Annotated in this window: 45 protein-coding genes; 21 read left to right on the top strand and 24 right to left on the bottom strand. The window is 72.4% G+C overall.

Going from position 1 to position 48,450, the window contains the following annotated elements; all coding sequences use genetic code 11:
- Nucleotides 1–173 precede the first annotated feature (173 nt).
- Both GUY60_RS03345 and GUY60_RS03340 read right to left on the bottom strand, forming a co-directional pair.
- A complete protein-coding gene (locus tag GUY60_RS03345; protein WP_161693544.1) occupies nt 174–968 on the bottom strand; it encodes an SGNH/GDSL hydrolase family protein in 795 nt (264 codons plus the stop codon).
- Nucleotides 965–1,552 carry a PadR family transcriptional regulator gene (locus GUY60_RS03340; RefSeq protein ID WP_161693542.1) on the bottom strand — a complete coding sequence of 196 codons (588 nt, stop codon included), beginning with the start codon at nt 1,550–1,552 and terminating at the stop codon, nt 965–967. The genes GUY60_RS03345 and GUY60_RS03340 overlap by 4 nt, the downstream gene beginning before the upstream one ends.
- Before the next feature lie 69 nt (nt 1,553–1,621).
- Between GUY60_RS03340 and GUY60_RS03335 the strand changes: the two genes are divergently transcribed.
- Nucleotides 1,622–2,014: a nuclear transport factor 2 family protein gene (locus GUY60_RS03335; protein WP_312866165.1), complete on the top strand. Its 393-nt coding sequence runs from the start codon at nt 1,622–1,624 to the stop codon at nt 2,012–2,014.
- 17 nt (nt 2,015–2,031) lie between these two features.
- On the opposite strand, the gene GUY60_RS03330 is transcribed toward GUY60_RS03335, so the two are convergent.
- From GUY60_RS03330 to GUY60_RS03305, 6 genes are all read right to left on the bottom strand, one after another.
- Nucleotides 2,032–2,598: a DUF6368 family protein gene (locus GUY60_RS03330; protein ID WP_161693538.1), complete on the bottom strand. Its 567-nt coding sequence runs from the start codon at nt 2,596–2,598 to the stop codon at nt 2,032–2,034.
- A gap of 114 nt (nt 2,599–2,712) precedes the next feature.
- The gene (locus GUY60_RS03325) at nt 2,713–5,109 is read right to left on the bottom strand and encodes an ATP-binding cassette domain-containing protein (RefSeq protein WP_161693536.1); all 2,397 of its coding nucleotides are present in this window, start codon (nt 5,107–5,109) and stop codon (nt 2,713–2,715) included.
- Nucleotides 5,110–5,232: 123 nt separating this feature from the next.
- The gene (locus GUY60_RS03320) at nt 5,233–5,589 is read right to left on the bottom strand and encodes a VOC family protein (RefSeq protein ID WP_161693534.1); all 357 of its coding nucleotides are present in this window, start codon (nt 5,587–5,589) and stop codon (nt 5,233–5,235) included.
- Nucleotides 5,590–5,763: 174 nt separating this feature from the next.
- Nucleotides 5,764–6,084, bottom strand: a complete 321-nt coding sequence (locus GUY60_RS03315) for a hypothetical protein (RefSeq protein WP_161693532.1) — start codon at nt 6,082–6,084, stop codon at nt 5,764–5,766.
- Nucleotides 6,085–6,198: 114 nt separating this feature from the next.
- Entirely contained in the window at nt 6,199–7,008 is an 810-nt protein-coding gene (locus GUY60_RS03310; RefSeq protein ID WP_161693554.1) for an ArsR/SmtB family transcription factor, read from the bottom strand.
- Between the two features lie 115 nt (nt 7,009–7,123).
- Entirely contained in the window at nt 7,124–7,987 is an 864-nt protein-coding gene (locus tag GUY60_RS03305; RefSeq protein ID WP_161693530.1) for a pentapeptide repeat-containing protein, read from the bottom strand.
- Nucleotides 7,988–8,420: 433 nt separating this feature from the next.
- Between GUY60_RS03305 and GUY60_RS03300 the strand changes: the two genes are divergently transcribed.
- A complete protein-coding gene (locus GUY60_RS03300) occupies nt 8,421–8,858 on the top strand; it encodes an STAS domain-containing protein (RefSeq protein ID WP_161693528.1) in 438 nt (145 codons plus the stop codon).
- 254 nt (nt 8,859–9,112) lie between these two features.
- Nucleotides 9,113–10,771 carry a glycine/sarcosine N-methyltransferase gene (locus GUY60_RS03295; protein WP_312866164.1) on the top strand — a complete coding sequence of 553 codons (1,659 nt, stop codon included), beginning with the start codon at nt 9,113–9,115 and terminating at the stop codon, nt 10,769–10,771.
- Nucleotides 10,772–10,839: 68 nt separating this feature from the next.
- Here GUY60_RS03295 and GUY60_RS03290 read toward each other — a convergent pair whose 3' ends face one another.
- Entirely contained in the window at nt 10,840–11,400 is a 561-nt protein-coding gene (locus tag GUY60_RS03290; RefSeq protein WP_161693524.1) for a peptidase inhibitor family I36 protein, read from the bottom strand.
- 258 nt (nt 11,401–11,658) lie between these two features.
- Between GUY60_RS03290 and GUY60_RS03285 the strand changes: the two genes are divergently transcribed.
- The 5 genes from GUY60_RS03285 to GUY60_RS03265 all read left to right on the top strand — a co-directional run bounded on the left by GUY60_RS03285 (nt 11,659) and on the right by GUY60_RS03265 (nt 17,812).
- Nucleotides 11,659–13,692: an ATP-binding protein gene (locus GUY60_RS03285; protein ID WP_161693522.1), complete on the top strand. Its 2,034-nt coding sequence runs from the start codon at nt 11,659–11,661 to the stop codon at nt 13,690–13,692.
- Nucleotides 13,689–15,287 carry a type 1 periplasmic-binding domain-containing protein gene (locus GUY60_RS03280; protein ID WP_161693520.1) on the top strand — a complete coding sequence of 533 codons (1,599 nt, stop codon included), beginning with the start codon at nt 13,689–13,691 and terminating at the stop codon, nt 15,285–15,287. The genes GUY60_RS03285 and GUY60_RS03280 overlap by 4 nt, the downstream gene beginning before the upstream one ends.
- Before the next feature lie 84 nt (nt 15,288–15,371).
- Entirely contained in the window at nt 15,372–15,881 is a 510-nt protein-coding gene (locus GUY60_RS03275) for a DinB family protein (protein ID WP_161693519.1), read from the top strand.
- 121 nt (nt 15,882–16,002) lie between these two features.
- Nucleotides 16,003–17,052, top strand: coding sequence for an NUDIX hydrolase (locus GUY60_RS03270; protein ID WP_161693517.1), 1,050 nt, complete (start codon nt 16,003–16,005; stop codon nt 17,050–17,052).
- Nucleotides 17,053–17,137: 85 nt separating this feature from the next.
- Entirely contained in the window at nt 17,138–17,812 is a 675-nt protein-coding gene (locus GUY60_RS03265; RefSeq protein ID WP_161693515.1) for an SMI1/KNR4 family protein, read from the top strand.
- An 8-nt stretch (nt 17,813–17,820) separates the two neighbouring features.
- Here the strand turns inward: GUY60_RS03265 and GUY60_RS03260 are convergent, their stop codons facing one another.
- Nucleotides 17,821–19,176: a dipeptidase gene (locus GUY60_RS03260; RefSeq protein WP_161693513.1), complete on the bottom strand. Its 1,356-nt coding sequence runs from the start codon at nt 19,174–19,176 to the stop codon at nt 17,821–17,823.
- Nucleotides 19,177–19,475: 299 nt separating this feature from the next.
- Here GUY60_RS03260 and GUY60_RS03255 point away from each other — a divergent pair, with 299 nt between their 5' ends.
- Nucleotides 19,476–20,729, top strand: a complete 1,254-nt coding sequence (locus tag GUY60_RS03255; RefSeq protein WP_161693552.1) for a geranylgeranyl reductase family protein — start codon at nt 19,476–19,478, stop codon at nt 20,727–20,729.
- 62 nt (nt 20,730–20,791) lie between these two features.
- On the opposite strand, the gene GUY60_RS03250 is transcribed toward GUY60_RS03255, so the two are convergent.
- Nucleotides 20,792–21,274, bottom strand: coding sequence for a nitroreductase family deazaflavin-dependent oxidoreductase (locus GUY60_RS03250; RefSeq protein ID WP_161693511.1), 483 nt, complete (start codon nt 21,272–21,274; stop codon nt 20,792–20,794).
- A gap of 227 nt (nt 21,275–21,501) precedes the next feature.
- Here GUY60_RS03250 and GUY60_RS03245 point away from each other — a divergent pair, with 227 nt between their 5' ends.
- From GUY60_RS03245 to GUY60_RS03235, 3 genes are all read left to right on the top strand, one after another.
- On the top strand, nt 21,502–22,281 hold the full coding sequence (locus tag GUY60_RS03245) for a TetR/AcrR family transcriptional regulator (RefSeq protein ID WP_161693550.1): 780 nt from the start codon (nt 21,502–21,504) through the stop codon (nt 22,279–22,281).
- A 92-nt stretch (nt 22,282–22,373) separates the two neighbouring features.
- Entirely contained in the window at nt 22,374–23,579 is a 1,206-nt protein-coding gene (locus tag GUY60_RS03240) for a sensor histidine kinase (protein ID WP_161693509.1), read from the top strand.
- A complete protein-coding gene (locus GUY60_RS03235; RefSeq protein WP_161693507.1) occupies nt 23,576–24,241 on the top strand; it encodes a response regulator transcription factor in 666 nt (221 codons plus the stop codon). Before GUY60_RS03240 ends, GUY60_RS03235 begins: the two co-directional genes overlap by 4 nt.
- Before the next feature lie 127 nt (nt 24,242–24,368).
- Here GUY60_RS03235 and GUY60_RS03230 read toward each other — a convergent pair whose 3' ends face one another.
- The 3 genes from GUY60_RS03230 to GUY60_RS03220 form a co-directional block, all read right to left on the bottom strand.
- Nucleotides 24,369–25,109 carry a maleylpyruvate isomerase family mycothiol-dependent enzyme gene (locus tag GUY60_RS03230; protein ID WP_161693505.1) on the bottom strand — a complete coding sequence of 247 codons (741 nt, stop codon included), beginning with the start codon at nt 25,107–25,109 and terminating at the stop codon, nt 24,369–24,371.
- Nucleotides 25,110–25,226: 117 nt separating this feature from the next.
- Nucleotides 25,227–26,426, bottom strand: coding sequence for an MFS transporter (locus GUY60_RS03225; protein WP_161693503.1), 1,200 nt, complete (start codon nt 26,424–26,426; stop codon nt 25,227–25,229).
- A gap of 104 nt (nt 26,427–26,530) precedes the next feature.
- A complete protein-coding gene (locus GUY60_RS03220; RefSeq protein WP_223178652.1) occupies nt 26,531–27,034 on the bottom strand; it encodes a winged helix-turn-helix transcriptional regulator in 504 nt (167 codons plus the stop codon).
- 143 nt (nt 27,035–27,177) lie between these two features.
- Here GUY60_RS03220 and GUY60_RS03215 point away from each other — a divergent pair, with 143 nt between their 5' ends.
- From GUY60_RS03215 to GUY60_RS03205, 3 genes are all read left to right on the top strand, one after another.
- Nucleotides 27,178–28,071 carry an NADP-dependent oxidoreductase gene (locus GUY60_RS03215; protein ID WP_161693548.1) on the top strand — a complete coding sequence of 298 codons (894 nt, stop codon included), beginning with the start codon at nt 27,178–27,180 and terminating at the stop codon, nt 28,069–28,071.
- 64 nt (nt 28,072–28,135) lie between these two features.
- Nucleotides 28,136–28,810, top strand: a complete 675-nt coding sequence (locus tag GUY60_RS03210) for an alpha-ketoglutarate-dependent dioxygenase AlkB family protein (protein WP_161693499.1) — start codon at nt 28,136–28,138, stop codon at nt 28,808–28,810.
- A gap of 188 nt (nt 28,811–28,998) precedes the next feature.
- Nucleotides 28,999–30,234 carry an ROK family protein gene (locus tag GUY60_RS03205; RefSeq protein ID WP_161693497.1) on the top strand — a complete coding sequence of 412 codons (1,236 nt, stop codon included), beginning with the start codon at nt 28,999–29,001 and terminating at the stop codon, nt 30,232–30,234.
- 116 nt (nt 30,235–30,350) lie between these two features.
- On the opposite strand, the gene GUY60_RS03200 is transcribed toward GUY60_RS03205, so the two are convergent.
- Nucleotides 30,351–30,539: a hypothetical protein gene (locus GUY60_RS03200; protein WP_312866163.1), complete on the bottom strand. Its 189-nt coding sequence runs from the start codon at nt 30,537–30,539 to the stop codon at nt 30,351–30,353.
- Between the two features lie 84 nt (nt 30,540–30,623).
- On the bottom strand, nt 30,624–31,256 hold the full coding sequence (locus GUY60_RS03195) for a hypothetical protein (protein WP_161693495.1): 633 nt from the start codon (nt 31,254–31,256) through the stop codon (nt 30,624–30,626).
- A gap of 231 nt (nt 31,257–31,487) precedes the next feature.
- Between GUY60_RS03195 and GUY60_RS03190 the strand changes: the two genes are divergently transcribed.
- Genes GUY60_RS03190 through GUY60_RS03180 form a run of 3 tightly spaced genes read left to right on the top strand, consistent with a single transcriptional unit; the run spans nt 31,488 to nt 35,175 of the window.
- Nucleotides 31,488–31,808, top strand: coding sequence for an SHOCT domain-containing protein (locus tag GUY60_RS03190; protein ID WP_161693493.1), 321 nt, complete (start codon nt 31,488–31,490; stop codon nt 31,806–31,808).
- Entirely contained in the window at nt 31,805–32,611 is an 807-nt protein-coding gene (locus tag GUY60_RS03185) for an ABC transporter ATP-binding protein (protein ID WP_161693491.1), read from the top strand. Before GUY60_RS03190 ends, GUY60_RS03185 begins: the two co-directional genes overlap by 4 nt.
- On the top strand, nt 32,608–35,175 hold the full coding sequence (locus GUY60_RS03180; protein ID WP_161693489.1) for an ABC transporter permease: 2,568 nt from the start codon (nt 32,608–32,610) through the stop codon (nt 35,173–35,175). Before GUY60_RS03185 ends, GUY60_RS03180 begins: the two co-directional genes overlap by 4 nt.
- A 50-nt stretch (nt 35,176–35,225) precedes the next feature.
- Here the strand turns inward: GUY60_RS03180 and GUY60_RS03175 are convergent, their stop codons facing one another.
- The gene (locus GUY60_RS03175; protein ID WP_161693487.1) at nt 35,226–35,696 is read right to left on the bottom strand and encodes an ATP-binding protein; all 471 of its coding nucleotides are present in this window, start codon (nt 35,694–35,696) and stop codon (nt 35,226–35,228) included.
- Between the two features lie 435 nt (nt 35,697–36,131).
- Nucleotides 36,132–36,461 carry a hypothetical protein gene (locus GUY60_RS03170; RefSeq protein WP_161693485.1) on the bottom strand — a complete coding sequence of 110 codons (330 nt, stop codon included), beginning with the start codon at nt 36,459–36,461 and terminating at the stop codon, nt 36,132–36,134.
- Between the two features lie 306 nt (nt 36,462–36,767).
- Here GUY60_RS03170 and GUY60_RS03165 point away from each other — a divergent pair, with 306 nt between their 5' ends.
- A complete protein-coding gene (locus GUY60_RS03165) occupies nt 36,768–37,901 on the top strand; it encodes a PLP-dependent cysteine synthase family protein (protein WP_161693483.1) in 1,134 nt (377 codons plus the stop codon).
- Nucleotides 37,902–37,919: 18 nt separating this feature from the next.
- On the opposite strand, the gene GUY60_RS03160 is transcribed toward GUY60_RS03165, so the two are convergent.
- Entirely contained in the window at nt 37,920–38,405 is a 486-nt protein-coding gene (locus GUY60_RS03160; protein ID WP_161693481.1) for an SRPBCC family protein, read from the bottom strand.
- A gap of 120 nt (nt 38,406–38,525) precedes the next feature.
- Nucleotides 38,526–39,404, bottom strand: coding sequence for a DeoR/GlpR family DNA-binding transcription regulator (locus tag GUY60_RS03155; protein ID WP_161693480.1), 879 nt, complete (start codon nt 39,402–39,404; stop codon nt 38,526–38,528).
- 373 nt (nt 39,405–39,777) lie between these two features.
- On the opposite strand from GUY60_RS03155, the gene GUY60_RS03150 reads away from it, so the two are divergent.
- Nucleotides 39,778–42,258 carry a hypothetical protein gene (locus tag GUY60_RS03150; RefSeq protein ID WP_312866166.1) on the top strand — a complete coding sequence of 827 codons (2,481 nt, stop codon included), beginning with the start codon at nt 39,778–39,780 and terminating at the stop codon, nt 42,256–42,258.
- On the opposite strand, the gene GUY60_RS03145 is transcribed toward GUY60_RS03150, so the two are convergent.
- The 4 genes from GUY60_RS03145 to GUY60_RS03130 form a co-directional block, all read right to left on the bottom strand.
- Complete coding sequence (locus GUY60_RS03145) at nt 42,228–44,654, bottom strand: right-handed parallel beta-helix repeat-containing protein (RefSeq protein ID WP_161693478.1); 2,427 nt, start codon at nt 44,652–44,654, stop codon at nt 42,228–42,230. The genes GUY60_RS03150 and GUY60_RS03145 overlap by 31 nt on opposite strands.
- 197 nt (nt 44,655–44,851) lie before the next feature.
- Nucleotides 44,852–45,457, bottom strand: a complete 606-nt coding sequence (locus GUY60_RS03140) for an Rv1733c family protein (RefSeq protein WP_161693477.1) — start codon at nt 45,455–45,457, stop codon at nt 44,852–44,854.
- Between the two features lie 344 nt (nt 45,458–45,801).
- Nucleotides 45,802–46,626 (bottom strand): MOSC domain-containing protein, encoded by an 825-nt coding sequence (locus GUY60_RS03135; protein WP_161693476.1) that lies wholly within the window; start codon nt 46,624–46,626, stop codon nt 45,802–45,804.
- 50 nt (nt 46,627–46,676) lie between these two features.
- The gene (locus GUY60_RS03130) at nt 46,677–47,123 is read right to left on the bottom strand and encodes a DUF6643 family protein (protein ID WP_161693475.1); all 447 of its coding nucleotides are present in this window, start codon (nt 47,121–47,123) and stop codon (nt 46,677–46,679) included.
- A 746-nt stretch (nt 47,124–47,869) separates the two neighbouring features.
- Here GUY60_RS03130 and GUY60_RS03125 point away from each other — a divergent pair.
- A partial coding sequence (locus GUY60_RS03125; protein ID WP_161693474.1) for a TerD family protein occupies nt 47,870–48,450 on the top strand: 581 nt, incomplete at its 3' end.

Here is a 48,450-nt window from a genome sequence, read left to right as displayed (position 1 = left end):
GGGTCGGGGGCTGAGCTGTCGTACGGCTGGGAGGGGTTCCCCACTTCCCGGCTCTCGGCTCGCAGCTCCCGGTTCGCGTACGTGCGAGTGGGTCCGGAGTGGTCGGCCGGGTCCCCCAACTGCCGTACCCCTGAAGCTGGTTGAAGCGGGAGGGCCGCCCCGGCACCGAAGGCCTACGGGACGCTCGCGCTCCCTACCGCCGTCAGCAGCGGGCGCTTCGCCTCGTGGCCGTCGCCCGAGGAGCGGCCGAGGAGGCGTCGGCCGATCCAGGGGCCGAGGAACCCGGCCGCCCAGCGTGCCTCGGTGGCGGCGGCCCGCAAGCCGGCCGGGCGTGGGACGTCCGGTGGCGGCAGCGGATGCGTCCAGGCGTCGTCGCTGCCCGGCAGGCCCAGGGCGTGCGCGACGGCCGCGGCGATCCGGTCGTGGCCGAGCGCGCTGGCGTGCAGACGGTCGGGGCTCCACAGGCGCGGGTCGGTGACCACGTCGTGGTGGGAGGTCTCGGCGACCACGACGCCGTGGCGCTGCGCCGCGTCCCGGATGCGGTCGTTGAGGGCTGCCACGCGCGGGGCGAGCGGGCGCGCGAGCGGCGTGATCCGGGCGACGTCGGGGAAGGTCAGGGTGGCCACGCGGGCCCCGGACGCGGTCAACTCGGCGAACATCGCCTCCAGTTGGGCGGCCACCTCGTCCGCGTCGAAGCCCGGCCGCAGCAGGTCGTTGACCCCCGCGACGACCGTGGTGAGGTCGGGGCGCAGGGCGAGCGCGGGCGCCAACTGCTGGGCCCGTACCTGCCCGGCGAGGCGGCCGCGTACGGCCAGGTTGGCGTACCGCACCTCGGGTTCCGCCCGCGCGAGGCGCTCCGCGAGACGGTCGGCCCAGCCGCGAAGTCCGGTGCGGTCGTCGCCGTCGCCGATGCCCTCGGTCTGGCTGTCGCCCAGGGCGACGTAGCGGAGGAAACGGGTCTCGGTCATGCGGTGCCCCCGTGCCGCTCGCGGTCGGTGGTGGCGGTGCGGCCGTCGAGGATGCGCAGGGCCCGCTCGCCCCAGCGCAGGTTCTCCTCCTCGAAGGAGATGCCGCGCAGCAGTGTCAGATACGGGCCGACGCGCTCGCCCTCGCGCAGGAACGTGTCCTCGTCGAGGTCGCCGAGCAGATGCGCGCGGACCCGTTCGTACCGGGCGAGTTTTCCGTGCGCCCACTGGATGCGTTCCTCGATGTGGGCGCGTACGGCGGTGGGGTCGCCCGCGTCCAACGCCTGGACCTTGACCATGAGTTCGTCGCGGGCGGCGGTGGGCTTCGGCTGCCGGGCGGTGAACTCGGCCAGGTCCTGACGGCCGGTCGGGGAGAGCGTGAACATCCGCTTGTTCGGGCGCCGTTCCTGCGCGACGAGGCGGGCCTGGACGAGGCCGTCGTCCGTCAGGCGCTCCAGCTCGCGGTAGAGCTGCTGGGGGGTGGCCGCCCAGAAGTTGGACACCGACACGTCGAAGATCTTCGCCAGGTCGTAGCCGGAGGCCTCGCCCTCCAGGAGGGCGGCCAGGACCGCGTACTTCAGAGACATATGGACACCATACAAGGATGCGATTACTGTCGCCCGCACCTATTCACCAAGTTGACTAAGGAGTGCCCGGTGACGCATCCGTTCCGTACGGCCGTGGAGGCGGACGACCACGAGGCGATCGAGGCGCTGCTCGCCGAGGACGTCGTCTTCACCAGCCCGGTCGCCTTCCGGCCGTACCACGGCAAGGCCCTCACGGCGGCGATCCTGCGCGGCGTCTCGCGCGTCTTCGAGGACTTCCGCTACGTACGTGAGATCGGCGGCCCCGACGAGCGCGACCACGCCCTGGTGTTCACCGCGCGGGTGGGCGACCGTGAGATCACCGGCTGCGATTTCCTGCACCTGGACGAGCAGGGCCGCGTCGACGACCTGATGGTCATGGTCCGCCCGATGTCCGCCGCGCAGGCGTTGGCGGTGGCGATGGGGGAGCAGTTCGAGCGGATCAGCCGGGAGGTGGAGGTGTGATCGCGTTGCTGGGGTGGTCAGTTGAGCAGGCGGAAGCCGGGCCTGCTCGCCCACGCCCTGAGGAACGCGGCTGAGCCGTAGGCGGCGGGCCGGGGAGTGGTCGTCGTGGCGACGAGCCCCGGAAGCCCCTCTACCAACTCCGCTTGGTCCGCCCGCAGTTCGGCGTTGGCGATGCCGCCGGTCACGTCCATGACGGCCGCGGTCAGGAGCGCGGTGACCACGTGGTCGACCGGGGCTCCGCAGAACGCGATGACATCGACGGCGTGGGTCGGTGTGAAACCGATGAGGGGTTCTGGATCGGGCTCGTCGCTGTCGTAGGCGTGCTCCGCCGCGAACACGGTCCCGTCGCCGATGCCGGGCCCCATCACGGATACGCGGACGGGCCGGTGCCGGGAGTTCTCGGTGCCCTGGGCGTCGGCGTCGTCCGGGATGCCGAGGCGCTCCGGCCGTACGGACAGGTCGTACTCGCCGCGCCGGAGCTCCCCGAACGACGACGAGGCCTCCTTCAGTACGTCGCGGAGCCGGAGCAGCGTCGCGTCGGAGGGCGCCTCGGCCAACTCGATCACCAGCACCGGTCCGGTCATGGGTGGAGCCTAGGCGGTCGTCGCCAACGCGGGGACGGGGCAAGGGAGTTCCGCCCCTCGGTACGCCCCGAGCCTCACGCCCCGAGCCGCACGCCCCGCCCCCGTACGGGAAACTCAACCCCCCACATACTCCGCGAGATGCTCACCCGTCAGCGTCGAGCGGGACGCGACCAGGTCGGCCGGGGTGCCCTCGTACACGATCTTGCCGCCGTCGTGGCCCGCGCCGGGGCCGAGGTCGATGATCCAGTCCGCGTGGGCCATCACCGCCGGGTGGTGCTCGACCACGATCACCGTCTTGCCGGAGTCCACCAACCGGTCGAGCAGCGCGAGGAGTTGCTCCACATCGGCCAGGTGGAGGCCGGTGGTCGGCTCGTCCAGGACGTACACGCCGCCCTTCTCCGCCATGTGCACGGCCAGCTTCAGGCGCTGCCTTTCACCGCCGGAGAGCGTGGTCAGCGGCTGGCCGAGCTTGAGGTAGCCGAGCCCGACGTCGGAGAGCCGCTGCAGGATCTTGTGCGCGGCCGGGACGCGCGCTTCTCCGGTGCCGAGGAACTCCTCCGCCTCGGCCACCGACATCGCGAGCACCTCGCTGATGTCGCGCCCGCCCAGGTGGTATTCGAGGACCGACGCGTCGAACCGTCGCCCCTCGCACTCCTCGCAGGTGGTGGCGACGCCCGCCATCATCCCCAGGTCGGTGTAGATGACCCCGGCGCCGTTGCAAGTGGGGCAGGCGCCCTCCGAGTTGGCGCTGAACAGGGCCGGCTTCACGCCGTTGACCTTCGCGAAGGCCTTGCGGATCGGGTCGAGCAGCCCGGTGTACGTCGCCGGGTTGCTGCGCCGCGAACCGCGGATCGGGGTCTGGTCGACCGAGACGGTCTCGGCCCCGGCCGGCATCGACCCGTGGACCAGGGAGCTCTTGCCGGAACCGGCGACTCCCGTGATGACGGTCAGCACGCCGAGCGGGATGTCCACGTCGACGCCCTGGAGGTTGTGCGTCCGCGCGCCCCGGATCTCAAGGGCGCCGCCGGCCTTGCGCACCGTGTCCCGTACCGCGGCCCGGTCGTCGAGATGGCGCCCGGTGACGGTGTCGCTGGCCCGCAGCCCTTCGACGGTGCCCTCGAAGCAGACGCTGCCGCCGTCGGTACCGGCACCGGGGCCGAGGTCGACGACATGGTCGGCGATGGCGATGGTCTGCGGCTTGTGCTCGACGACGAGCACCGTGTTGCCCTTGTCCCGCAGCCGCAGGAGCAGGTCGTTCATGCGGCTGATGTCGTGCGGGTGCAGGCCCGTGGTCGGCTCGTCGAAGACGTACGTGACATCGGTGAGCGAGGAGCCGAGGTGGCGGATCATCTTGACGCGCTGCGCCTCACCGCCCGAGAGGGTGCCCGAGGCGCGGTTCAGGGAGAGATAGCCGAGGCCGATCTCCACGAACGAGTCGAGGGTCTGCTGCAGCGCGGTGAGCAGCGGCGCCACCGAGTCGTCGGCGAGCCCGCGGACCCACTCGGCCAGGTCCCTGATCTCCATGGAGCAGGCGTCGGCGATGCTGACCTTCTTGATCTTCGAGGACCGGGCGCCCTCGCTGAGCCGGGTGCCGTCGCACTCGGGACAGGTCGCGAAGGTGACCGCGCGCTCCACGAACGCCCGGATGTGCGGCTGCATCGACTCCTTGTCCTTGGACAGGAACGACTTCTGGATCTTGGGGATCAGGCCTTCGTAGGTGAGGTTGACGCCGTTGACCTTCACCTTGGTCGGCTCGCGGTAGAGGAAGTCCTGCATCTCCTTCTTCGTGAACTTACGGATCGGCTTGTCCGGGTCGAGGAAGCCGGACTCGGCGTAGATCCCCACCGTCCAGACGTTGTCGGACTTCCAGCCGGGGATGGTGAACGCGCCCTCGGAGATCGACTTGGTGTCGTCGTAGAGCTGCGCGAGGTCGATGTCGGAGACCGAGCCGCGGCCCTCGCAGCGCGTGCACATGCCGCCGGTGCGGTGGAACGTGACCTTCTCGGTCTTCGTCCTGTCCGCGCCCCGGTCGACCCGGAACCCGCCGCTCGCCGACACCGAGGCGGTGTTGAAGGAGTACGCGCCGGGCGGGCCGATGTGCGGCTCGCCGAGGCGGCTGAAGAGGATACGCAGCATCGCGTTGGCGTCCGTGGCGGTGCCGACGGTGGAGCGCGGGTCGCTGCCCATGCGCTGCTGGTCGACGATGATCGCCGTGGTCAGGCCGTCGAGAACGTCCACCTCGGGCCGCGCCAGGGTGGGCATGAAGCCCTGCAGGAACGCGCTGTACGTCTCGTTGATCAGCCGCTGCGACTCGGCGGCGACGGTGTCGAACACCAGCGAGCTCTTGCCCGAGCCCGAGACCCCGGTGAACACCGTGAGCCGGCGCTTCGGGATCTCGATGCTCACGTCCTTGAGGTTGTTCTCCCGCGCACCGTGCACACGGATCAGATCGTGGCTGTCGGCAACGTGCGGCGCAGGCGACTGCGTGTCCTTCTTCGTGGCCCTGCTCATCGTGTCTCCCTCTCGATCTGCCGTACGGCGCCGACCCTGCGGCCCCCCGTCGGCATCGCCTGCGGTGAATCCAAGCAGCTTGCGGCAGCGCCCTCTTGCCGTTTGCGTGGGCTCGGGCGGGGCTCAGCTGTCCTGGAGCAGTCCGAGGACATTGCCGTCGGGGTCGACAACGGTGGCCACCCGCCGACCGGGCCCGACCTCGTGCGCGGGCTCCTGCAGGGTGGCCCCGGCGGCGGTCAGCTCGGCGAGCTTCGCCTCGATGTCCGGGACGTGCCAGTACGAGACCGGCGCGGTCATACCCTGCTTCGCTCCGCCCGGTACGAGTCCGATGTGCTGGCCCGCGGCGTCGAACCCGACGTAGTACGACTCGTCCGCCTGCGGTGCGACGCCGAGCAGCGCCTCGTACACCGCCTTGGCCTTGGCCAGGTCGGACACGGGGTGCAGCACGGTCTTGATGCCCTGGGTGGGGGTGCCGGTCATGATCGCTCCTGAGGTGGTGGGCGGCGTCGGCCGCGGCGGCCGAGCTCCATGCCAGCCAGGCTAGGCACGGCGGGGGAGGCGCGCTTCTCGAATCCTGACCGGTTCGGTGCGGGTCGTTGCGGCTTGCTCGCGGGGCGGTTCGCTCACGGGGCGGTCGCTCGCGGCGTGGCTCGCTCACGGTGCCGGTGGGATCGCGGTCTCCGCGGTGAGTGGGTCGTGCGGGCCCGGCGTCGATGGCGTCGGCGGAGGCGTGGACGGTGTGCGGGCGGCCCGGTTCCAGTGCCGTACGGCCGCGCTGCCGACCAACGTGCCGAGCACAGCGCCGACGGCGTCCTCGGTCAGCGACACCACGGTGAGGATCGGCAGCATCAGGATCACGTTCGCCGCGACGACGCTCGCCCCCTCCGGCCCGCTCGGCACCCCGGAGTGGATCAGCGCCATGGTGATGGCCATGATCAGCGTGGTCTGCAGGGCGGTGACGAAGAACGACGGCATGTCTGGGCAGTGCGCTCAGCGTCCCCCGGTGGCCTCGCGCCCGCCGCCTGGTCACGGCCGGACGGGCGGTACGGCGGCGACGGGTTCAGCGGGGGAGTGGCCCCGGAACTGGTGTCAGTGCTGGTCGGCGAGGCGCCTGCCGCCTTCGAGGAGGGTCTTGAGCGCGGCGAGGATCATGATCCAGCCGCCGCTGACGCTCTCCAGCATCTTGCTGTCCGGGCTGTCGAACTCGTCGTGCGTGATGGTCAGTTTGACCCCCGCGGAGGCTTCCTCGGCGGGCTCGATGTCGAAGGTGACACGCGAGCGCTCCTTGACGGCCCGCTCCCACTCCTCGTCGGAGGTGATGCCGATCATCTCGCGGTGCATGGGCTGCAGGGTGTGCCACGTGTACGACAGGCGCCGCCCCGGAACCGCTTCGAGGACGCGCTGGCCGAGCTCCTCCGCCTCGCCCTCCGGGCCCATCTTCCACTTGACCGTCGAGCCGACCTCCCAGGTGGACCGCGGGCCCCAGCCGTCCATGTACTCCTTGATGAACTCCCAGTCGGTGAGCGCCTCGTAGAGCTTCTCCGGGGTGGTCTGGATGTAGGTGACATAGACGAACTCGGGCTTGCTCATGGTGCTTCCTTCCAGATTCCGCTTGAGGCGGGAGAGGGTCGCGAGGCGGCCCCGTTCGTACGAAGCGATCCAGCGGTCGGCGATCTCCTGGATCGGGACCGGGTTGAGGTAGTGCAGCTTTTCGCGGCCGCTGCGGACGGTCGATATCAGGCCGGCCGACTCCAGTGCGGTCAGGTGTTTGCTGACCGCCTGGCGGCTCATGTCGAGTCCTTCGCCGAGCTCCCGCAGGCTCAGGCCGTTGCGGTCGTTGAGCCGGTCGAGCAGGGCCCGGCGGCTCGGGTCGGCGAGTGCGCGGAACACCTCGTCCATGGTCACGTCCTCCACTATAGGCAACCATTTGGTTGCCCTTCAAGCCGACGGTGGGTGCGCACGGGGGCGCGGGTGGTGTGCGGGTGGTGAGAGAGGGGGGCAGTCAGGCCGAAGGTCAGGCCGCTGACCAGTGCCCCGGGTGGGTGACCGTGTCCGGCAGCTGGGTCGTCGCGTCGCCGTGGGCCGCGTTGACCTGGGCCTGGGTCAGGAAGATCGCGCCGCGCAGGTCCGCCCCGGAGAGGTCGGCGTCGCGCAGGTCCGCGCCGATCAGGTCGGCCGTACGCAGGTCGGCCCCGGAGAGGTCGGCGGCGATCAGGAGGGCGCCGCGGAGGTTGGCGCCGCGCAGGTCGGCGCGGCGGAACCGGGCGCCGATCAGGTCGGCGCCGCGGTGGTTCTTCTTCCGGCCCGGCACGGTGGCCCGTGCGAGTTCACCGGCGCGCTGCAGCAGGACGTTGACCTCGCCGCGCAGTGCGGGCACATCCACGGCGGCGACCGTCTCCGCGTCCGCGCGGGTGGTCTCCCGGATGCCGGCCTGGGCGCGCCGCAGCTCCGCGTGGACCGGCCGTGACGTGGGCAGCGCCAGCGCCTCGCCCACGTACCAGAGCAGTTCGTGCAGGTGTCGCATCACCGGGAAGGTGGCGAACATCTGCTGTGCGCCGGCCGGTTCGGCGCGCCAGTCGCGGCCGCCGAAGGTCACCTGGGAGACCTGCTGTCCGGCGCCGAAGCAGTCGTACACGGTGCAGCCCGAGTAGCCGCTGTCCCGCAGCCGGGCGTGGATGCCGCAGCCGAAGTCGGCGCGCAGGTTGCCGCACGGGGTGCCCGCGCGCTTGTCGGCGGCGAAGTCGGCGGACGCGGCGAAGGGGAGCGCCACGCAGCAGAGCCCGAAGCATTGGGAACAGTCCGCCTTGAGGTCGCGCCGGGCGGCCCCGGCTTCCTCGGCGGCACGGCGGTCTCGGTCGGCGGCGGACTGCTGGGGCACGGCGGCGGGTCTCCAGGAGCGGGGGAACCGGTGCGCGGGGTGCGTCCGGGGCGCCCATTGTCCCCGACGGAGCGCGTCGCCCGCGCAGGGGCGGGTGCTGCTCAGCCGTGGTCGACGCCCGTGGTCGCGGTCGGGGGGCGTCGTCGTGGGTACGGCGTCGGGCGTACGTCGACGGCGGTACGGGAGGGGGCGTGCGCCCCGCGTACGGACGGAGCGTGCGGGTTTCGCCCGAGATTGACGCGATCTCGCCCCAACCCGCCCGAGTAGGACGTAAGTTGGCCGTGCGGGGGAGTACGACGGCGCACTAGGCGCATTCGCGGGGCGTGGGGGCGCACCGTGAACCCCAGGGGGCACACGAGCACCGTTCACCTAGGTGAAGGCGGTTCGGGTGTATCGGACGGGCGGGGGTGCCCGTCGGTCGGACGGAGGAGCGATGTCCACGCAGGCCCACCGCCTGACCATCACGGAACTGTCCGGTTGCGAACAGTCCGCGGTGCTGCGCGTCAGCGGCGAACTCGACCACACCGTGGAGCAGTTGTTCCTCAGCGCGCTCGGCGCGAGCGTCGCGGCCGGGCACCGGCATCTCGTCCTCGACGTCACGGCCCTCGCGTTCTGCGACTCGCGCGGGCTCAACTGCCTGCTCGCCATCCGGTGGTTACTCGACCGGCGCGACGGAAAACTGATTCTGGCCGGAGTCGGCCGACGCCTCGCCGAACTGCTCGCCCAGACCGGCAGCACGGAGCTGTTACCCGCCCGCGGCACCGTCGCCCAGGCCCTCACCGAACTGCCCGCCGAGCACCGCCCCGACTGGCCGCCGACCAGGCACGGCACCGGTCCGCAGGGCACCCGCGCACCCGTCGGCGAAAGCTGACCCGGCCCGCCGCCGCACCGCTCAGGCCACCGTGGAACGCGCCCGTCCGGTGCCGCCCCAAGTTGGCCGACACGCCGCGCATCAACCGTATCCACGCGCCAACTGCCGTGATGTATACGGCACTTGAAGGGATGAACCCGCCGCCTCTGGATAGGGCTCTACCTCAACGCCCCCGGGCCCGCACGCCCAGGCGTCGACGAACACGACCCGTCCAGCACGTCCGGCACAAGACGATCGAAGGGTTCTCCCACATCGTGCGACCGGCTCAGGAGTTCGGCGACAACCCTGTCGCAGTCAGGCAAACCGGCCACTACACGGAGGAGTACGTTCCCAGCTTCGTCGAGAAGTGGGACTCGCTCATCGACTGGCAGAAACGAGAGGAGAGTGAAGGCAACTTCTTCATCGACCTGCTGCGTAAACGAGGCGTGAAAAGCGTCCTCGACGTGGCGACCGGCACCGGTTTCCACTCGGTGCAGTTGCTCGCCGCGGGCTTCGAGACCGTCAGTGCCGACGGCAGCGCGGAGATGCTCTCCATGGCCTTCGCCAACGGCATGAAGAACGGCGGCCACATCATGCGCGTGGTGCAGGCCGACTGGCGCTGGCTCAACCGCGATGTGCACGGCGAGTACGACGCGATCGTGTGCCTCGGCAACTCCTTCACGCACCTCTTCGCCGAGCGCGACCGGCGCAAGGCACTCGCCGAGTTCTACGCGATGCTCAAGCACGACGGCGTCCTCGTCCTCGACCAGCGCAACTACGACGCGATCCTCGACGACGGCTACACCAGCCAGCACAAGTACTACTACTGCGGCGAGGACGTCGCGGTGGAGCCGGAGTACGTCGACGAGGGGCTGTGCCGCATGCGGTACCAGTTCCCGGACGAGTCCGTGTACCACCTCAACATGTTCCCGCTGCGCAAGGACTACACCCGCAAGCTCATGACCGACGTGGGCTTCCAACGGGTGGAGACCTACGGCGACTTCCAGCACACGTACCGAGGTGAACAGCCCGACTTCTTCGTCCACGTAGCGGAGAAGGAGTACCGCGCCGACGACTCCGGGGACGCGCGCTACACCGGCGCCGTCAGCACCGCCCGCAGCTACTACAACTCACCCGACGCCGACACCTTCTACGCCAAGGTGTGGGGCGGCGAGGACATCCACATCGGCCTGTACGAGCAGCCCGGCGAGCCCATCGCCGACGCGAGCCGCCGCACGGTCGAGCGGATGGCGGGCAAACTCCCGCTCGCCGAGGGCTCCGTGGTCCTCGACCTCGGTTCCGGATACGGCGGTTCGGCGCGGCTGCTCGCGGAGCGGCACGGCTGCCGGGTGCTCGCCCTGAACCTCAGCGAGGTGGAGAACCAGCGGCACCGCGAACTGAACGCGGCGCGCGGGCTCACCGGCCGGATCGACGTCGTGGACGGCTCCTTCGAGGACATCCCGTACGGCGACGCCGAGGTCGATGTCGTCTGGTCGCAGGATGCCTTCCTGCACAGCGGCAACCGCGTCAAGGTGCTCCAGGAGATCGCCCGGGTGCTCAAGCCCGGCGGCCATGTGATCTTCACCGACCCGATGGCGACCGACGATTGCCCGGACGGTGTGCTCCAGCCGATCCTGGACCGCATCCACCTCGACGACATGGGCTCGCCCGGCTTCTACCGCCAGGAGCTGAGCCGGCTCGGCTTCGTCCCGGCCGATCCCGCCGACGTGGACGGCTTCGAGGAGCACCGCGAACAACTCGCCACGCACTACGCGCGCGTGCGCGCCGAGACCGAGCGCCAGCAGAACGAAGGCCTCGCGCGTGAGGTCAGCCACGACTACCTCACGCAGATGAAGAAGGGTCTCGGCCACTGGGTCGACGGCGGCCGGCGTGGCCATCTCACGTGGGGCATCTTCCACTTCACCCGCGGCTGACCCTCCGCACCCACCCCTGACGGCGCCCACCGCACGCAAGGCGGTGGGCGCCGTCGCGTGCGTATGCCCTAGCAGACCCGTACGCCGTCGATCACGTTGTTGTACTCCGTGCCCTGCAGGTCCGGGATCTTGTGGGGTGCGGTGCTGCCGAACTTGAGGGACCAGTGGCCCTCCCAGTTGTAGAACTTCGCCCAGGTGCCCTTCGACTGGTAGTTCTTCAGCGAGGTCAGCCGGTCGTTGAAGCCGTAGTCACTGAGGTCGCGGAACGCGCACTTGTAGAACGTGAGCTTCTCGTGGTCGTAGTTGTCGCCCGCCCACAGGCAGAGCCGACCGCTCGTGCAGCTGCCCGCCGCACGGGCGCCGAAGGTGACGCGGGTGCCGTCGGCGGCACGGATCTCATCGAACCGCACCTGCTCGGCGGGCGTCTTCATGGTCGCGAGGCGGGCGTCGATGCGGTCCTGGAGCTGTGCGGCCTGCCGCGCGGTGAGGCCGGCCTCCCGCGCTTGTGCGGTGAGCGCCGAGGCGGCGCCGGAAGTGTCCCCCGAGGCGGCGAGGGCGCCGGTGGTTCCGGTCACGGCGAGAGCCAGACCGGACACCAGGGCCAGCAAGCCGTTCGTTGTCCTGTTCATGGGCTCACGCTAGGGACGGGCCGGCCGAACCGCCGAGAGCTTTCGGGCGTGGCCGAAACTTCCCTTCCGCGCACCCGTCGGGCCGTGCGTGCCCTGTCCTCCCGGGAACCAGGTGCGAGCGGGCCAAGTGGCCCTCGTAGGCCATAAGTTGACGGTAATTCAGGAAGTCGCTTGCAGGCCTCGGGGTGCCCGGCGATATTGATCCCCTGCGAAGTCGCCACAGTGCCGTGGCGACCCCGCGCGGGAGGGCGGAGGAGCATGCCCAAGCAATGGGCGGGCCGGTCGATACGGGACCAGGCCGTGCTGACGTACCTGAAGGGCGCCGTCCTGCCCCGACGGCACGAGGCCGCCGCACGCGCGCACCGCACGGGCCGCGCGGGCCGGATGGGTCACACCGGTCACGCGGACGACGCCGTAGCGCAGCCCTTCACGCTGGTCCTCGGCCCGCGCGGCAGCGGCAAGACCACCCTGCTCGACGCGCTCGCGGCCAGCGCCGCACTGCTGCCCATGGTCCACCTCGACCTGGCGCGGTTCGCCCACGGCGACAAGCAGCCCGTGGACGTGCTGCACGAAGTGGCGTTCACCCTGCAGGCCCGCAGGGAGAGCCCGCCGCACCTCGCCCTGCGCGGTTACGAACTCACCCGCAAGGCGCTCACCGTGCCCGTCGGCCACCTGGGCCGCGAGGACGCCCGGCGCGCCATGGCCGACGCGCTCGCCATCCCGCTCGGCCGCCGCCTCGCCACTGCCATCGAGATCGGTCACATCACCGGCCCCCTGGTCGGCCTGCCGCCGCTCGCCACCGCAGTGCTCCAGCTCATACCCCTGGCCGAACGGACCAGGGCCTGGGGCCGGTTGCGGGCCGCGCTCGGCAGCCGCGAACGGATCACGTCCACCGTCTCGGCCCTCGACAAACTCGTCGCCGTCAGCAGCGACTACCACGTCGCCGAGCGCGGCGGCCAGCCCCGCGCGGAGCGGGAGATCTTCGACACCTTCCTCACCGACCTCGTACGCGCCTACGACGGCAAGGCCTGGGCGGCACGCTGCCTCGTCCTCCTCGACAACGTCGACAACCCGCTCGGCCGCCGCTTCCTCGAACTCCTCGACGCCGCCCGCACCCCGCACCCCGGCGACCCGCTCGTCGTGTTCGCCACCACCGGCAGCTACCCCGACGCCGCACCCCAGCCAGGCCCCACCGCGCTCGGCCGCTGGCAGCCGGGCCGCCCGTTCGAGCCGCAGCCGCTGGACGACGGCCGGCTGCTCGGCAGGCTCCGCGACCTCACCCTCGCCGAAGTACGCGAACAGGCCCAGGAAGTGTTCGACGCCGTGCTCTCCCGCACCGGCCCACCGGTGCCAAGGGTCGTCGGTGTGAGCTGGCTCGGCTGGATCGTGCACGCCCTCACCCACGGTCACCCGGCGGCCACCACCCACGTCCTCGCCCGGATGCTCGACTGCGGCGCCACCGCACCCTGGGACGAACGGCTGCGTGCCGTCCTCGAACCCGGCCCGCACAGCGCCGAGTTGCTGGAACGGCTGCTGCCGCTCGGCGTCCCGCACGAGCTGCGCCGCATCCTCGAACAGGCCGCCGTCGCCCCCGACCTCGCCGAGTCACTCGTCGGCGGCGGCACCCCCGACGGCGTCGCCGGACCGCCCGCCGGACTTTTCGCGTTCTGCTCCGACCCGCTGCGCACCCTGCACATCGACACCGGCAACGAGGACCGCGACGGCGGCCCCGGCGTCCCGCACCCCGTCCTGCGGCGCCTCCTGCTCGGCGACCTCGACACACCCGGGGACGAACACGCCCGCCGCCGCGCCGCCGCGCGCGAACGGGGCGACCAGGCGGCGGAGGCCTACCACGCCCTCGCTCTCGGTGAACTCCCCTTCGCCGCCGCCTACTTGGACGACAAGTTCCAGACCGGCGACGTACACGACTGGTGCGCCGAGCTGTGCCGGCTGCGCCGCGCCCCGCTGCCCCCGGCCGAGGAGGGCGAACGCCGGCCCTGGCGACGGTACGAAGCGCTCGTACGGCACCTGAACGACGACTCGGTCGGCCCGCGCCTGCGCACCATCACCCGGCTGCTCGCGGCCAGTTGGATCAGCCCCGAGCCACCCGAGGACCCGGCCACCGACCTGGTAGGCGACCCCTACGGGGACCCGCTGGCCGACCCGTACGCCGAGCTGTACCCGGAGATCAACGCCCGCTTCAACACCCTGGCCGCCGCGCACACCGGCGACGTCGTCTGGGTGGCGACCCTGCTGCAGAAGGCCCAGCAGTACAACAAGGAGCCGTGGTGAACAGCAACGCGGACGAGCGCGGGCAGCAACTGCCGGTGGGGCAACGGCAGTCGGACCCGGTGCCGCAACCCCTGATCGATCCGCCGCACGCACCGAAGCGGCGCGGACTGCGCGCCGCGGTCGTCGCCCTCGTACTCGTCCTCGTCGCCGGATACGTGGCGTACGAACTGCTCACCCCGCCCGAGTGCGCCGAGGGCATCGCGGAGACCGACGACGGCCAGTGCGTCGGCCTCAGCGACGGCAGCCACGCCTTCCCCGGCCTCGCCGGGATCAGCGAGAAGATCCACCGCGAGAACCAGCGCGTGGCGGACGAAAAACCCGTCACCGTGGTGCACATGGAGTCCATGTCCGGCGGCTCCGGCGACCGCGGCAAGGAAGCCACCCTGGAAGCCGTCACCGGCGCCTACCTCGCCCAGCGCACCGTCAACCAGGAGCGCGGCACCCGGCCCCGGATCCGGCTGCTGCTCGCCAACACCGGCAACGGCGACGCGTACGCGGACGACGTGGCCGACGCCGTCCTGGAACGCCGCAAGACCGAGCGGCTCGCCGCCGTCGTGGGCGTCGGGCAGAGCAACAGCCGTACGCTCGCGGCGGTACGGCGGCTGCGCGACGCCGGGGTGCCGACGGTCGGGGCGACCGTCGCCGCCGACAAGTTCGTCTCCTCACGGGCCGGCTTCTTCCGCGTCTCGTTCCCCGCGAGCGACCAGGCGCAGGCGGCCGCCGCCTACCTCAAACAGGAACAGGACGCCGCCGAGCGGGCGGCGAAGAAAGCGGGCCGCAAGGCCGACTACGACGTCCAGGTGGTGTGGGACCGCAAGGAGGACGACGGCTACAACAAGGCGCTGCGCGAGACCTTCGGCAAGGCCGCGAAGGAACGCGGCGTGCACGTACGCCCCGGCTTCATCCCCGTCTGGTCGGACGCGGGCGGCGGCGCGGGCAACGCCCTGCACGGCGCCGCCGACAAGATCTGCCGCAAGGGCGAGGAACGGCCCGACGCGGTGTTCTTCGCGGGCCGCGGCCGGGAGATCCGCAGCCTGATCGAGGCCGCGGGCGAGGCCGGCCGGCGCTGCGCGGTCACCCTCGTATCGGGTTCGAGCGCGGTCGGCGTCTTCTTCGACACGACCGGCGCCTCCCACAGCGAGGAACTCAAGAGCCTCGACGAACGCTGGGCCGCCTCCGGCATGCGGGTCCTCTACACGGCGTTCACCCACCCCGAGGTGGCGGCCAGGGTCTACGGCACCGGGGCGAACAGCCCGTACCCGAAGTTCGAGCGGGACTACCTGGCGGCGCGCGGCGGCACCCCCGACGCGCTCGCCGACGGCCAGGCCATGCTCGGCCATGACGCGGTGCTCGCGGTGGGCCGCGCGGCGCGTGCCGCGTACTCCAACTACCCGGGCAGCAAGGACGTTGCCGCCGATGTGCGCGCCGAGCTCGGCCAGCTCAACGGCGGCAACGTTGTACGCGGAGTCACCGGCGAGATCGCCTTCCACGAGCAGACCGGGGAGCCCGTCGACCGCCCCATGGCCCTCGTCCGACTGCACCGGCCGGGCGCGGACAAGGGACGCTTCGCGTACGTCAAGGCGCTCTACCCGTAGGGGACCGAGGCGGCGGCGTACGGGCGCCGTGGATACTGTCCCGGTCAGCCACCCGCACGGCCAGGCATGGACGAGGAGCACCCGATGACCGGCGACCCGCGCACCGGCCCGCCCCGCCTCGGCAGCGAACGCGAGACGCTACGGGCTTTTCTCGACTACCACCGCGCCACCCTCGCCATGAAGTGCGAGGGCCTCAGCGACGAGGAGCTGCGCGAGCGGTCGATGCCGCCCTCCACGCTCTCCCTGCTCGGCCTCGTACGACATCTCGCCGAGGTCGAACGGGCCTGGTTCCGGCGGGTGTTCGAGGACCACGACGCCCCCATGGTCTGGTCCGACCGCATCGACTTCCAGGCCGCCTACGACGCGAGCGACGCCACCCGCGCCGAGGCGTTCACCGCCTGGCGGGCCGAGGTGGAGACGTCCCGGCGCATCGAACGCGCCGCCGACTCCCTCGACTTGACGGGCCATCAGCCACGCTGGGACCAGGACGTCTCGCTGCGGATGGTCATGGTGCACGTCCTGCTCGAATACGGCCGCCACAACGGCCACGCCGACTTGCTGCGCGAGGGCGTCGACGGAACCGTGGGCGCCTGAAACCGGCACGTGCCCGCGGCTCGTGCGTCCTGGGGCCCGCGCGTCGTCCGGCCCGCAGGCGTGGTTTTCCCGGCAGGGTGGAGCGGGCAAGCCTCAGTGGGCCAAGAGAAGAGGGGGAACCGTGATCATCTGGATCAACGGTGCGTTCGGTGCGGGGAAGACCGCCGCCGCACAGGAGCTTGTCGAACTGATCCCGGACAGCACGCTCTTCGACCCCGAGGTCATCGGCCGCGGGTTGCGTCACCTGTTGCCCCACAAGCACCTGGACGAGGTCGACGACCACCAGGACCTGCCGATCTGGCGGCGGCTCGTCGTGGACACCGCGGCCGCTCTGCTGCACGAGGTCGGCGGCGTGCTCGTGGTCCCGATGACCCTGCTGCGCCAGGAGTACCGGGACGAGATCTTCGGCGGCCTCGCCTCCCGGCGGATCGCCGTACGCCATGTCGCGCTCACCCCGGCGGAAACGATCCTGCGCAAGCGAATAGCGGGTCGAGCCGCACCACAGGGGACCGGCAAAGAGGGCGATCCGTCCGCCCGCACGAGCCAGTGGGCCTACGCCCGGATCGAGCCGTACCGCACCGCCCTGGCCGGCTGGCTGAGCGCCGACGCGCACCTCGTCGACACCGGCGCCCTCACCCCGTACGAGACCGCCGAGCGCATCGCCGAGGTCGTCCGCACCGGGGACAACGGGCTCTGCGACATCGTGCAGACCCCCGAACCGACCGCCGAGACCCTCGCCTCCGGCGTGCTCCTCTTCGACGAACACGACCGCGTCCTGCTCGTCGACCCCACGTACAAGGCGGGCTGGGAGTTCCCCGGCGGAGTCGTCGAGTCCGGCGAGGCACCCGCCGCGGCCGGGGTGCGCGAGGTCGCGGAGGAGACCGGCATCCAACTCGACCGGCTGCCCCGCCTGTTGATCGTCGACTGGGAGGCGCCGCAGCCCCCCGGATACGGCGGCATGCGGCTCCTCTTCGACGGCGGCCGCCTCGACAGCACCGCCACCGAACGCGTCCTGCTCCCCGGCCCCGAACTGCGCGCCTGCCGCTTCGTCACCGAACAGGAGGCGGCGGGTCTCCTGCCCCCAGTGCGCTACGAGCGACTGCGCTGGGCCCTGCGCGCCAGACGCCAGGGCTGCCCCCTGTATTTGGAGGCCGGGGTGCCGGTGGGGTGAGGTTCCGTGTGCGCGGGCCGGTACCGTGACCGGCGTTCAGGCCGGGACCGACCAGGGGGCCCGGCGCCGGGAGAGGGATCGCAGGGTGAGCGACGGCCGGGGCATCTGGTCAGGGGTGCGCGAGCGTGTGCTCGCCCTGCGCGAAGCACCGTACTGGCACGAGGTGTTCGGCGCTGTGCACGGCAGCCACGGCCACCGGTTCGAGCTGCGTCCCGTGCTCACCGAGGACGAGGTCGCACGGGCCGAGCGGCGCATCGGGGCCACGCTGCCGCACGAGTACCGCACGTTCCTCCTCGACGTGGGCGGGGGCGGCGCGGGTCCCGACTACGGCCTCTACCCGCTCACCCCCGACGACCCCCTGGCCCGGCGCGCAGCGCTCCCGTTCCGCGCCGGGCACACCGACGAACTGGCCGCCCACGAGGCGCTGGAGCCCCGCCCCGCCGACTACGGGGACTCGGCCGAGGAGCAGACCCGGCTGCACCGCGAGTACGCGGCCTGGGACCGGCGTTGGGAAGAACTCTCCGACACCCTGACCGACGGCACCCTCTGCGTCGGCGAACAGGGCTGCGGCTACTACACGTTGCTCGCCGTCACCGGTGACGAACGCGGCACCATGTGGGACGACGTACGCGCCGTCGGCGAGGGCGTCCTCCCGGCGGCCCGCACCCGAGAGGACCGCACGACCTACGCCCAGTGGTACCTGAACTGGCTGCGGTACGCGGAACGCCGAGCGACGACCCCGCCGACGGAACGCCCTTGAGCCGCAGGTCAGTTCGCCGCGTACTTCTTCAGGAACAGCGCCTCCGTCACCGAAAGGCGCTCCAGCTCCTCGGGCGACACGCTCTCGTTCGCCGCGTGGATCTGCGCCTGCGGCTCGCTCAGGCCGATGAGCAGGATCTCCGCCTCCGGGTACAGCGCGCTCAGCGTGTTGCACAGCGGGATCGAGCCGCCCTGACCCGCGTACTGCATCTCCTCACCCGGGTACGCGCTCCGCATCGCCTCGGCCATCGCCGCGTACGCCGGGCTCTTGGTGTCCGCGCGGAACGGCTGGCCCTGGCCGACCTGTTCGGTACGCACCCGCGCACCCCACGGCGTCCGCGCCTCCAGGTGCGCGCGCAGCAGCTTCGTCGCCTCGGCGGCGTCCGCGCCCGGCGGCACCCGCAGGCTGACCAGCGCGCGTGCGCCCGCCTGCACCGACGGCGTCGCGCCCACCACGGGCGGGCAGTCGATGCCGAGCACCGTGACCGCGGGGCGCGCCCAGATGCGGTCCGCGACCGTGCCGCCGCCGATCAGCTCCACTCCCTCGAGGACCTTCGCGTCCTTACGGAAGTCGTCCTCCGCGTACTGCAGTCCGTCCCACACCTGGCCGCCGTCCAGGCCGTCGACGGTCGTCGAACCGTCCTCGGCGCGCAGCGAGTCGAGGACCCGCACCAGGGCCGCGAGCGCGTCCGGAGCCGCGCCGCCGAACTGGCCGGAGTGCAGGTTGCCCGCCAGGGTGTCCACCTCGACGCGCACCATGGTCATGCCGCGCAGCGTCGACGTCACCGTCGGCAGCCCCACCCGGAAGTTGCCGCTGTCGCCGATCACGATGGAGTCGGCCTCGAGCAGCTCCGGGTGAGCCTCCGCGTACCGTTCGAGACCGCCCGTGCCCTGCTCCTCCGAGCCCTCCGCGATGAACTTGACGTTGACCGGCACCCCGCCGTCCGCCTTCAGGGCGCGCAGCGCGAGCAGGTGCATGATCACGCCGCCCTTGCAGTCCGCGGCACCGCGCCCGTACCAGCGCCCGTCCCGCTCGACCAGCTCGAACGGCGGCGTCGCCCAGGCCGCCTCGTCCAACGGCGGCTGCACGTCGTAGTGCGCGTACAGCAGCACCGTCGGCGCGTTCTCGGGGCCGGGCAGGAAGCCGTACACCGACTGCGTTCCGTCCGGGGTGTCGAGCAGCGCGACGTCCTCGAAGCCCTCGGCGCGCAGTGCGTCCGCCACCCAGTTCGCGGCGCCCTCGCTCTCGCTCTTGGGGAACTGTGCGAAGTCCGCCACCGACTTGAACGCCACAAGCTCGGCCAACTCCGCCTGTGCGCGCGGCATGAGGGAAGCGACGGTTTCGGCGATCTGCTGCGACGGCATGGGCACGCTCCTGGTGGGTGCGACGTTGATACCTGTGAGTGCGTGTGCGCACTTCGAACATATGGTGCCGATCTTCCCACAGAAGGGGTCGATCGGCGCCCGCCGTAGGATGCCGTGGACAGCGGCGGAAGACAGCTGGATCGGAGCAGCAGCCCATCGTGAGCAGCGAGAACTCGAGCGACAAGCCGGCCGACGCACGGCGGGAGCAGCCGGGCGAAGGACCGGACAGCACGACCCCCGAGGAGGCGCGATCGCCCGAGGAGGACCGGGCCGCCGAGGCGGAGCGCGACGTATGGGACGTGATCGTCGTCGGCGCGGGCCCCGCCGGAGCGTCCGCGGCGTACGCGGCGGCGGTCGCCGGACGCCGTGTGCTCCTCCTGGAGAAGGCCGAACTGCCCCGGTACAAGACGTGTGGCGGCGGCATCATCGGCCCCTCCCGCGACTCCCTGCCGCCCGGCTTCGAGCTGCCGTTCCGCGACCGGGTGCACGCCGTGACCTTCTCCCTCGACGGTAAGTACGCGCGTACGCGCCGCTCGAAGCAGATGCTCTTCGGCCTCATCAACCGGCCCGAGTTCGACCAGCAGCTCGTCGAGGCCGCACAGAAGGCCGGTGCCCAGTTGCGTACGGGCGCCACCGTCGCGCGCGTGGAGCAGCACGGCTCCGCGGTGCCCGACCGGCGTACGGCCGCGGTCGTCCTCTCCGACGGCGAGATCCTCCTCGCGCACGCGGTCGTCGGCGCCGACGGCAGCGCGAGCCGGATAGGCGCGCACGTCGGCGTGAAGCTCGACCAGGTCGACCTGGGCCTGGAGGCGGAGATCCCGGTTCCGGAGACGGTCGCCGAGGACTGGAAGGGCCGCGTCCTCATCGACTGGGGCCCGCTGCCCGGCAGTTACGGCTGGGTCTTCCCCAAGGGTGACACCCTGACCGTCGGCGTGATCTCCGCGCGCGGCGAAGGCGCCGCCACCAAGCGGTACTTGGAGGACTTCATCGCCCGCCTCGGCCTCGCCGGTTTCGAGCCGAGCATTTCCTCCGGCCATCTGACACGCTGCCGCAGCGACGACTCGCCGCTCTCCCGCGGCCGCGTACTGGTCTGCGGCGACGCGGCGGGCCTGCTCGAACCGTGGACCCGCGAAGGCATCTCGTACGCGCTGCGCTCCGGGCGGCTCGCGGGGGAGTGGGCGGTCCGGGTCGCGGAGGCGCACGACGCGGTGGACGCCCGCCGCCAGGCCCTCAACTACGCGTTCGCCGTACGGGCGGGCCTCGGCGTCGAGATGAGCCTTGGCCGGCGCATGCTGAACGTCTTCGAGCGCCGCCCCGGCATGCTGCACGCCGCCCTCACGGGCTTCCGGCCCGCGTGGAACGCCTTCGCCAGGATCACCCGCGGCTCGACTTCGCTCACCGAACTCGTCCGTACGCATCCGCTGGCGCACCGCGCGCTTTCGGCGTTCGACCGGGACGGCAAGTCGGGCGCCACGGGCGGCAGTTCGGCCACCGCGACTGCCTCCGACGCTGATGCCTCCGGCGACGACAAGGCGGCGGCTCGGGAGGAGTAGCCGGTGCGGCGGCCGGTTCCGCGGCCGGTTCCGCGGGGGCTGCGTTGCCGCTGTCAGCCCTGTCAGTCCTCGACATTGATACGGAACACCGGGTGGTCCGACGCCGCCGCGAGCAGTTCGGCGTCGTCGGACTTGGCGGTGACACCCTTGAAGTACTGGTTCACCTCCCAGCCCCAGCGCTCCAGGTAGCCACGCAGGACCGTCACCTTCGCCGCGTCGTCGGCGATCTCGGTGGCGGTGAACCGGCGCACCTTCCGGCCCACCCGCAACTCCCCGCCGCCCGCCGCCCGCATATTGCGCACCCACTGCGAGTGCCCGCGTGCGGAGACGAGGTACTGCTCGCCCGCGTGCCGGTACGGGTTGACCGGCAGCCGCAGCATCTTGCCGCTCTTGCGTCCGACCACGGAGAGCTCGGCCGCACCCGCGAGGCTGATCCCGTGCCGGGCCAGCCGGCCGACCAACCCGTTGAGCCGCGTCGCTACGGCGCCGGCGCGGAGGTAGTAGGGGTGCGGCTGGCCTTGCTGGGGCTGCGGGGAGGAGGTCATGAGTCTGTCCGTTCTCCGGGGGCGCGAGGCACGAGGCGCCGGGTGAAACGTGAGCAGTGCTCTCGCTTGTGAGCAGTGTTCCACGGTGCTGCGCGCGAAAGCAAGAGCAGCGCTCTCGAAATGGTGCGGTGCTCTCTAATGTGAGCGCCGCTCTGGCAAACTGCCCGTATGAGCAGCACCCCGAGCTGCACGCCCGGCAGCACCCCCTCAAGGAAGCGGTGGCACGCATGACCCCCCGTACGACAAGGAAGGACGCCACCGGCGCCGACGGTAAGCCGCTGGGGGTGCGGGCGCGGGCGCGGGCCGAGGTCACCGTGGCCATCAAGGACGAGGCCCGCAGACAGCTCGCCGACGAGGGCGCCGCCAAACTCTCCCTGCGTGCCGTGGCCCGAGAGCTCGGCATGGTCTCCTCGGCCCTCTACCGCTACTTCCCGAGCCGCGACGACCTCCTCACGGCCCTGATCGTCGACGCCTACGACTCGCTCGGAGAGGCGGCCGAGGGCGCGCACGCTCGGGCGGTGCGCGCGCAGGCGGGGCCGCGGGAGCGCTGGTCGGCGGTGTGCGGGGCGGTACGGGAGTGGGCCCTTGCGCATCCGCACGAGTACGCGTTGATCTACGGTTCGCCCGTCCCCGGCTACACCGCGCCGCGCACCACGGTCGGACCGGCCGCGCGGGTGGGCCTGCTGCTGATCGGGGTCGTCCGCGAGGCCGCGCAGGGCCCCGGGATCCACGTACCGAAGATGAACGAAGGCCTGCGGGACGAGGCGGAGCGGCTCGCGGCGGACCTGGCGCCGGATCTGCCACCCGCGGTGATGGTGGCCCTCACGGCGGCGTGGTCGCAGGTGTTCGGCCTGGTGTCGTTCGAGGTGTTCGGGCAGTTCAACCGGATCGTCGAGGACCGGGCGGCGTTCTTCGAGCAGGCGGTGTCCCAACTGGCAGGGAGCGTCGGCCTGATGGAGACGGCGGCGCAGGGGAAGCCGAAGGGAAAGCCGAAGGGAAAGCGGTAGCCGCCGGCACGCCTCGTACTCCCCGGGGAGTACACGCGATCACCGCGTCCGGCTGACGTCGCCGTGGGGTGGGGCGGTCTAGCGTGGCCGGTATGGATGAGCAGTGGAGGCATGGGCCGCCCGGATTTCGGCGTTGGGTGGCAGGTGCCGGGCGGGGGCGGTTGCCCTGGGTGTCGACGTTCCTGGTGCTGCTGTTCACGCAGATCGGCTCGGGCTTCGCGGCGCACGGTCAGGAAGGGGCGCGGGCTCCGCTGGACGGCTTCGGGCGGGCGCTGATCGTGCTTGCCGCGGTGCCGCTGCTGCTCCGGTACCGGCACCCGGTCGCGGTGGTGTTCGGCACGTCGGCGGTGACGCTCGTCTATGTCGGGGCGGGGTATCCGTACGGCCCGGTGTTCCTGAGCGTCGCAGTGGCCTGCTTCGCGGCGGTCGTCGCCGGGCACCGGCACGCGGCGTGGGGTGCGCTCGGCATGCTGTGGGCCGGACATCTGCTGATCTCGCACTGGCTCTACGTATGGCTGCCACCCACGCATGACGACGCCGCGCCCTGGGAGCAGGAACTCCTCGTCGTCGCCTGGGCGGTGGCCGTGCTCGCCCTCGCCGAGCTGATGCGCGCCCGGCGTGAGCAGTGGGCCAGGGAGCGTGCCGAGCGGGAGCAGGCGGCGCGGCGGCGGGCCGACGAGGAGCGGTTGCGGATCGCGCGTGAACTGCACGATGTGCTGGCCCACTCGATCGCTGTGATCAACGTCCAGGCGGGCGTGGGCCTTGCGCTGCTCGACACCGATCCGGAGCAGGCGCGTACGGCGCTGACCACCATCAAGTCCGCCAGCAAGGAGGCGCTCGGCGAGGTGCGGCAGGTGCTCGACACCTTGCGCGCCCCCGGCGACGCGCCCCGCGCGCCCGCTCCCGGCCTCGACCGGCTGCCCGAACTCGTCGAGCAGGCGGCGGCCGCGGGACTGACCGTGGACGTCACGCACGAGGGGCGGCGGGTGGCGTTGCCGCCCGGCGCGGACCTGGCGGCGTTCCGGATCGTGCAGGAGGCGCTCACCAACGTCGTACGCCACTCCGGTTCACGCCACGCGCGCGTACGGGTGCGGTACGACGGCGGGACGCTGGAGCTGACCGTCGACGACGACGGCCCGGCGACCCGCGCCGAGGCGGGCGGCAGCGGCAACGGACTTGCCGGAATGCGGGAGCGTGCGGTGGCCCTCGGTGGCACGATCGAGGCGGGCACACGCCCCGACGGCGGCTTCCGGGTACGGGCCGTCCTGCCGCAGCGGCCCCAGGAGAAGACGACGTGATCCGCGTACTGCTCGCCGACGACCAGGTGCTCGTACGGGCCGGTTTCAAGGCTCTGCTCGACGCTCAGCGGGACATCGAGGTGGCGGGGGAGGCGGCCGACGGGGACGAGGCGGTGCGCCTGGTGCGTGAACTGCGCCCCGATGTGGTCCTGATGGACATCCGGATGCCGGTACGCGACGGCCTGGCCGCGACGCGTGCCGTCACCGGCGACCCGGAGCTGACCGACGTGAAGGTGGTCATGCTGACCACGTTCGAGCTGGACGAGTACGTCTTCGAGGCGATCCGCTCCGGCGCCTCCGGGTTCCTCGTCAAGGACACCGAGCCCGATGAACTGCTGCGCGCGGTACGGGCGGTGGTGCACGGGGACGCGCTGCTTTCGCCGGGCGTCACCCGGCGGCTGATCGGCGAGTTCGCGGCCCGCTCGAAGGAGCCCGCGGCGGCGGACGCGCTGACCGGACTCACCGAGCGGGAGCGCGAGGTGATGGCGCTCGTCGGTATCGGCCTGTCCAACGAGGAGATCGCCCGCCGCCTGGTCGTCAGCCCACTGACCGCAAAGACCCATGTGAGCCGCACGATGGTGAAACTGGGCGCCCGCGACCGCGCCCAACTGGTCGTCCTGGCCTACGAGTCGGGGCTGGTCCGGCCGGGCTGGCTGGGCTGATCGTCGGCCTCGGGAAGGCGCTCCGTCTGAGTGCGTCTCCCCATACGGCGATTGAAGCAGGGCCGCGCCCGGCGGGCCACAGGTTCCGCCGTGCCCCGTACGTAAGCGAGTTGAGCCCGTACCGAGCTCACCGCCAGGTCACCGCCGACGTCTCCCGCCACACCCGTGCGAGCCCGGGGTCGCCGTCGAGGCGTGGGACCGGGAGCCGGTTCCACAGCGACAGGTAGACCCGTGCCGCCGGACCGCTCATCTCGCAGTCCGCCTCGCCCTCGGCGTCCCGCGTGGTGACCGGCGGGTCCTGTGACAGACGTACCGTCCACACGTCGCCGGTGTCGGTGGTCCGCACCCGCAGCACCGCGGGCTTCTCCGTACGCACCCGGCTGTGCCGGCGGGCGTGGAAGCCGCGCAGGAGTTCGTCGATGCCGTCCACGGCGAAGGGCGGGGAGATCGCCACGTGCCCCGTCACCGGGCGCGCAGACTCCGCGTCCACCCGGTGCACGGTCGTCTCGTGCGCCTGCCGCCGCGCCCAGAACGCCAACGGCGACGGCGCGGGCAGGAACGTCCAGCACTTCAGGTCGGCGGGCGCCGCCCCGAGCGCGTCGACCAGCGAGGCGTGGCCGGTGCGGAACCAGTCGAGCAGCTCGTCCCCGTCGAGCTCGGGGAGGTCTTCGGCGGGGCGGTACGCGGTGTGGCCCTCCGCGACGTACGCCATGGCCCAGCGGTGCGTCATGCCGATGTGCCGCAGCAGGTCACGCACCTGCCAGCCGGGGCAGGTGGACACGGTGGCGCCGGGCCCCGACTCCTCGGCCGCGTGCGCGAGCAACCGGCCTTCGCGGTCGAGGACTTGGACGTACTCGGCAATCTCCATGGCGGGATTGTGCCCCGGCCCGCGCGGGCCAGTCGGTGGATTCCGGGTCCCGACGCGATCTCCACACGCCTCGCGCCGCCCCGCGCCCGGGGGTGCGCACCGGCGCGCGGGCGTCCCCTACTCGGCGCCCCGTACCGCGTACCCGATGGCCGCCGAGAGTGCCGCGAGCGCCGCCACGCTCGTCAGGGCCACCGGCAGCGAGAACCAGTCCGCCATGAAGCCGATCGCGGGCGGGCCGAGCAGCATGCCGCCGTAGCCGAGCGTGGACGCGGCGGCCACTCCGCCGGGGCCGGCCAGGGCGCCGGCGCGTTCGATGGCGACCGGGAAGATGTTGGCGAGGCCGAGCCCGGTGACCGTGAAGCCGAGCAGGGCGAGCCACACCGACGGCGCGAGGGCGCCGAGCAGCATGCCGAGCGCGGCGGTCGTGCCGCCCGCGACCAACGTGCGGGTCTGGCCGAGGCGTTCGAGGAGCGTGGTGCCGGTGAGACGGCCGACGGTCATGGCGAGCGCGAACACCGAGTACCCGGCCGCCGCCGTTCCCGCGTGCGCGCCGAGGTCCTCCTTGAGGTGCAGGGCGCCCCAGTCCGCGAGGGCGCCCTCGCCGTACGCCGTGCACAGGGCGATCAGGCCGAAGACCGTGACGATCCAGCGGGTCCGGCCGCCGGGGCGCACGGCCGGGGCGGCCTTAGGGCGTTCCGGCGCGGGTGCCTCGTGGCGCAGCAGGGTGGGCGCCGCGGCCGCGGTGATGAGCAGGCCGAGCACGGTCAGGCCGAGGAGGTGCCGGGTGGGGGAGAGGTGCGCGGCGACGAGCCCGCCGAGCCCGGCGCCGATCATCCCGCCGAGGCTGAACGCGGCGTGGAAGCTGGGCATCACGGGCCGGCGCAGGGCGCGGACCAGGTCGACGGCGGCGCTGTTCATCGCCACGTTGATGCCGCCGTAGGCCGCGCCGAAGACAAGCAGCACCGCGCCGAGCGTGAGCGGAGTCCGGGCCAGCGGCGGCAGCGCCACGCTCAGCGGCATCAGGACCCCGCAGGCCACGGTCACCACATGGCTGCCGTAGCGCCGGCACAGCCGACCGGTGAGCGTCATGGTCACCACCGCGCCCGCCGAGACGCCGAGCAGCGCGAGGCCCAGATCGCTGGCGGAGGCGCCGGTCTGCTCCTTGATCGCGGGAATCCGCACGACCCACCCGGCGAAGATGAAGCCGTCGAGGGCGAAGAACGCGGTGAGCGCGAGGCGGAGGCGCTTGAGTGTCGAGTCGTGCGGGGCGTGCGGGGCGTCGGACACCGTCGTCCTGAGTTTGTTTAGTATCGGCACAAACTCAGGGTAGGGGGCACGGGCAGGGGGCGGCAAGGCGCGTGGTGAGGGGGAGTTCTGTCACTGATTCAGGTACCGATCCAGGTACCGATCCAGGTACTGATTCAGGCCTGTGCGGCCGTCGCCGTCGTCGTCGCTGTCGCCGTCGTCGCCTCGTCGAAGCGGGCGCGGTTGTCGCTGATCTCGTCGTGGTGCGTGCCCGCCCAGTCGATGAGCGCGGTCACGGCGACGAGCAGGGTGGCGCCGAGTTCGGTGAGCGCGTACTCGACGCGTGGCGGCACCTCGGGGTGTGAGGTGCGGGTGACCAGGCCGTCGCGCTGCAACTGGCGCAGGGTGTGGGTGAGCATGCGCTGCGAGATGCCCTGGACGGCACGCTGCAACTCGGTGTAGCGCAGCGGCCCGTTCTCCAGGGTGCCGATGATCAGCACCGTCCACTTGTCGCCCGCCCGGTCGACGATCTGCCGGATGGTCTCGCCCTGCTCGGCGGGCCAGCGCGCACAGGGCCCGGCGGGACCGGGCGCCCGGTCCGGTTGTGCCGCTGGTGCTGGTGCTGGTTGTGCCGGCTGTGCCGCTTGTGCCACCCGCGTACCGAGCGCTTCGGCGTCCATGGCGCACACCGCCTTCCCGTTCCGCACACGCGTGTGCCTTTTGTGGGACCTTCCATCCTGGCCCACCATGGAGTCACGCACCAAACGTAAGAAGCCAGCTCACAGCCGGTGCGACCACCATTCCTGGAGGACAACCCATGCGTATGCGTGCTGTGACCGTGTCCCGCTTCGGCGGTCCCGATTCGGTCGAGATCACCGAACTCCCGGTGCCCGAGGCCGGACCGGCCCAGGTCCGGATCAAGGTGGCCGCGGCCGCGCTCAACCCGGTCGATGCCGCCATGCGCGCCGGGGTCTTCGGCGCCGCCGAGCGGGTCGGCCTCGGCTGGGACGTGGCCGGCACCGTCGACGCGGTGGGCGAGGGCGCGCCCTGGTCCGTCGGCGACCGGGTCATCGGCCTGTCCACCGGGCACCTCACCCCGCTCGGCACCCACGCCGACTACGTGGTGCTCGACGCGGACGCCGTCGCGGCGGCCCCGTCGACCCTCGACGACACGCAGGCCGCGACGCTTCCCCTCAACACCCTCTCCGCGGACCAGGCGCTCGGCCTGCTCGGGCTGCGGCCGGGGCAGAGCCTCCTCGTCACCGGGGCGGCCGGTGCCGTCGGCGCGCACGCGGTCGAACTCGCGCACCGGCACGGCCTGGTGATCACCGCGCTCGCTGCCGCGGGCGACGCCGAGTTCCTCGCCTCGCGGGGCGCCGACCACTTCGTGGCGCGCGGCGCGGCGCTCGCTCCGGCCGCCTTCGACGGTGTGCTCGACGCCGCCGGGCTCGGCGCCGAGGCGATCGCCGCGGTGCGTGACGGCGGCAGCTACGCCGGTCTCTGGCCCGGCCAGGAGCCGCGGGCGGAGCGCGGCATCCGGATCGCGGCCCTGGACGTACAGGCCGACGGAGCGCGCCTGGCCGAACTCGCGCGCGTCGCCGACGAGGGCGTACTGCTGCCCCGCGTCGCCCGCACCTACCCGCTGGACGCGGCGGCCGAGGCCCATGTGCGGCTCGCCGAGGGCGGCCTGCGCGGGCGGCTCGTACTGCTGCCCTGACCACGCGGCCACCGGTCGTCCGTGCTGCCACCGGTCGTCCGTGGGGCGGCGGGACAATCGACCTATGGACGACGACCACCGCGAAGTGCTCTTCCCGCTGACGCGCGAGCGCACCGAGGTCGCGCCCGGCGCCGTGCACGTGCCGGACTGGCTGGACCAGGAACAGCAGCGTCGGCTCGTCGCCGCCTGCCGGGAGTGGGCGAGGCCGCCCGCCGGGCTGCGCACGGTACGCACCCCGGGCGGCGGCGAGATGACCGCGCGGCAGGTGTGCCTGGGGTGGCACTGGTACCCGTACGGCTACGCGCGCACCGTCGTCGACGGCGACGGCGCGCCCGTCACCCCGTTCCCCGACCTCCTGGGCACCCTCGCGCGCAGCGCCGTACGGGAGGCGTACGGCACGGCCGTCGAGCCCGGCGCGTACGACATCGGGCTCGTCAACTTCTACGACGCGCACGCGCGCATGGGCCTGCACCGCGACAGTGACGAACGGGCCGACGAGCCGGTCGTCTCGCTCAGCCTCGGCGACAGCTGTCTGTTCCGGTTCGGCAACACCGAGTCGCGCGGGCGGCCGTACACGGATGTGGAGCTGCGCAGCGGCGACCTGTTCGTGTTCGGCGGGCCCTCGCGGTTCGCGTACCACGGGGTGCCCAAGGTGTATCCGGGCACCGGGAGTGCGGCGATCGGGATGGAGCGTGGCCGACTCAACATCACCTTGCGGGTCTCGGGGTTCGCGGACTGAGTCCGTGCGCGTCCCGGACGTGGCGGAAGCGCGCCCGGCGCCCCGAACGTCCGGGTTCCGGCGGGCACTTGGGCTTTGTACGTCCTGCCCGGAACCCGCCACCCCGTTTCGTAGGACCCGACCGAATCACGGTACGGGTCCACGTACCGCCGGACTCGCGGGCCCCGGATCATGGGAGACTCGCGTCCATGAACGGCAAGGCGGCGCCCGGTGAGGCGGGGCAGGTGTCCACGCGTACCCGGCTGGAGAGAGGACGCGGTGCGCTCGGCCCCGCACTTGAACTGGTGCACACCGGGCGGGCCCCGACCCGTGCCGTGCTCACCGCCGAACTCGGCGTCACCCGCGCCACCGCGGGCGCCGTCGCCGCCGAGCTGGAGGCGCTCGGCCTGATCCGCGTCGAACCGGGTGCCGCGGCCGGGGCGCAGGGCCGCCCCTCGCACCGCCTCGTGGTCGCCGACGACGGGCCCGTCGTGCTCGCCGCCCAGGTGCACGCCGACGGGTACCGCGCCGCGCTCGTCGGGCTCGGCGGCACCATCGCCGCGACCGCGCCGGGCTGCGAGACCATCGACGCCGACCCGGCGCAGATCCTCGGCTCGCTGGTCGAGGCGGGCGTGGAACTGCTGCGGCAGACCGGACGCCGGTGCGTCGGCGCGGGCCTCGCCGTGCCGTCGGCGGTCGCCGAGCCCGAGGGGCAGGCGCTCAACCCGCTGCACCTGGCCTGGCCCGTGGGTGCCCCGGTCCGCGAGATCTTCGCCGAGCGGGTGCGCGCCGCCGGGCTGTCGGGCCCCGCGTTCACGGGCAACGATGTCAACCTCGCAGCCCTCGCCGAGCACCGCCACGGCGCCGGTCGGGGCGCCGCCGACCTGCTGTGCGTGGCGACCGGGCACCGGGGTGTGGGCGGCGCCCTGGTCCTCGACGGCCGCCTGCACACCGGCAGTTCGGGCCTCGCGCTCGAGGTCGGCCACCTCACCGTGAACCCCGAGGGCCGGCCCTGTCACTGCGGCAGCCGCGGCTGCCTGGACGTCGAGGCCGACCCGCTGGCCTTCCTCACCGCGGCCGGGCGCGACCCCGGGCCCGAGGTGTCGCTGCTCAAGCAGGCCCGCGACCTGCTCGCCCGGGAGTACGCGGACCCGGCCGTGCGGGCCGCCGCCGAGGAGCTCATCGACCGGCTCGGCCTCGGCCTCGCCGGGCTCGTCAACATCCTCAACCCGGACCGCATCATCCTCGGCGGCCTGCACCGCGAACTGCTCGCCGCCGACCCGGAGCGGCTGCGCGCCGTCGTCGCCGACCGCAGCCTGTGGGGCCGCAGCGGAGGCGTACCGATCCTGCCCTGCACCCTCGACCACAACAGCCTGGTGGGCGCCGCCGAACTGGCCTGGCAGCCGGTACTCGACGATCCACTGGCCGCACTGACGGCGGCGTGAATCGGCTCAACTCCCGGTCCACGTACGGCCGTTGTCACGCGAGCCGGTCAACTCCCGCTCCCCGTACCGACGTCAGCACGTGAACCGGTCAACTCCCGCTCCCCGTACCGGACTCGTCAGTTGAGCCAGGCGTACAGCGCCAGCCCGGCGAGGAACAGCACCGCGACGGCACCGAGGACCAGGGCGCCAGGACCCGCCGTCAGCGAACGCTCCTGTTCGGCCTGCTTCTCCTGGATGAACGCCTTCGCGTCCGCCTCTGTACGGGTACGCACCCACTGGCCGTTCTGGCCACCGCTCGACAACACCGGTTCCCCCTCCGTCGACTGATCGACTCCTTGCCGGAACTTGAAGATCGAAACATCGGTATGGAGGGACGCCGGTGTGCGGCGCTACTTCGCCGCCAGGTATCCCGGTTCGCGTTCGACCTCACCGGCCCACAGGTGCGGGGCCTGCTGACGGACCGCTTCCGCCAGGGCTTCCCGGTACGGATGGTTGCCGCTGAAGCGGTAGCGCAGCCGGGGCAGTCCGGGGCGGAACGGCTCGTCGTCATGGACGAAGTTGCCCAGTACGGGGTCCTCGGGGTCGATGGCGCCGATCGGGCAGAGATCGAGCGAGTGGTCCCTCCCGGCGGGGCTTCCGCCTGCCTCGCTCCAGTGGTGGACGGTCGCCGCCAGGGAGTCCCAGGGGACGACCTTCAGCCCCGCGCCTTGGCTGACCCACACGCCGGACTCGTCGGTGGCCACGAACAGATCGCGCAGGTCCCGACCCCGGCGGATCACCGTGATGGCCCCGCGCACGCCGACCGCGGGAAGCGCCAGCCCGATGATTCCGCCCAGCACCGATGGCCAGGCCTCGGCGGACTGGGTGGCGGAACGCGCGAAGACCGCGACGAAGGTCAGGGCCAGCGCCGAGTACAGCGCAGCGAGGACCACTCCGAACCTCACCGCCTTCCGGGCCCTCGCTTCTGCGACACGGATGACTGTGGCGGTGGCAGCTGGGCGCGAGGTGAGGGAATCAGGCATGGGGAGGGAGTCTAGGCCCGGTTGACGCGGACCCTTCACTCGGGCAGGCCCGCACCTCTGGCCCACAGCCACCCCACGAAGCAGCCCCGCACCGCCCCCGTACTCCCCGCGGCGTACCCGCACTGCCGCTGGCCGTACGACGACGTGGGCAACCTCTGCGCGCGACTCTCGACTCATCACCAACTGCCACGGCGCGATCCGGCGCCGAAGCCACCGAGGAGATGAGTCGACATGCAGACCCTGGCGCACTGGGACGGCGGGCCCGGCCCGTGGATCCTGTTCTTTCCGCTGATCTGGGCCGCCGTGATCGTCGGCGTCGTCACCGTGCTGCGGCGCACCGTCTGGCGCCGCCGTGGCCGTGGACCGCGCTTCGGTCCGGGCGGTCCGGCCGGTCCGGCCGCGGGCCCCGACCCGCAGTCGCCGATCACGGTGCTCGGGCACCGCTTCGCCTCCGGCGAGATCGACGAGGACGAGTACTGGCGCCGACTGAGCGTCCTGGACGAGCAGTTCGGGCGTGCGTACGGCACCGAGAAGAAGGGCGGTGCGGCGTGAATACCGCGCCTGCCCCGCATGTCGCCGCCCGGGTCGTCGACGCCGTGAAGGTGTACGGCGGCGGTGACACCGAAGTGAGGGCCCTCGACGGGGTGACGGTCGACTTCCCGGCCGGCCGGTTCACCGCGATCATGGGGCCCTCGGGCTCCGGTAAGTCCACCCTGATGCACTGCGCCGCCGGACTCGACACCCTCACCTCCGGCACCGCTGCCATCGGCGGCACCGAACTGAACTCCCTCGACGACCGCCGCCTCACCCTGCTCCGCCGCGACCGCGTCGGCTTCGTGTTCCAGGCGTTCAACCTGCTGCCCACGCTGACGGTCGCGGAGAACATCACGCTGCCGCTCGACCTGGGCGGTGTGCGGGCCGATGCCGAGTGGATCGACGCGCTCGTCGACACCGTCGGCCTGCGCGACCGGCTGCACCACCGGCCCGCCGAACTCTCCGGCGGACAGCAGCAACGCGTCGCCGTGGCAAGGGCGTTCGCGGGCCGGCCCGATGTCGTCTTCGCCGACGAGCCGACCGGCAACCTCGACTCCCGCTCCGGCGCCGAGGTACTCGGACTGCTCGCCCACGCCGTACGGCAGACCCACCGCACCGTCGTCATGGTCACCCACGACCCGGTGGCCGCCGCCCACGCCGACGAGGTGGTCTTCCTCGCCGACGGGCGGCTCGTCGACCGGATGCGGGAACCGACCGCCGACCGCGTACTCGACCGCATGAAGGCCCTGGACACGAAGGCCCTGGATACGAAGGCCCTGGACGGCGCGGGCGAGCGGCGCGGACAAGGAGTGCTGTCATGAGCTCCGCAGCCGCCACCGCGCGGATCAGCCTCTCCTCGCTGCGCGCCCACAAGCGCCGCTTCGCCGGGACCTTCTCGGCCGTGCTGCTCGGCGTCGCCTTCCTGACCGGCACGCTCGTCATGGGTGACACCCTGCGGGCGAGCTTCGACTCGTTGTTCGCGGGGGCCGCGGGCGGCACCGACGCCGTCGTCCGCAGCGCCGACACCATCACCACGCCCGGCCAGAGCCAGGGCGCGCGCGGCCCCGTCGACAGCGACCTCGCCACCCGCGTCGCACAGGTACCGGGTGTCGCCGCCGCCGTCGCGAACATCCAGGGCGCCGGTCAACTCGTGGGCGCCGACGGCGAACCCATCGGCGGCCAGGGACCGCCCACCCTCGCCGGCAACTGGATCGACGACACCCGCCTCAACCCGTACCGGCTCGCCGAGGGCCGCGCCCCGCAGCGCGGCGGCGAGGTCGTCGTGAACCGGGGCGCGGCCGCGACCGGCGGCCTGAAGCTGGGCGACAGCACCGTCCTGCGCACCCCCGAACCGGTACGCGTCACGATCGTCGGCCTTGCCACCTTCGGCGGCGAGAACGGCATGGCGCAGACCACCTTCACCGGCATGACCAGGGCCGACGCCGAGAAGTACCTCACCCCGAAGCCCGGCGAGGCCGCGTCCGTCCTGGTCCGCGCCGGACCCGGCACCAGCCAGCAGGAACTCGTCGACGCGCTCGGCCCCGTCCTGCCCGAGGGCGTCGAGGCGATCACCGGGGAGGCCTCCGCCGCCGAGAACACCGACATGATCTCCGGGCAGTTCCTGGACCTGTTCACCACGTTCCTGCTGGTCTTCTCCGGCATCGCGCTGCTCGTCGCGACGTTCTCGATCCACAACACCTTCGCCATCGTCGTCGCCCAGCGCACCCGCGAGAACGCCCTCCTTCGCGCCCTCGGCGCCGCCCGCCGCCAGGTCGTGGGCGCCGCCCTCGCCGAGGCCGCCGTCGTCGCGGTCGTGGCCTCCGCGGCCGGGCTGCTCGGCGGTATCGGGATCGCCGCCGGACTCCAGGCACTCTTCCCGGCGCTCGGATTCCCGTTCCCCGCGGGCGAGTTGGTGATCGGCGCGGTCTCGCTCGGCCTGCCGCTCCTCGTCGGCGTCGCCGTCTGCCTCGGCTCGGCTCTGCTGCCCGCCGTACGCGCCGGACGTACCGCTCCGCTCGCCGCGCTCCGCGAGACCGCCGTCGACCGCTCGGGCACCGCGCGCGGCCGGGCCGCGACCGGCGTGGCCCTGGCGCTCGTCGCCGTCGGTGTCACCCTCGTCGGTGTGCTCGTCACGCCGTCGATCTGGCTGGCGGGCACCGGCGCCGTACTCGCCCTCGTCGCGTTCGTGGTCCTCGGCCCGGCCGCCTCGACCGGCGCGCTCCGGCTCGCCGCGCCCCTCGACCGGCTGCGCGGCATCACCGGCTCCCTGGCCAGGCGGAACGCGCTGCGCAGCCCCAAGCGCACGGCAGCCACCGCCGCCGCCCTGATGATCGGCGTCGCCGTGGTGGCCCTGTTCACCGTCTTCGGCGCCTCCCTCAAGGCCACCATGGACCAGACCGTCGACCGTTCCTTCGCGGGCGACGTGGCGATCAGCGCCCCCGCGTTCGGCGCGGGCGGCAGCGGGCTCAGCCCCGCGCTCGCGGGCCGCGTCGCGGAACTCCCCGAGGTGGCGAGCGCCGTCGGGCTCGGCCGTGGCGTCGCCGAAGTCGACGGCGCGGGCCGCCAGTTGACGATCACCGACCCCGTGGCCCTCGCCAAGGGCCTGGACCTGGGCGCGGTCAGCGGATCGCTCGACACCCTCGGCGACGACGGCCTCGCGCTGTCCCGCGCCGAAGCCGACCGGCGCGGCCTCGCCCCGGGCGAGCGCGCCGAACTCGCCTTCACCGACGGCACCGAGGACACCTTCACCGTCCGCGCGGTCTACGAACAGTCCGAACTCGCCGGGGACTACGTCCTCACCCGCGAGGCCTGGGCCCCGCACCGCGGCCAGGACTCCGACACCCTGATCGCCGTCACCCTCGACGACGGCGTCCCGGTGGCCGACGGCAAGGCCGCGGTCGACAAGGCGGCCGCCGCGTACGGCAGTCCGGAGGTGCAGACCCGTGCCGAGTACGCGCAGGCCTCGGCAGGCGGCATCGACATGATGCTCACGCTCGTCTACGCGCTGCTCGCCCTCGCGGTCCTCATCGCGCTGCTCGGCATCGCCAACACCCTGACCCTCGCCGTGCACGAACGCACCCGCGAACTCGGACTGCTGCGCGCCGTCGGGCAGACCCGGGCCCAGCTACGGGCCATGGTCCGCTGGGAGTCGGTCCTGGTCGCGGCGTTCGGTACGGCGGGCGGCCTGGTGCTCGGCGCGTTCCTCGGCTGGGTCCTCGTCCAGGCCTCGCAGGGCTCGGGCGACACCGACTTCGCGTTCGCCGTACCGCCCGTGCAGCTCGCCGTGGTCGCGCTCGTCGGCCTGGCCGCGGGAGCACTCGCCGGCTGGCGTCCGGCCCGCCGCGCGGCCCGCCTGGACGTCCTGCACGCGATCGCCACGGAGTGAGGCACGCGGGTACGTGGACACGGGGATGTACGCGGAACCTCACCGCCCGGTCAGCCGGCGACGGCCGACCGGGCGGGAGCCTGTTCCGCGTACGCGGCGTGATCCGGCACCGCCACCGCGGGCGGCACCGTGGGGAGCGTGAACCAGACGGTCTTCCCGCGGCAGTCGCCGTCAGGCCGGACGCCCCAGCTCTCGCTCACCGCGGCGATCAGCGCGAGCCCGCGCCCACCGGTGTCGAAGGAACCGGCCACCCGCAGCTCGGGCAGCCGCGGATCGTGGTCGTGCACCGAGACCGTGAGCCGGTCGAGCAGTAACTCGATCTCCACGGTGCACATCTTGTCCGGACCGGCGTGCCGGTGGACGTTGGTGAGGAGCTCGGTGACCCCGAGCGCGGCACGGTCGACCAGCGGATCGAGATGCCAGTGCCGGAGTTGGGCCGAGATGATTCTGCGGACTTGTCCGATGCGCGACGGAAGGGCCTGGAGACCCACCGTGCAATGCCTGCTCGGGTGGCTGATCACGGCTGCGACTCCCCGAATTGAGGTCCGGAAGAAGACGACGAACGGATCAGGAGTGCCGCACCGGCCGAAGCCGAAGGTCGAAGGCCGAAGCCCGCGAAGCGCCTTGAGCCCCGACGCGTGTCGAGGAGCCCGGCGGATACCGGCCGGAGGAGCGGAATCCTGGATCCCACAGTGCTGCCTGCTGCTGAGGGCGGTGGAACGCTGGCTCCCAGCGTGACCGCCTGTAAACCCTGAGTGACGTGGGTCCAGCGTGACTCAGGGGGTACCGCTCCGCAACTCGGCGCCCGGCCGCGCCTCTTGAGCCGTAGCCCGCGTATCAGCCGCCCGAATCCGCCGTTCCCGCGCGCAAGTCAGCCACCCCGCCCAGGTCAGACGCCGAAGCGCAGCGCGGGTCAGGCGCCCGCGCGCAGCACGGTTCAGACGCCGCAGCGCGGTTCAGACGCCGGAGAGGCGCCCGCCGGCCCTGCGTACCGCGTCGATGAAGCGGCGGGCCGACGGCGGCCCCGCCTCGCCGGGCCGTGGATCGTCCTCGCCGAGGGTCAGGGAGTAGCGGATGCCGTTCACCGTGGCCTGCGCCTTGTCGTCCGGACCGAACCACGGCCGGCCCGCCGACACCGCGGCGAGCGGGGCACTGTCGATCTCGCGTCCGTAACTGGTCAGCAGCTCAAGGCGGCCGTTGTTGATACGGACTTGACCGGCCCGGGTCAGCGAGCGCAGCCTCCGCCCGATCCGCACGCCCGTGGCCGTGAACTCCGGCTCCGCCATGCCGCCCGCCCCCTCATGCGATGAAAACGCCTTCGACCTGCAGTCTGCCCGTCACGGAGGTCGAGCACCAGTGCCCCTGTTCGCGGGGCTGTCCACGCACCGTACGCCGCCGCTCGAACGCGTCTCCGGCGGGGGCCGCGCGCCCAGCGCAGTAAGCGGAGCGATGCGTTCCTTTGAGGCTCTCAAAGGTGTGTTTATGCAGGTGAGAAGCGTGCGGAAGGCGTCGCAAGGTGTCTATCATCGAGCTGTCCGAGAGCGGTCAGGCCGGATTCCGTCAGGGCCGGGCACCAAGCCGAGGAGCAGCGCGTGAGCACCACAGAACAGCCCGGGGCCGCGGTGGCCAGGAGCACACTGGACGTGGACCGCACCGATGCGGCGTACCGCGACTGGCTGAAGGAGGCCGTCCGCAAGGTCCAGGCGGACGCCAACCGCTCCGCCGACACCCATCTGCTGCGCTTTCCGCTGCCGGAGAGCTGGGGCATCGACCTCTACCTCAAGGACGAGTCGACGCACCCGACCGGCAGCCTCAAGCACCGCCTCGCCCGCTCACTTTTCCTCTACGGGCTCTGCAACGGCTGGATCCGCCCGGACCGCCCCGTCATCGAGGCGTCCAGCGGCTCGACGGCCGTCTCCGAGGCGTACTTCGCGAAGCTGATCGGCGTGCCCTTCATCGCCGTGATGCCGCGCACGACCAGCCCCGAGAAGTGCCGCCTGATCCAATTCCACGGCGCCGACTGCCACTTCGTGGACGACCCGCGGACCATGTACGAGGAGGCCGCCCAACTCGCCGTGCGCACCGGCGGCCACTACATGGACCAGTTCACGTACGCGGAGCGGGCCACGGACTGGCGCGGCAACAACAACATCGCCGAATCGATCTACCAGCAACTGCGGTTGGAGCGCTATCCGGAACCCGCGTGGATCGTCGCCACCGCGGGCACCGGCGGCACCTCGGCGACCATCGCCCGCTATGTGCACTACATGCAGCACGACACCCGCATCTGTGTGCCGGACCCGGAGAACTCCTGCTTCTTCGACGGCTGGGTGCACGAGGACCAGGACGCCACGAGCGACTGCGGTTCCCGGATCGAGGGCATCGGCCGCCCGCGCATGGAGCCCAGCTTCGTGACCGGCGCCATCGACCGGATGATGAAGGTGCCGGACGCGGCGAGCGTCGCCGCCGTACGCGCCCTGGAGCAGGCCATCGGCCGCAAGGCGGGCGGCTCGACCGGTACGGGTCTGTGGAGCGCCCTGAAGATCGTCGCCGAGATGGTCGCCGAGGGCCGCACCGGCAGCGTCGTGACCCTGCTCTGCGACCCGGGCGACCGCTACCTCGACAAGTACTACTCGGACACCTGGCTGGCCGAGCAGGGCCTCGACATCAGGCCGTACGCGGCGGCGATCGAATCGCTCCTCGCCACAGGGGTGTGGCCGGACTAGCCACGCCGCTCCGGGGGGCTAGCGCTGGGTGGGGCTCGTCGAGAGGCGTTTGTCCAGGCTGCCGGTCGCGTCCTTGAACGCCTTGGCCACGCCCGGCCGCGCCGCCTTCAGGACGGTACGCAGCGGCGCGGGCCCGTCGGCGGCGAACGTCCACTGGACCCGCGTCCCGGTGCCCGCCGGGGTGAGGTGCCACTCCTCCACGAGGGCCCGCAGGCCGGGGGCGTTGACGGTGTCCACGCGGTACGCGTACCGCTCGTTCGGGTCGGCGGCCAGGATCGACTCCTGGAAGCGCACCCCGCCAAGCAGCTTGACCTCACGGCCCGCGCCGTTCCCGGTGGGGCGGCACAGTGTCACGGCCCTGAACCACGCGGGCCAGCCGGTGACGTCCTCGGCGAGCGCCCGGTACACCGCGGCGGGCGGCGCCGACACCTCGCGCGCGAACACCAGGCGCACCGGCGCGGTCTCGATGAACTCAAGCCCCACGGGGCTCAGTTGGCGGGCCATGGACGCGACACCCCCTGGGTGAACGATCGTTGACAGAGCCCGGTCACCATAGCGGCGGGCCGGGAAGATGTCTCTAGCGGACCGGCGGCGTACGCGGCGTACGGCGAGGGACGCGGCCGCTCAGGCCTCCGCCGCTCTCTCCTCGTCCGAGGCGACGACTCTCTCCTGGTCCGCGGCGACGACTCGCTCCTCGTCCCCGGCGACGACCAGCCGTTCGAGCCGCTCCGCCACATCCGTACGCACCTCCGTCGGAAGGCCGCCGTCCGTCACCCAGGTGTCGACCTGCTCCAGGGCCGCGAACGAACTCAGCCCCACCTTCCCCCACTTGGTGTGGTCGGCGACCACCACGACCCGGCGCGCGGAGTGCACCAGGCGCCGGTTGGTCTCCGCCTCCGCGAGGTTCGGCGTGGAAAGGCCGGCCTCCACCGAGATGCCATGCACCCCGAGGAACAGCACATCGAAGTGGAGCGTGCCGATGGCCAGGTCGGCGACCGGGCCGACCAGGGAGTCCGAGGGTGTGCGCACCCCGCCGGTGAGCACCACCGTGGCCGCGCCCTGACCCGTGCCGCCGGTCCGCTGCGCCGAGTGGAACACGTCCGCGACCCGCACCGAGTTGGTCACCACCGTCAGGTCCGGCACGTCGAGGAGCTGCTGCGCGAGCGCGTACGTCGTCGTACCGCCCGAGAGCGCGATGGCGCTGCCCGGTGCCACCAGCGACGCGGCCGTACGCGCGATGGCCTCCTTGGCGTTGGGTTCGAGCCCGGACTTGGCCTCGAAACCCGGCTCATGGGTGCTCGCCTCGACCACCGGAACCGCCCCGCCGTGCACCTTCTCCAGGACGCCCTGCCGGGCCAGCGCGTCCAGGTCGCGCCGCACCGTCATGTCGGAGACGCCCAGCTTGCGGGTGAGTTCATTGACCCGGACACCACCGCGCCGCCTGACCTCGTCGAGGATCAGGGCCCGACGCTGCTCCGCGAGCAGGTTCTGGTTCTCGCTCACGCCCGGTCCCGGTCCTTCCGTCGAGTGCGGTGCTCGGCCTGCGGCCTCACGCACAGGCCGGGGCAGAGCCGTCTGACGTGAGGTTTTCTCATCCTCGCACGGGGCACTGACAGTCGGGTCATCGCCCGTACGTGGGGGTGGGACCGCACACCTTCGGGAGATTCCGTGACGAGGGGTGCCCACAGGGCTCACGACCGAGGATCCTGGTTCCGCACCATGAACTGAAGAATCACGGGGGGCCGGGGGACCAGTGCGGCACGCGACGTCGAAGGACACCACAGCACAGCAGGACCAGGACCAGGACCAGGGGCAGAGCTCAAGCAAGCCTTCGACGCAGGAGCGTCAGGAGCACCAGGAGCACCAGGCCGCCCCCGTGGCGGGCGGCGACCGGATCGCCCTGGAACTGCTCGTGCACGGAGTCGGCGGCACCACGCCGCAGGAGATGCTCAACGACCCGAGCACGGTACGGATCACCGGCGACGGAACCGCGGCCGTGCACCGCCGCGCCGAGGACGTGGAGGCCGAGCAGCACCCCGAGGAGTACGAGGGCAGGCCGGTCCCCGAGGCGTACGTCTGGTCCAACCTCACCTCGGGCAACGGCTCCCGCGCCCTGTGGCTGTTGCTGCTGCCGTTCATGGTCGTCAACCTCGCCCACTGGATGCGCCCCACCGCGAGCGGCATGCGCCGGGCGGTACGCGCGTACGGCATGTTCGTCCGCCTCGTCGCCCTCACCCTCACCGTCCTTCTCGTGGCCGCCGTCTGCGAGGTCGCCCTCGACCTCACGGCCTGGCAGTGCGCGGGCACACGCGCGTGCGCCGGGGAACGCGCCTGGCTCACCTTCCTGTCGCCCTCCGAGAACCCCGACGGCTGGTGGACCCAGCCCGGCCGCCGCCTCGCCCTCGCCGCCCTCGCCCCCGCGGCGCTCACCGCGCTGCTCTGGTACCTGTCGCAGCGCACCTGGAGCGCGTACGAATCGCAGCAGCCGCTGCCGCACCAGAGCGAGCCCGAGGAGGACGGCCCGCGCAGCGCCCTGAGCCGGCCCGGCTTCTGGTACGGGCGCCGCCTCGTCGCCCGCCTGCGCGCCGCCCACACCGCCGCGGGCCTGCTCACCGTCGCCGCCGCCGTCGGCACCTCCGCCGCCCGCCACGACCGCACGGCGGGCGACGGCGCCCTCCAGGTGGTCGGTATCGCCCTCGAAGCCGTACTCGTCCTCGGCGTCGTGACCGTCGTGGCCGTGGTGTGCCGTCGCGGCCGCAGCGAGAGCACCGTCGACGGGCACCTGGACCGCATCGTCCGCGTCCTGCCCCTCACCGCACTCGCCGTCCTCGGCCTCGCCATGGTCTACGCGGCCTGGGACCGGCCCGGCTGGCGCTCCTCGGGCCGCCTCCCCGGCTACGAGACCTTCGGCGTGATCGCCCTCGTACAGGGCCTCCTCGTCCTCGCCCTGGCCGCCGTCGCCCTCGCCCTGTACCGCCGAAGCCGCGTACCGGGCACGGCACTTGGCGGCGTCGGCGGCCCGGCCGTGGCGATGCTGGCCTGCGCGCTCGGCGGTGTGATGTCCGGCGGTGTCGCCCAGCGCGTCGGTGACTGGCTGGACGGCGGCGGCACCCCCGGCGAGAGCGGCGCCGCGTTCGTCGGCCCGCCCGTCGTGCTGTCCTGGCAGGCCGCGGTGATCCCGGTGCTGCTCGTCGTCGTGCTGCTGCTCGGCGTGATCCTGCTGCTCCGCACCCGCCAGCGCGCCCGCCTGGAGATCCGCCGCGTACCCGACGAGTACGACGTGAAGCAGCCCGATCCGGAACGCACCCGCCGTATCGCGGGCACACGCGCGCGTGCCGCGCTCACCGACCACGCGCCGGTCATCGCCGGCATCGTCTCCGCCCTCACGCTGCTGCTCGGCGCCACCGCACTGGTCGGCGCCTGGGGTACCGGCCAGGTACCGGGCGAAGCCGCCGAAGGCACACCCGCGTTCATCGAGGGCGTCGCCGACACCACCGAGGCACTCGGCTCCTGGCTGATCGGCTTCGGCTTCATACTCTTCGTCACCTGGGGCCGCCGCGCCTACCGCGACCCCTCGGCCCGCCGCACCATCGGCATCCTCTGGGACGTCGGTACGTTCTGGCCGCGCGCCGCCCACCCCTTCGCGCCGCCCTGCTACGCGGAGCGCGCGGTGCCCGACCTGACCTGGCGGATGGCGACCTGGACCCGGCAGACCGGCGGCCGCCTCGTCATCTCCGGGCACTCCCAGGGCAGCGTCCTCGCCGCCGCCGCGGTCTGGCAACTGCGCCCCTCGGTACGTCGCCGCGTCGCCCTGCTCACCTACGGCTCACCGCTGCGCCGCCTCTACGGCCGCTGGTTCCCCGCCCACTTCGGGCCTACCGCGCTGATGTCCCTGCACCGCGAAGTCGACTGCTGGCGCAATCTGCACCGGCTCACCGACCCCATCGGCGGCCCCATCGACCTGCCCGGCGCCTGCGGCCCCGACGTCGACCACGCCCCTCTCAAGGACCCGCTCGCGTACGGGCGTACGGAGAGCCGGCCGCTGCCCGCGCCCATCCTCGGGCACGGCGACTACCAGGCCGACCCGGCCTTCGCGGAGGTGCGCGGCAGGCTGCTCGCCCGGCTGCGCCCCGGCGCCGTACCCGAGCAGGAGCACCGGTGCGCGGCCGAAGGGTGCGTGGCAGAAGCGGCCGAGGCGGCAGAACAGGCAGAAGCGGCCGAAGAGGCGCAGGCGGCCGCTGAACTGCCCGCGCCCCGCACGGACGACGCCGAGGCCGCGGGCCCGTCCGCGAGCGCCTCCGGCGGCCCCTCGGGCGCCGAGCCCGGTCAGGGCAGCTCGGGCAGGTCCTCGGGGTAGAGCAGGGTCAGGTCGTCCGTGCTCATCTCGGCGAGCTGGGCGACCCGGCCCGCGTGCCGCTCCACCATCGCCTCGAAGGTCTGCCGCGCGGTCCGGCCGTTGCCGAACGCCTCGCCCTTCGGCAGCACCGTGAAGTACTTCAGGAGCGCCTCGGACGAACCGGTGCCGAGCCGGTACTCGTGCTCGTCGGCCTGCTGCTCCACGATCCGCAGCAGCTCCTCCGGCGCGTAGTCACCGAAGGTGATGGTGCGTGAGAACCGGGACGCCACACCGGGGTTGACGGACAGGAAGCGCCGCATCTCCGCCGTGTACCCGGCGACGATCACCACGACGGCCTCCCGGTGGTCCTCCATCAGCTTCACCAGGGTGTCGATCGCCTCACGGCCGAAGTCGCGCCCCGAGTCCTCCGGCGACAGCGCGTACGCCTCGTCGATGAACAGCACGCCGCCACGCGCGCGTTCGAAGGCCTCCTGGGTGCGGATCGCCGTCGAGCCGATGTGCTCGCCGACCAGGTCGACGCGCGACACCTCGACCAGATGGCCCTTCTCCAGCACTCCGAGCGAGGCGAGGATCTCGCCGTACAGCCGGGCCACGGTCGTCTTTCCGGTGCCGGGGGAGCCGGTGAAGACCAGGTGGCGGCGGACCGACGCGGCCTTCAGACCGGCCAGTTGACGCTTCCGGCCGACCTCGATCATGTCGGTGAGGGCCCGCACCTCGCGCTTGACGCTGTCCAGGCCCACCAGAGTGTCGAGTTCACCGAGGACGTCGTTCGAGCTGCGCACCGGCTCGGCCGCCACCGCGGGTTCCGTGGGGCGCTGTTCGGGCACCCCGCCGAGCAGCCCGGCCTGCTGCGTGGCGCGCTGCACGGTGGGCTCCGGCGCGGCGGGCGGCGCCGCGCCCGCGCTCTCGTCGCTCGTGCAGTCCTCCACCTGAGGCCCGCCCGTACCGCCCGAGGTCTGCGCGCCGCCGCCGTCCCCGAACTCGTAACCCCCGCGCGCGCAGCGCTCCGTACGGCACCGCCGCAGCGTGGAGCGGCAGCCGTCGAGTACATGGAAGCCGTACCCGCCGCTGCCCGTGACCCGGCAGTTGACGAAGCTGCCGCGGCCCTCGGCGGAGACGTAGAAACCGGCCTCCGACGGCGAGGTGACCGCGCACCGCTCCACCGTGGGGTCGGCCCCCTTGGTGACGATCACGCCGGTCTGTACGCCGTCGATCGTGCACCCGGAGAGCGTGCCGCCGCTGCCGTGGTCGCGGAACCAGGCACCGGTGGCGACCTCACGGATACGGCAGTCGTCCAGCTGCGCGATGGCGCCGTCACTCACCGAGACCGCCGTGTTGCGCACCTGCGAGAGGTCGCTGTCCACGACGTCGACCCGCGAGCCCCGGTCGAGCACGAACAGCGCGTCCGGCACGTCATGCACCCGGCAGGCGTCGAGCACGGCGGTCGCGCCGTCACTCACCCACACCGCCGGGTAGTCGCCCGTACTGTCGTGGATCTCCGCCTGGTTGGCGTCCACGCGCGTGCCGGGGTCCCACACGGACAGGCCGTTGCGCCCGAAGCGGCTGATGGTGGAGCGGGTCAGGGTGAGTACGGAACGGGACCGCAGGTCGACCGCGTTCTCCGGGATGTCGTGCAGATGGCAGTCGGCCAGCGTCAGCACGGCGTCCGTGTCGAGCGTGATGCCGTCGGCGGTCGTACGGTGCACCTCGCAGTCGGTGAAGTGCGCGCCGGCCCGCCCGGTGATCTGCACACCGGTGCCCTTGACCTCGTACACCTCACAACCCAGCGCCTCCAGGCCGGAGTTCTCGCCGGTCACGGAGATCCCGGTGCCCGAGGTGTGGTGCACCCGGCAGCGTTCCAGGCGCGGGTGGGCGCCGCCACGCACGGCCACGCCGCTCTGTCCGGCCGCGACGACCTCGCACTCCTCGAAGACACCGCCGGCCCCGTCGAGTACGGCGATCCCGATGCCGCCCGGATTGTCGACGGTGCAGCGGCGCACCGTGGGACGCGCGCCGGAGCGCACTTCGAGGCCGGACGCGGAGCGCGTGACGATCCGCAGATCGGTCAGCTCGGGCGCACCGTCCTCGACGAGCAGCGCGGGCGCCGCCGCGTCCTGGCCCTCCAGCTGCAGGTCCTGCAGCACGGCGGAGGCGCGCACGGTCAGCGGCACACCGTCGGCGGGCGCGATGCGCACGGAGCCGGGGGAGCCCTCCGGACCGCGCAGCGTCACCGCCCGCCCCACCACAAGATTCTCCCGGTACGTCCCCGGGGCCACGGTCAGTACGTCGCCGTCGCCGGCCGCATCGAGGGCCGCGGCGAGCGACGCGTACTCGCCCGTGCGGCGCCGCCACCTCGAAGTGCCGGTGTGCGTCACCTGGACCGTGCCCTGTGCCATGGCGCTGTTCTGCCCCCACCTCGTGCGATCCCGACGGACTGGCGTCCACCGTAGCGTGCGCGGGGGAGGGGAGTTGACCGCTCTCCCGGTCGGTTGCCCGGTCCGCTGCCCGGTCCGCCCGGAGGCCGTGGGCGGGCGGTGTGGCGGCGGGGTGCGCGAGCCGTGCCGGAGACGGTCGCGCTCTGTCCGGAATCAGCTCAACTGCCGGTTCCTGTACGGCCCCAGTCGGGACCGGCCTTCGCCCATTCACTGTCCCACGCCGCGTACCGACGGCAGACGAGCCGCCAGACCAGGATCCGCCGCATGCCCTCGACGGCGGCACCGGTCGCCGCGGCCACACCGAAGCCCGCGAGCACCGAGTGCGTGGTGGCCGTACCGGCGTCCATCGGGCGGGTGGTGGGGCGGCCCGCGCTGTCCGTCCACAGCCGGAAACGGTCACCGGGAGTGGCGGCCGAGGCGCCGGCCGTGACGGGCCCGGTGCGTCGACTGCCGTCGGGCGCCGTCCAGTTGGCGACGACCCGGTGGTGACCGTCGCGCGCCGACGCGGTCTCGGGGTCGGGGTCCACCGGCGGCTGCGTCATGGTTCTGACCACGGTCGCCGTCACTGTGTGACGCTCCGCGTGCTGTGCGCGTACGGCCGCGTGCAGCGCGTCCTCGGTGACCGAGCCGGTCACGGTGCCGACCAGCGGGGCGGCGACCAGCATGAGTACCGCGGCCGCCAAGGCCACCCAGGCCTCGACGGCATCGGTCGTACGGCGCAGCGGATTGTGCCGCCAGCGCCAGATACCGGTGATTGCCCGCACGATCCTGCACCCCCCTTCCGCGTCCGTCCTGTCCGGAAACGGCACGGTTCAAGCGCGGGTGGCCCCGAGAGAGAGCGACATCACCCTCCTCAGCGGCTCGCCACACCGAAAACCGGTCACGTGTCCGAGCCGCTCCGCGGTCCGTCGAACCGGCTCGGGTGCCCGGTGGTCGCATCATCGCCGACTGCGACCCGCACCGCTCTCTGCCCAGTGTGCTCCCGCTCGCTTTCGGCCACACTCCGGGGTGCGGAAGCGGAGGCCAGGCCCTTGCACGCAGTCGCCGAGCGTAACGGTCGTACTGAACGCAACGGCCGTACCGGGAGAGCGGGTTCCTGGGGCGGGTGCTATTCGAGGATCTCCAGGGGGTCCCCGATGCGTATGGTGCCGGTGTTCTCGGGCACCAGGTTCTGGCCGAAGACCAGCTGGTCGCCGAAGCGGCGGTGCCGGGCGAGGGTGCGCAGCGGTTCCTTGCCGCGCTCGGCGGTGCGCTGGTCGGTGGTCGTCACCACGCACCGGCCGCAGGGCTTGGCGACACGGAAGGTGACCTCACCTATGGCGATGCGTGACCAGTCGTCCTCGGCCCAGGGGGCGGTGCCGTCGACGACGACATTGGGGCGGAACCGGTTCATGGGGAGCGGGCCCTCGTCGGCGTGATCACCCTGCTCGATCAGGGAGTTGAGCGCGTCGAGGGAGGAGAGCGCCGCGAGCAGCAGCGGGAATCCGTCCGCGAAGCTGACGGTCTCGCCGGGCCGGGCGAACTCGGGATCGAGCGGCCGCCGGCTCGCCGGGTCGTCCAGGTGCACCAGGCGTATCTCGGTGTCGAGCCAGTCGCTCAGCCAGTCGCTCGCCGAAGCCGCCGCCGGAACGGCCTCGACCTGGTCGTGCCAGACCTCCACGGGCACCGTGTGCGCGCTGTCCGGTACGGACACGGTCAGCGGCCTGCGGCCGGGAACGGACAGCCGCAGCCCGCCTCCGGGCTGCGGCTCCGCGGCCACCAGCGCGAGGCGCGGCTGGTGGCGCTGCGTGACATAACGGCCGTCCGGCTCGACGGCCATCCACCGACGGTCGCCCGCGAGCCCCCAGGGCTCCACGACAGCCTCCGTCGGCGCATACCCCTGCACCGACTTGAGCGGGTGGACGCGGATCGAGCGCAGCGATGGTTTCGGCATGGGGCCATCCTGCCAGCAGGCACTGACAGCCCCGGGCGCCGGTCGATCCGTCAGTAACCCCGGCCGGGCTGCTGGCGGTAGTACGGGTCTTCGTACTGGCTGGGCGCCGGAGCGGGGCGCGGCGTCGCCGGTCGCATCGTCTCGTAACCGGTGCCGCCGCCGAACGGCCGCTGCTGCTGCGGCTGTCCACCCCCGTAACCGCGCGGCCCGGCGGCCTGCTGCGGAATGTGCGGGGCGGGAGCGGGCTGCATCGGGGCCTGCTGCGCCTGCGACGGGTAGCCGTAGGAGCTGTTCGGTGCGGAGGGCCCGGCCGGCAGCGCGGGCAGTGCCGCGGGCAGCGCGGGCAGGCTGCTGCCGGTGTCGTAAGCGGAGGGAACCCGGATCGGGGCGATCTGCGGAGTGCCGCGCTCAGCCACGAGCGAGTCATAGATCGGGGTGTCCGGGAAGGACGGCGCGGAGTAGTAACCGCCGCCATAGGTGGAGCGGGGGGAGGTCATGCCACATAAGTTAAGCCCAAGATGTGCTGGTTGGATAGCCCTGACATAGGTGTGGCGTGTGGGCAAGGAACTGCCTCGTGTTGACCTTTCCTTCGATTGAGGAGAGGGCGACGCCCGACCGTCGCCGCGACGGCACCCCGAACCGTCGGATCCTCCCGCCTCCGCCCCCGTACCCCGCTCGCCTGCGCGGTGCTGTGCGGGAACGTCGCCGCAGCTCGGGCTCGACCTCGCGACAGGGCGGCCACGACGCGACGAACGGCCCGGCACCGGCCTGTTCCCCGACCGTCAACTCGGGTACTCCCGAGGGGTGAAGTCGACACCGCGCGTATATTCGATCCACGTCGTGGAGAGGGCGCGGGAATTCACCCTGGGCGGTGACTTCCACGCTCATCGTCCTGAGCGCTTTTCGCCGCTTCCCCGAGTCGTCCGGGCCGAAGACACTCACTTCTTAATACGTGCACCCCGCGCGGATCACCGTTCGACTTCTCCGGATTCTCGCCGCCGAGCCGTGTTTCCTTCAGCGGCTGTTCAAGATCTACGGGTTCCTTCTCGCTTGGTACGAGGGCGAGTTGAGCGCTCCGGGTGCGGTGCGACGGTTCCGTACGCGGGGGTGGCGGGCGGCGCGCCGGCACCCCGGGGAGGGGCTCCTCGCGGTGCGGGGATTAGGTTGGCCGGTATCCGACCGGCCGCGCCCGCGCGGTCGTTCACCGGCCTTCCCGACCCGACAACGCGCAATGGGGGCGGACATGTCAATGCCTAAAGGATCGAACGTTCCGGTGCCCGCGCCCGCGGTGCGCGTGGAGATCGGCTGGCGGTCGGGCCCCGGAGTGCCGGACGCCGACGCCTCGGCGCTGCTGCTCGCGGCGGGCAAGGTGCGCTCCGACGCGGACTTCGTCTTCTACAACCAGGCCCAGCACTCCTCGGGCGCGGTGCGGCACGAAGGCAAGCGGCCCGCAGGTGGCCAGGTGACGGACACGCTCGTCGTGGACCTCGCGCGCGTGGAGCCGGAAATCGAGACCGTGGTGCTCGCCGCCTCGTCCGACGGTGGCTCGTTCGGACAGATCCCCGGACTGCACATCCGGCTCGTCGACGCGGCGAACGGTGCCGAACTCGCCCGCTACGACAGCGGCGACGCCTCCATGGAGACGGCTTTCGTACTCGGCGAGCTCTACCGGCGCCAGGGCGCCTGGAAGTTCCGCGCGGTCGGACAGGGCTACGACAGCGGCCTCGCGGGACTCGCCACCGACTTCGGCATCGCCGTCGAAGCGCCCGAAGAAGCCCCGGCGGCGCCCGTATCGGCCGCCCCCGCCGCCCCCGTACAGCCGCC

The organism is Streptomyces boluensis (genome assembly GCF_009908195.1).
In the GTDB taxonomy this organism is placed as follows: domain Bacteria; phylum Actinomycetota; class Actinomycetes; order Streptomycetales; family Streptomycetaceae; genus Streptomyces; species Streptomyces boluensis.
Note: the sequence above shows the minus strand (reverse complement) of the source record. Positions and strands in the feature narration are given on the sequence as shown.

Coding starts and splice junctions, on each gene's coding strand:
- GUY60_RS03345 (WP_161693544.1), bottom strand. CDS start 968: ATGACCGAGACCCGTTTCCTCCGCTACGTCGCCCTGGGCGACAGCCAG.
- GUY60_RS03340 (WP_161693542.1), bottom strand. CDS start 1,552: ATGTCTCTGAAGTACGCGGTCCTGGCCGCCCTCCTGGAGGGCGAGGCC.
- GUY60_RS03330 (WP_161693538.1), bottom strand. CDS start 2,598: ATGACCGGACCGGTGCTGGTGATCGAGTTGGCCGAGGCGCCCTCCGAC.
- GUY60_RS03325 (WP_161693536.1), bottom strand. CDS start 5,109: ATGAGCAGGGCCACGAAGAAGGACACGCAGTCGCCTGCGCCGCACGTT.
- GUY60_RS03320 (WP_161693534.1), bottom strand. CDS start 5,589: ATGACCGGCACCCCCACCCAGGGCATCAAGACCGTGCTGCACCCCGTG.
- GUY60_RS03315 (WP_161693532.1), bottom strand. CDS start 6,084: ATGCCGTCGTTCTTCGTCACCGCCCTGCAGACCACGCTGATCATGGCC.
- GUY60_RS03310 (WP_161693554.1), bottom strand. CDS start 7,008: ATGGACGAGGTGTTCCGCGCACTCGCCGACCCGAGCCGCCGGGCCCTG.
- GUY60_RS03300 (WP_161693528.1), top strand. CDS start 8,421: ATGTCCACGCAGGCCCACCGCCTGACCATCACGGAACTGTCCGGTTGC.
- GUY60_RS03290 (WP_161693524.1), bottom strand. CDS start 11,400: ATGAACAGGACAACGAACGGCTTGCTGGCCCTGGTGTCCGGTCTGGCT.
- GUY60_RS03285 (WP_161693522.1), top strand. CDS start 11,659: ATGCCCAAGCAATGGGCGGGCCGGTCGATACGGGACCAGGCCGTGCTG.
- GUY60_RS03275 (WP_161693519.1), top strand. CDS start 15,372: ATGACCGGCGACCCGCGCACCGGCCCGCCCCGCCTCGGCAGCGAACGC.
- GUY60_RS03260 (WP_161693513.1), bottom strand. CDS start 19,176: ATGCCGTCGCAGCAGATCGCCGAAACCGTCGCTTCCCTCATGCCGCGC.
- GUY60_RS03250 (WP_161693511.1), bottom strand. CDS start 21,274: ATGACCTCCTCCCCGCAGCCCCAGCAAGGCCAGCCGCACCCCTACTAC.
- GUY60_RS03245 (WP_161693550.1), top strand. CDS start 21,502: ATGACCCCCCGTACGACAAGGAAGGACGCCACCGGCGCCGACGGTAAG.
- GUY60_RS03240 (WP_161693509.1), top strand. CDS start 22,374: ATGGATGAGCAGTGGAGGCATGGGCCGCCCGGATTTCGGCGTTGGGTG.
- GUY60_RS03230 (WP_161693505.1), bottom strand. CDS start 25,109: ATGGAGATTGCCGAGTACGTCCAAGTCCTCGACCGCGAAGGCCGGTTG.
- GUY60_RS03220 (WP_223178652.1), bottom strand. CDS start 27,034: ATGGACGCCGAAGCGCTCGGTACGCGGGTGGCACAAGCGGCACAGCCG.
- GUY60_RS03215 (WP_161693548.1), top strand. CDS start 27,178: ATGCGTGCTGTGACCGTGTCCCGCTTCGGCGGTCCCGATTCGGTCGAG.
- GUY60_RS03210 (WP_161693499.1), top strand. CDS start 28,136: ATGGACGACGACCACCGCGAAGTGCTCTTCCCGCTGACGCGCGAGCGC.
- GUY60_RS03205 (WP_161693497.1), top strand. CDS start 28,999: ATGAACGGCAAGGCGGCGCCCGGTGAGGCGGGGCAGGTGTCCACGCGT.
- GUY60_RS03195 (WP_161693495.1), bottom strand. CDS start 31,256: ATGCCTGATTCCCTCACCTCGCGCCCAGCTGCCACCGCCACAGTCATC.
- GUY60_RS03190 (WP_161693493.1), top strand. CDS start 31,488: ATGCAGACCCTGGCGCACTGGGACGGCGGGCCCGGCCCGTGGATCCTG.
- GUY60_RS03180 (WP_161693489.1), top strand. CDS start 32,608: ATGAGCTCCGCAGCCGCCACCGCGCGGATCAGCCTCTCCTCGCTGCGC.
- GUY60_RS03170 (WP_161693485.1), bottom strand. CDS start 36,461: ATGGCGGAGCCGGAGTTCACGGCCACGGGCGTGCGGATCGGGCGGAGG.
- GUY60_RS03160 (WP_161693481.1), bottom strand. CDS start 38,405: ATGGCCCGCCAACTGAGCCCCGTGGGGCTTGAGTTCATCGAGACCGCG.
- GUY60_RS03145 (WP_161693478.1), bottom strand. CDS start 44,654: ATGGCACAGGGCACGGTCCAGGTGACGCACACCGGCACTTCGAGGTGG.
- GUY60_RS03135 (WP_161693476.1), bottom strand. CDS start 46,626: ATGCCGAAACCATCGCTGCGCTCGATCCGCGTCCACCCGCTCAAGTCG.
- GUY60_RS03130 (WP_161693475.1), bottom strand. CDS start 47,123: ATGACCTCCCCCCGCTCCACCTATGGCGGCGGTTACTACTCCGCGCCG.